Origin of the sequence: Chitinophaga polysaccharea (assembly GCF_007829335.1) — a bacterium.
Taxonomy (GTDB): Bacteria; Bacteroidota; Bacteroidia; order Chitinophagales; family Chitinophagaceae; genus Chitinophaga; species Chitinophaga polysaccharea_B.
Window position 1 is genome coordinate 1 of the sequence record NZ_VIWO01000017.1, and the last position, 57,671, is coordinate 57,671.

Annotated in this window: 43 protein-coding genes and 1 tRNA gene (1 of these 44 running past the window's edge); 21 read left to right on the top strand and 23 right to left on the bottom strand. The window is 48.1% G+C overall.

The genetic code is table 11. From position 1 onward, the window contains the following. Positions 1–213: 213 nt before the first annotated feature. Positions 214–287 (bottom strand) — tRNA-Asp (locus FHW36_RS29885). 520 nt (positions 288–807) lie between these two features. Between FHW36_RS29885 and FHW36_RS29890 the strand changes: the two genes are divergently transcribed. The 6 genes from FHW36_RS29890 to FHW36_RS29915 all read left to right on the top strand — a co-directional run bounded on the left by FHW36_RS29890 (position 808) and on the right by FHW36_RS29915 (position 9,878). Further along, positions 808–1,407, top strand: a complete 600-nt coding sequence (locus tag FHW36_RS29890) for an RNA polymerase sigma factor (protein WP_145675147.1) — start codon at positions 808–810, stop codon at positions 1,405–1,407. A 48-nt stretch (positions 1,408–1,455) separates the two neighbouring features. Then, positions 1,456–2,415, top strand: coding sequence for a FecR family protein (locus FHW36_RS29895; protein ID WP_145675148.1), 960 nt, complete (start codon positions 1,456–1,458; stop codon positions 2,413–2,415). Positions 2,416–2,447: 32 nt separating this feature from the next. Next, entirely contained in the window at positions 2,448–5,843 is a 3,396-nt protein-coding gene (locus FHW36_RS29900) for a SusC/RagA family TonB-linked outer membrane protein (protein WP_246121262.1), read from the top strand. 76 nt (positions 5,844–5,919) lie between these two features. Beyond that, positions 5,920–7,515, top strand: coding sequence for a RagB/SusD family nutrient uptake outer membrane protein (locus tag FHW36_RS29905; protein ID WP_145675150.1), 1,596 nt, complete (start codon positions 5,920–5,922; stop codon positions 7,513–7,515). 115 nt (positions 7,516–7,630) lie between these two features. After that, a complete protein-coding gene (locus FHW36_RS29910) occupies positions 7,631–9,061 on the top strand; it encodes a hypothetical protein (protein WP_145675152.1) in 1,431 nt (476 codons plus the stop codon). Between the two features lie 37 nt (positions 9,062–9,098). Next, positions 9,099–9,878 (top strand): patatin-like phospholipase family protein, encoded by a 780-nt coding sequence (locus FHW36_RS29915; protein ID WP_145675154.1) that lies wholly within the window; start codon positions 9,099–9,101, stop codon positions 9,876–9,878. A gap of 79 nt (positions 9,879–9,957) precedes the next feature. On the opposite strand, the gene FHW36_RS29920 is transcribed toward FHW36_RS29915, so the two are convergent. From FHW36_RS29920 to gap, 4 genes are all read right to left on the bottom strand, one after another. Beyond that, a complete protein-coding gene (locus FHW36_RS29920) occupies positions 9,958–10,533 on the bottom strand; it encodes a hypothetical protein (RefSeq protein WP_145675156.1) in 576 nt (191 codons plus the stop codon). Positions 10,534–10,729: 196 nt separating this feature from the next. After that, positions 10,730–11,686, bottom strand: coding sequence for an alpha/beta hydrolase (locus tag FHW36_RS29925; protein ID WP_145675158.1), 957 nt, complete (start codon positions 11,684–11,686; stop codon positions 10,730–10,732). A gap of 65 nt (positions 11,687–11,751) precedes the next feature. Next, positions 11,752–12,762, bottom strand: a complete 1,011-nt coding sequence (locus FHW36_RS29930) for a GlxA family transcriptional regulator (RefSeq protein ID WP_145675160.1) — start codon at positions 12,760–12,762, stop codon at positions 11,752–11,754. A 31-nt stretch (positions 12,763–12,793) separates the two neighbouring features. After that, positions 12,794–13,771, bottom strand: a complete 978-nt coding sequence (gene gap, locus FHW36_RS29935) for a type I glyceraldehyde-3-phosphate dehydrogenase (protein ID WP_145675162.1) — start codon at positions 13,769–13,771, stop codon at positions 12,794–12,796. Positions 13,772–13,932: 161 nt separating this feature from the next. Between gap and FHW36_RS29940 the strand changes: the two genes are divergently transcribed. From FHW36_RS29940 to bglX, 10 genes are all read left to right on the top strand, one after another. Further along, positions 13,933–15,057: a glycoside hydrolase family 130 protein gene (locus FHW36_RS29940; protein WP_145675164.1), complete on the top strand. Its 1,125-nt coding sequence runs from the start codon at positions 13,933–13,935 to the stop codon at positions 15,055–15,057. 29 nt (positions 15,058–15,086) lie between these two features. Then, positions 15,087–15,656, top strand: coding sequence for an RNA polymerase sigma-70 factor (locus FHW36_RS29945; RefSeq protein ID WP_145675166.1), 570 nt, complete (start codon positions 15,087–15,089; stop codon positions 15,654–15,656). Between the two features lie 95 nt (positions 15,657–15,751). Further along, a complete protein-coding gene (locus FHW36_RS29950; RefSeq protein WP_145675172.1) occupies positions 15,752–16,834 on the top strand; it encodes a FecR family protein in 1,083 nt (360 codons plus the stop codon). Between the two features lie 159 nt (positions 16,835–16,993). Further along, positions 16,994–20,317 (top strand): TonB-dependent receptor, encoded by a 3,324-nt coding sequence (locus FHW36_RS29955; protein ID WP_222429217.1) that lies wholly within the window; start codon positions 16,994–16,996, stop codon positions 20,315–20,317. A 17-nt stretch (positions 20,318–20,334) separates the two neighbouring features. Further along, positions 20,335–21,819 carry a RagB/SusD family nutrient uptake outer membrane protein gene (locus tag FHW36_RS29960; RefSeq protein ID WP_145675174.1) on the top strand — a complete coding sequence of 495 codons (1,485 nt, stop codon included), beginning with the start codon at positions 20,335–20,337 and terminating at the stop codon, positions 21,817–21,819. A gap of 17 nt (positions 21,820–21,836) precedes the next feature. Continuing rightward, positions 21,837–22,664 carry a LamG domain-containing protein gene (locus FHW36_RS29965; RefSeq protein ID WP_145675176.1) on the top strand — a complete coding sequence of 276 codons (828 nt, stop codon included), beginning with the start codon at positions 21,837–21,839 and terminating at the stop codon, positions 22,662–22,664. 11 nt (positions 22,665–22,675) lie between these two features. After that, positions 22,676–24,343: a glucoamylase family protein gene (locus tag FHW36_RS29970; RefSeq protein ID WP_145675178.1), complete on the top strand. Its 1,668-nt coding sequence runs from the start codon at positions 22,676–22,678 to the stop codon at positions 24,341–24,343. Between the two features lie 11 nt (positions 24,344–24,354). Continuing rightward, a complete protein-coding gene (locus FHW36_RS29975; protein WP_145675180.1) occupies positions 24,355–25,665 on the top strand; it encodes a glucoamylase family protein in 1,311 nt (436 codons plus the stop codon). Positions 25,666–25,670: 5 nt separating this feature from the next. Then, complete coding sequence (locus FHW36_RS29980; RefSeq protein ID WP_145675181.1) at positions 25,671–27,437, top strand: family 43 glycosylhydrolase; 1,767 nt, start codon at positions 25,671–25,673, stop codon at positions 27,435–27,437. Positions 27,438–27,454: 17 nt separating this feature from the next. Beyond that, a complete protein-coding gene (gene bglX / locus FHW36_RS29985; protein WP_145675183.1) occupies positions 27,455–29,752 on the top strand; it encodes a beta-glucosidase BglX in 2,298 nt (765 codons plus the stop codon). Between the two features lie 52 nt (positions 29,753–29,804). Here bglX and FHW36_RS29990 read toward each other — a convergent pair whose 3' ends face one another. Next, complete coding sequence (locus tag FHW36_RS29990; RefSeq protein ID WP_145675185.1) at positions 29,805–30,269, bottom strand: pyrophosphohydrolase domain-containing protein; 465 nt, start codon at positions 30,267–30,269, stop codon at positions 29,805–29,807. A gap of 106 nt (positions 30,270–30,375) precedes the next feature. Between FHW36_RS29990 and FHW36_RS29995 the strand changes: the two genes are divergently transcribed. The 3 genes from FHW36_RS29995 to FHW36_RS30005 are packed head-to-tail and all read left to right on the top strand — an operon-like array spanning position 30,376 to position 32,676. Continuing rightward, on the top strand, positions 30,376–30,984 hold the full coding sequence (locus FHW36_RS29995; RefSeq protein WP_145675187.1) for a Crp/Fnr family transcriptional regulator: 609 nt from the start codon (positions 30,376–30,378) through the stop codon (positions 30,982–30,984). A gap of 54 nt (positions 30,985–31,038) precedes the next feature. Next, positions 31,039–31,782 carry a GNAT family N-acetyltransferase gene (locus FHW36_RS30000; protein WP_145675189.1) on the top strand — a complete coding sequence of 248 codons (744 nt, stop codon included), beginning with the start codon at positions 31,039–31,041 and terminating at the stop codon, positions 31,780–31,782. Between the two features lie 6 nt (positions 31,783–31,788). Then, positions 31,789–32,676 carry a dienelactone hydrolase family protein gene (locus FHW36_RS30005; RefSeq protein ID WP_145675190.1) on the top strand — a complete coding sequence of 296 codons (888 nt, stop codon included), beginning with the start codon at positions 31,789–31,791 and terminating at the stop codon, positions 32,674–32,676. Positions 32,677–32,742: 66 nt separating this feature from the next. On the opposite strand, the gene FHW36_RS30010 is transcribed toward FHW36_RS30005, so the two are convergent. The 17 genes from FHW36_RS30010 to FHW36_RS30085 all read right to left on the bottom strand — a co-directional run bounded on the left by FHW36_RS30010 (position 32,743) and on the right by FHW36_RS30085 (position 54,267). Continuing rightward, positions 32,743–34,134, bottom strand: a complete 1,392-nt coding sequence (locus FHW36_RS30010) for a hypothetical protein (RefSeq protein ID WP_145675193.1) — start codon at positions 34,132–34,134, stop codon at positions 32,743–32,745. A 29-nt stretch (positions 34,135–34,163) separates the two neighbouring features. After that, positions 34,164–34,370 carry a GDCCVxC domain-containing (seleno)protein gene (locus FHW36_RS31010; protein WP_145675195.1) on the bottom strand — a complete coding sequence of 69 codons (207 nt, stop codon included), beginning with the start codon at positions 34,368–34,370 and terminating at the stop codon, positions 34,164–34,166. 39 nt (positions 34,371–34,409) lie between these two features. Beyond that, on the bottom strand, positions 34,410–35,747 hold the full coding sequence (locus FHW36_RS30020) for an ATP-binding protein (RefSeq protein ID WP_145675196.1): 1,338 nt from the start codon (positions 35,745–35,747) through the stop codon (positions 34,410–34,412). After that, complete coding sequence (locus FHW36_RS30025; protein ID WP_145675198.1) at positions 35,732–39,427, bottom strand: contractile injection system tape measure protein; 3,696 nt, start codon at positions 39,425–39,427, stop codon at positions 35,732–35,734. The genes FHW36_RS30020 and FHW36_RS30025 overlap by 16 nt, the downstream gene beginning before the upstream one ends. Then, on the bottom strand, positions 39,427–42,279 hold the full coding sequence (locus tag FHW36_RS30030) for a hypothetical protein (protein ID WP_145675200.1): 2,853 nt from the start codon (positions 42,277–42,279) through the stop codon (positions 39,427–39,429). The genes FHW36_RS30025 and FHW36_RS30030 overlap by 1 nt, the downstream gene beginning before the upstream one ends. An 11-nt stretch (positions 42,280–42,290) precedes the next feature. Beyond that, the gene (locus FHW36_RS30035) at positions 42,291–43,070 is read right to left on the bottom strand and encodes a hypothetical protein (protein WP_145675202.1); all 780 of its coding nucleotides are present in this window, start codon (positions 43,068–43,070) and stop codon (positions 42,291–42,293) included. A gap of 23 nt (positions 43,071–43,093) precedes the next feature. Continuing rightward, positions 43,094–46,891 (bottom strand): hypothetical protein, encoded by a 3,798-nt coding sequence (locus FHW36_RS30040; RefSeq protein ID WP_145675204.1) that lies wholly within the window; start codon positions 46,889–46,891, stop codon positions 43,094–43,096. Further along, positions 46,888–47,298, bottom strand: a complete 411-nt coding sequence (locus tag FHW36_RS30045; RefSeq protein WP_222429218.1) for a GPW/gp25 family protein — start codon at positions 47,296–47,298, stop codon at positions 46,888–46,890. Before FHW36_RS30045 ends, FHW36_RS30040 begins: the two co-directional genes overlap by 4 nt. An 18-nt stretch (positions 47,299–47,316) precedes the next feature. After that, positions 47,317–47,619, bottom strand: coding sequence for a PAAR domain-containing protein (locus FHW36_RS30050; RefSeq protein WP_145675208.1), 303 nt, complete (start codon positions 47,617–47,619; stop codon positions 47,317–47,319). Between the two features lie 19 nt (positions 47,620–47,638). After that, positions 47,639–49,447, bottom strand: a complete 1,809-nt coding sequence (gene vgrG / locus FHW36_RS30055) for a type VI secretion system tip protein VgrG (RefSeq protein WP_145675209.1) — start codon at positions 49,445–49,447, stop codon at positions 47,639–47,641. Positions 49,448–49,449: 2 nt separating this feature from the next. Next, a complete protein-coding gene (locus tag FHW36_RS30060; RefSeq protein ID WP_145675211.1) occupies positions 49,450–50,121 on the bottom strand; it encodes a CIS tube protein in 672 nt (223 codons plus the stop codon). After that, positions 50,118–50,285, bottom strand: a complete 168-nt coding sequence (locus FHW36_RS30650; protein ID WP_186452679.1) for a DUF5908 family protein — start codon at positions 50,283–50,285, stop codon at positions 50,118–50,120. Before FHW36_RS30650 ends, FHW36_RS30060 begins: the two co-directional genes overlap by 4 nt. A 3-nt stretch (positions 50,286–50,288) precedes the next feature. Further along, complete coding sequence (locus tag FHW36_RS30065; RefSeq protein WP_145675213.1) at positions 50,289–50,762, bottom strand: phage tail protein; 474 nt, start codon at positions 50,760–50,762, stop codon at positions 50,289–50,291. 67 nt (positions 50,763–50,829) lie between these two features. Beyond that, a complete protein-coding gene (locus FHW36_RS30070) occupies positions 50,830–51,285 on the bottom strand; it encodes a phage tail protein (protein WP_079467630.1) in 456 nt (151 codons plus the stop codon). Between the two features lie 43 nt (positions 51,286–51,328). After that, positions 51,329–52,831: a phage tail sheath family protein gene (locus FHW36_RS30075; RefSeq protein ID WP_145675214.1), complete on the bottom strand. Its 1,503-nt coding sequence runs from the start codon at positions 52,829–52,831 to the stop codon at positions 51,329–51,331. A gap of 17 nt (positions 52,832–52,848) precedes the next feature. Then, the gene (locus tag FHW36_RS30080) at positions 52,849–53,664 is read right to left on the bottom strand and encodes a hypothetical protein (RefSeq protein WP_145675216.1); all 816 of its coding nucleotides are present in this window, start codon (positions 53,662–53,664) and stop codon (positions 52,849–52,851) included. 30 nt (positions 53,665–53,694) lie between these two features. After that, on the bottom strand, positions 53,695–54,267 hold the full coding sequence (locus FHW36_RS30085) for a DUF4255 domain-containing protein (protein ID WP_145675219.1): 573 nt from the start codon (positions 54,265–54,267) through the stop codon (positions 53,695–53,697). A gap of 558 nt (positions 54,268–54,825) precedes the next feature. On the opposite strand from FHW36_RS30085, the gene FHW36_RS30090 reads away from it, so the two are divergent. After that, positions 54,826–56,610 (top strand): glycosyl hydrolase family 18 protein, encoded by a 1,785-nt coding sequence (locus tag FHW36_RS30090; protein WP_186452680.1) that lies wholly within the window; start codon positions 54,826–54,828, stop codon positions 56,608–56,610. A 15-nt stretch (positions 56,611–56,625) separates the two neighbouring features. Beyond that, positions 56,626–57,671, top strand: the 5' portion of a protein-coding gene (locus tag FHW36_RS30095; protein WP_145675223.1) for an eCIS core domain-containing protein. Its footprint extends 796 nt past the window's final position; 1,046 of the gene's 1,842 nt are visible here — the first part of the coding sequence; its start codon is at positions 56,626–56,628; its stop codon lies off the right edge, out of view.

Below are 57,671 nucleotides of genomic sequence, written 5' to 3' on the forward strand. Positions count from 1 at the left end.
TCGAAATAATACAAAATCCCCTCGGGAAGAAGGGCTTCTAAGAGAAGATTTAAATTCTTATCCACGGTGTCCTATCTAGTTAGATTGCAAAAAAAACAATTTTGGGACAATCCCCCAAGTATTCAACTTGATCCCAACTTGATCCGAAACTCGACTAAATACTCGACTTAAAATAGAAAACCCGCTCATTGAGCGGGTTCCTTCGAGATTTTGCGGACCGGACGGGACTCGAACCCGCGACCTCCGCCGTGACAGGGCGGCATTCTAACCAACTGAACTACCGATCCTTGCTACCCATCAGCGTTTCAGCCATTTGGGTATCCCCCTTTCGGGGCTGCAAATATATAGATAATAATTCCAAATCACCAAATATTTCTACTTTCCAGGGTGCTTAAGGGTATTTTATACCCGGAATAATAACTGGTCAACAGCCATGACTTGTTGTTGTAATGCCATATAAACTGACGTATCACGACATAGGTGATTTTTTATCACCTTAAAAATTATAAAATATTAACAAAGCGCGCTCATATTCAAAAAGTAATTTTATATTGCTATTATAATGACGAGAGGATGCCACTTATTTGCATACCAACTGTCCACGTGTGAATATCAACCATAGAATAGCAGCAATTCATACCATTCCATTTTTTTAGATCAATTATCGCAGCGGATTTTTAATACGGGATTTAGCTAAATCGATTTTTAAAAGGAAGTGAACGGGCAATACATCAACCAGGAATCTATAGAATTAATATCTACTTAATATTAGGCAAGTACATTTGTAGGGACTGTTATATTCCATTTATGTCAGGGCAGAAGAAAATATCTTTCCATAATATATCCGGCACGTCACAACAGGCGGCATTTGAGGCATCGGTAGCGATTTACTGGAATAAGCTGTTGGGCATTGCCACAGCTAAAACCAATCCGCACGATGCATTTGACATTGTACAGGATGTGTTGTTATCATTATGGCAGAAGTGGGAGGAGGTACCCAAGGATGAAACACTCGAATTTTACCTGCTGAACGCACTTAAATTCCGCATATTTAAATATTATCGCACCAATGGCCGCTATCAGGCGCATCTGAAAAAACTGGAAGTATTGCTCAACGATACCCTGGAAACACCAGACGCCCTGGCACAGGAAAACCTGCATGGGTTAAAGGAAACAATTATGGAAGAAGCGCTGGAAGTGCTTTCTCCCAGCCAGCGGCAACTATTTGTATTACGGGTAAAATATCATTATTCCTACCAGAAAATAGCGCAACAACTCAGCATAGACCCAGGCTCTGCAAGGGTTTTATACAGCCGCGCCCTCAAACAGGTAAAGGCGCATATTAAGGCTAATCCCGCCCTGACAGCTACCTTAGTCACCTCTTTTGTACTGGTTACAATTCCTTAACATACCGCTTAGTTAACATTTTTTGATCTCCGGGTATTCAACTCTGAGATGGCACCAAAAAATTATCCCAGGGCCCAGGCCCTTTTAAAGAAATTTTATGAAGGGAAATGTACTCCCGAAGAACTGGCCTTATTAGATAGCTGGTACGACGGGTTAGGCAATATGCCGGAAGATATCCTGCCGGCAGATGCCAGCCGTAGTCAGCAACAGTTCCTGGAAAATTTCCGCAATAGCTTGCCCTCCGCCAGGATCGCCTGGTGGAAACGGCCAGTTGTTCAATGGACCGCTGCCGCCAGTATATTATTAATGACGGGCGCCGGGTATCTCTGGAAGAAAACAGCAAGGCACACTGCTCCGCTGGCCTGGCATTATAATATGGTCACCAACGAAACCAACGTGGCTAAACTGGTAGTATTACCAGACAGTTCGCATATATGGCTCAACACCGCCGCTACCCTGCGCTGGAGATCTGATTTCAATCAGCAGAACCGCAACGTACAACTCACCGGGGAAGGCTTCTTCGACGTACAGGGACAAACCGGAAAGCCTTTTGTTATTCATACCCGCGACCTGGCCATCCAGGTATTGGGTACCCAGTTCAACGTAGAAGCCTATGCGGCCGAAGGAATCAGCCGTGTATCGCTGGTAAAGGGAAAAGTAAAAGTGCTGGCACGTAAATCTGATGCTGCCACCGCTGTACTGAAACCAGGTACCACAGCCACTTATTTTAATGAAGACAAAGTACTGGGCGTGGCTTCCACCCCGGTAACAGATGTTGCTGCCTGGAGAAATGGCGCCTTCAACGCTATTGACCTCCCTTTCAAAGATGCGGTTACCCGCCTCTGTGCCGATTATGGCTACAGCGTAAAATGGGAAAATACCCAGGGCATCGACAAATACATTTCTGCCAGCTTTAAAAAGGAAAGCTTCGGGAAAATGCTCAACAACCTATGTTATATCAGTCGTAAACAATACCGTATTTCCAACAGACAGGTTACCATTTTTTAAAAAAGCGTGATCACTCCTGAAACAATCAACTCATGAAAATGAAATTTACCACTGCAGATCAGCACACCCGTGGCGGCGGGCCTGCTGTATCCCGGCTCAAACAATTTCTCCTGGTAGGATGTGCATTATTGCCCGCTACCATGGGTTTTGCCCGGCAAAATGCATTGAATGAAAAAGTGAAACTGGATATCTCCAGGGCTTCCCTTTCCCAGGTGCTAGCTGCGCTAGGCTCTCAAAGCAGCTTTACTTTCAACTATGTAAAGCAGGACTTCGACAAGATCATTGTCAACGACTTCAAACCTGATAACATCACGTTGAATGAAGCCCTGAACCTGCTCCGGAACAAATCCGGTATCGAATACAGCGTGAGCGATAAAGCCATCCTGTTGAGAAAAGCAGAAAAAGACGGGGGAACAAAAAGTACACAGGCCATCACCACACGCAAAATTTCTGGTAGAATTACTACAGAAAATAAAGAACCTATTCCTGGCGTTTCTGTTTGGGTAAAAGGAACTAAGATCAGAACAGTTACCGATGCCGATGGAAAATATGAAGTAACGGTAGATAATGATAAAGCAGTGCTGAACTTCAGCTCTGTAGGGTACGAAATGACCGAAGTAGCTGTTGGTACTTCCGACGTACTCAACGCTGTTATGAAAATCAGTAGCAGCGGCCTCAATGAAGTAGTGGTAGTGGGTTATGGTACCGCCAAAAAAGGTGATCTCTCCGCCGCCGTATCTGTGATCTCAGATATGAAGAAGCTGAAAGAACGCCCCGTAATGGACGTACCTAATATGTTGCAGGGACAAGTGCCTGGCGTAACGGTAACCAGCAACGGTGGTCATACCAGCAATGCAAACAACATCGTTATCCGCGGGGTGGGATCTAAAAATGGAGAAAACGTATTGTACGTAGTAGACGGTGTGCCAGGTGCACCTTTCAACCCGGCTGATGTAGAATCAGTAACAGTACTGAAAGATGCGGCTTCCGCGGCTATCTACGGCGCGTTTGCCGGTTCGGCAGGGGTTATTCTCGTTACTACCCGCCAGGCCACTAAAGGAATGCCTTCTGTGCAATACACCGGTTTTGTAGGCGCCAAGAATGCATGGCGTACTTTGCAATCACTCACTGCAGAGGAAGAAGCCAAAGTATCCAACCTGGCGCAAACTACCGCCGGCAACCAGCCTTTGGAAGGATGGGATCCCGCTAAAAATCCATATGGCGCAGTAACACGCACCGACTGGATGAGCGAAATTTTCCGCACCGGTATCGTACAAAGACATAACATCAGCGTAAACGCCGGTACCGATAAATTTTCTACCCTCTTCCAGGCCCGTTACGAAAATGAAGAAGGGACCCTGTTAAATACCTACAATAAAAATATTTCCTTAAGATTAAATGCCAACTACCAGTTTAACAAACATGTGAAACTGCGCCAGGACATCTTCTGGAATAACAATGATAACAGGGATGCTGAAACTGCCAGCGGTTACACCGGTGTAATCACTTCCGCGATCTATATGCCCCGCTCTGCCACCCCTTATTATGCAGACGGAACATTTGGAGGCGTTGGCCCAAGAGATGGCGCTTACAACGGTATCTACGGCGACGTGGTAAACCCGGTAGCTACCCTGCTCAGAAACAGACCTTATAACAAGAGAAATGATCTGCAGTCAGTTACTGAATTAACTATTTCAGACATCATTCCCGGGTTGACTTATATCAACCGCTTTTCTTATCGTCAGCAAAATGGATTCTGGAAAAGTTTTACACCAAAAAGAACAGAACCCGGAAAGCCTAACAACCAAAACCAGTTAGATTATTCTACCGACAAAGATTACAACTGGATCTGGGAAAATACCCTGAACTATAATAAGCTGATCAAACGCCACAGCATTGGCGCCATGGTATCCATGACTGCCCAGGAAAGCTCACACCGTAATTTTAAAGCATCTGCCATGGGCTTCGAAAATGAAGCCGACTGGGCACAGTTCTTTACCAATGCCAGCATCTTTGACCGTACCTTCCCTTCTGATGAGGAATGGAAAGACAGGAACGTTTCTTATGTAGGCAGACTGTCCTATAGCTGGGCCGACCGCTATTTCGTTACAGGAAGCTACCGCTACGATGTAGCCGGTAGATTAACAGAAGGATACCGCGGTAAAGGATTTCCCGGTTTAACAGCTGCCTGGAAAATCAGCTCTGAGCCTTTCTTTAACGTAAAAGGAGTGGACCTGCTGAAAGTAAGGGCCAGCTGGGGTAGAATAGGTAACATTGGCTCTCTTCCCTACTACTATGGTTATGCTAAACTCAATCCTGATTACACCTACCAGATCGGGAACGGAGCACCACGCGTAAACTCACTGGCAATAGCCAATGCCTTTAATCCCACCCTGTCCTGGGAAACGTCCCAACAAACAGACATCGGTATCGATATCTCCCTGCTGAAACAACGCCTGAACATCACTGCCGATTACTTTGATAAACTGACCTACGACCTGATCAAACAACAAAATCTGGGATGGACCAATACCTTCGGTCAGGGAGCTCCTTACATCAACCAGGGTAAAATCAGCAACAAGGGCTTCGAAGTATCCGTTAACTGGCATGACAATATCGGCGCTGTAGGATACAACATTGGTGGTAACATTGCTACTTTAAAGAATAGGGTAACTTACATAGATGGTAATCCCAATTCTGCTTCCGTAGATAATGACAACGCATATCGCGATGTATTAAGACCTTTCAGCTATACCGTAGGTCAGCCTATCAATGCGTACTGGTTGGTAAAAACTGCCGGTATATTCCAATCTGATGACGAAGCAAAAGCTTACACCGACAAGACTGGTAAGATGATCCAGCCAAATGCAAAAGCCGGTGACCTGAAATTTGTAGATCAAAACGGTGACGGCGTTATCAATGATGCAGACCGTGTTTATATGGGTAGTGCTTTCCCTAAACTCACCTACGGATTTACCGCTGGCGTTACCTGGAAAAATTTCGACCTTACTATGTTCTTCCAGGGCGTAAGCGGCGTGAAACTGTTCAATGCCTTTAAAATGACCACCCTCAGTGGTTCTGAACAAGGCTACAACCGTTGGAATAAAATCCTGGATGCCTGGTCTCCTGAAAACAAAGGATCCGATATCCCCCGTATCAACGCTAACGATAACAACAAAAACTTCCAGACAAACTCTGACTGGTATCTCGAAAATGGTAACTACCTGAGACTGAAAAACTTGCTGATAGGTTATACGTTTAAGAAAATGAGCTGGAACCAGGGATTACGTGTATACTTCAGCGGCGACAACCTGCTCACCTTCACCAAATACTCCGGTATGGATCCTGAGGTAGGTGGCGTAGGTCTGGACGGCGGACAGTTCCCGGTTTCCCGTGTATTTTCCGTGGGAGCAAATGTTAAATTCTGATCAAAGCAAACAGTATTATGAAACCGAGCACGAATGCGAGGTTCCATCCGACAACTAAAAAAATAAATATTAACGGATGAAAACGAAATTCAATCATATAGTTATACTGGCAGCTATGCTGGTGGGCTCCAGCGCCTGTAACAAATGGGTAGATACCAAACCTAACGGGGCGCCTACCACCGCCTACTTCTGGCAAAGTGATAATGATCTGAAAAAGGCTACTGCAGACATGTATGTGATCATGCGTAATGAGTCTACCTGGGGAAGAAACCTCTTCTGGGTACAAGACGCGAGCGATGACCTGATTGTAGGTCGCTCGAAAGCTGATGCTGCCAACATCAAAAACTTTATTCCCAGCGGTAGGGAAGGCTACCTGAAAGGTGGCTGGAATGATCTGTACACCATGATCAACCGTGCCAACCAGGTAATTCAAAATGTACCTACTTCTAAAAATACCACAGAAGCCGCCCGTAACCAGGCACTCGGTGAAGCATACTTTATCCGCGGATTCGCGCACTTCTGGCTGGCATACGTATGGGGGCATAAAGACCAGGGCGTACCTTTTGATGGCCCTGAAAATGCACAATTCGGGAAACGCATACCTCCACAGTTACCTTCTGTGAAAGATAACTATGCACAGGTAGTAAGCGACCTGCAGAAGGCTGCCGACCTGTTACCGTTGTTCGAAACCTATGGTGCAGATGACCAGGGTAGGGCACACAAAGCAGCTGCCTGGGGATATATGGTAAAAGCTTATGCTTACTGGGCCCAGTTCGATCAAAGCAAATGGGCGCTGATTCCGTCACTCTGCGATAAGATCAAAACAGAAGGACACCGGGCACTCATTACCAACCAGGCTACTGGTTTACAGAACTATAAGGCAGTATTTACGATTGCTAACAACTGGAGTTCTGAATACATGTGGTCTGTTACTTCCGGTGTACAGGGTGGTTCCGAATTCCCCGGGGTAGTACTGGAAAATACAGGTTGGACCCTGTTCAACGGTTGGGGATATTTCCAGCCTACCGAAGAGCTGTATGATGAGTATGAGGCTAATGACCCTCGCCGCGAAGCTACCATCCTGAAATTTGGTGATAAGTTCACCTATTTCGGATTGCCTTTCACTTATTACTCTACCAACAGCTTGTCTGGTTTCCAGATTAACAAGTACATGGAGCCTTATTCTTACGGTAAAGATGGCGTAAGCAGTACCAATCCGTATATTAACCAAAGCCCTGACTATCCGACTACGATGCTCAATCTCCCGCTGATGCGCTATGCAGAAATACTGCTGTTTAAAGCAGAAGCACTGATTCAGCAGGGTAAAAGCGGAGAGGCCGCAGGCCCGCTCAACGAAATCCGGGCCCGTGTTGGATTGGCGCCTATCGCAAATCCTACTATGGCTGATCTGAAACATGAGCGCCGGGTAGAACTGGCTTGCGAATGGACAGACCGTTTCCATGACCTGAAAAGATGGGGAGACTATAATACGATCAATGCACCGCTGCACGGTCGCATTCATGCTAACAAAAAAGATCCTGCTTCTCCTTATACCATCCAGGAAGTATGGCCAAAACGTAACTTCGATCCTAGCAGGCATATGGCATGGCCTATCAATCCAGACGAAGTAACCAATAGTAATGGTGCATATAAGCAAACACCAGGCTGGTAAGATACAGTGAACGATATGTTTAACAGCGGATGCGGCAGGAGTTCCTGCCGCATTCCTTTTTTCAAAGCATGGTATTCCCCGGAATTTTAAGTATTTTATGGAAGAATAAATTCCTATGCAAAAGAAATACGTATTCGCGGTAATCATGACCGGTATGATGAGCATAGGCTGTTCTCATTCCGTCAGTAAAAAGATACCTGCATTTGATGATACCACTATAGTTGCCAATAAACCCCTGTTTAAAGACTTTATGGGCCTTAACGGGCATGTTACCTTTAAACCCGGTTTATACGGACAGGTATGCCGCCTGGTGCGTATGTATCATAACATTGACTGGGACGCCAAAGCCCCGGGCGATGCGCTTAATATACCCCATACCCTTAATCATATCAACTGGAAAGATGATGTATACGGCCCCTGGAAGCAACATGGCTTTGAAACAGATATCTGTTTGCAGTTTCTCAGTTTCGGCGTAGGTAACCCGCAGTACAAAACACTTTGGGCCGGTAAGGAACAGTGGGGATATGATTATGCCAAAGCCATGGCCGCCTACTTTGGTCCGTCAGGCAAAGAAAAATTATGTACTTCTTTCGAAATCGATAATGAACCGGGCAATCGATTCGACCGTACCCTTTTTAGTACGCTTTTTAGGAAAATGGCGCAGGGCATCCGGGATGCCGATCCCCAGGTTAAAATAGTAACGCCGGCAGTAGTGGCAGGTAAGGGAGATGATTACTCACAGGGTTTAGATGACCGGTACCAGGATACGTCTGTGCTGCCATTGTATGATGTTATCAATTTGCATACATATCCCACGATGGAGAAGTCGGCTACCAATGAAAACAGCTGGAACAGGAGTTACCCGGAAGATAAGTCTTTACAATACCTCAAAGTAATTGACGATGCTATTGCCTGGCGCAACCAGCGTGCACCGCAGAAAGAAGTATGGATTACCGAATTTGGTTATGACGCCTGTACGCCGGAAGCCATGAAACTGCGGAAGGACTGGGCATTGAAATTAAACTGGCAGGGTGCTACCGATTTGCAGCAGGCCCAATACCTGGTACGTTCTTTTATGGCGTTTGCCGCCCGCGATGTGCAACGGGCTTACCTGTACTATTACAACGATGACGATGAAGCCTCTTTTCATGCGGCTTCCGGGCTTACCCGCCACTTCGTTCCCAAAATGTCGTTTTGGGCGGTGAAACAATTATACGCCACGCTAGGAGCCTATCGCTTTCGCCGCATTGTAAAACAGCTGGAAAGCCAATTATACGTATACGAGTTTGAGCGGGGCGATGATCCCAGCGTCCGCATCTGGGTAGCCTGGTCGCCTACCGGCACGCCTACCAATAAAAAAGAAGGGTATCAACCCAAATCAATATCCGCAACACTGGATAATTTACCCGGACTGCCGGTCAGCGTTACCGGGATGGCCACTACCGACGGTGTTGCCCCGGCTGTAAGCTTCACCTCCGCCGGCCATGCGGCTATTACGCTCACCATAGGTGAGAGCCCGGTATATATTAGTATGCCAGGAAAATAAAGTCAGCGGATGTCTGCCGGTTTTTTATATTCGCTACATGAATGAATTGAGTCATCCCTTGCCGGTACGGCGACCCTTTGTGTTGTCAGGAGGCGGCGCCCGCGGCTATGCCCACCTGGGCGTTTTGAAAGCCTTCGCAGAACGGAACATTTTTCCGGAAGCTATTGCCGCTACAAGCGCCGGATCTATTGCAGCAGCATTTATTTGTGATGGATACACCACCGATGAAGTAAGAGAAATATTTCAACGGCATAAGCTGGGACTGTCTATGCAATGGCGGAACTGGCGGGCCGGTTTTTTATCTCTCAAAAAAGTAGCGGAAGTACTGGAAAAGACACTACGGCACCAAACATTCGATGCACTGGATATACCGCTGTATGTTACCGCCACCAACTTTGTAACCGGCGATCAAACCATCTTCCAGGAAGGGGCTATTATCCCGGCTGTATTGGCGGCATCTTCGGTACCTTTACTGTTTCAGCCCATACTAATTAACGACGCATATTATGTAGATGGCGGTTTATCTGGTAATCTGCCCATAGAACCCCTGCTGGCCGATTTCAAGCAGATCATCGGGGTACATGTTAACCCGCTGACGCCTTACAACCCCGCCGGCGGATTTTTAGCCAATGTGGAAAGAACCCTGCACCTGGCCATCCGCGAGTCAGTGCTGAAAAATAAATTGCGCTGTAGCCAGTTCATAGAACCAACGGGGCTGGGGCAGTTTGGCATGTTTGAATTTAATAAGCTGGAAAATATATATAATATCGGATACGACTATACGAAAAACATATTGCAGGAGCAGCCTGTATCGTAAGAAGGCCGCTTTCAAAACAAAAGCCGCATACATTTTCGGATGTATACGGCTTTTGTTTTTTTGTTAACAGCAATATCAATTAGTCCCTGTCATGCCCATGTCCGTGGCCTCTACCGTTTCCGTGATCTCCGTGGTCATTTCCTCTGCCATTTCCATGATCCCCGTGGTCATTTCCCCTGCCATTTCCCCATCCATTATGATTGCCGTTGTTGCCTTTCCATTTGTCATGCATCGGATGTTCTTTGATCTGGTAGTATCTTTCGTCGCGGCTATCCCTGATGATGGTTTGCTTTCCATACCATCCCTTGTACCGGCCATATCGTTCACGATATATATCAGGATGAAGATAAGGTCGCGGATCATTCACTACCACTTTGTAACCCCTGTATAAATCGTAGTGGTACCTGCCGGGCAGTGCCGCACCAAACACCCATCTGCCTCCGTCTAAATAAATGAATTGTCGTTGTGGTATATAGTAGTAGGCATCTATATCCGGGAAGTAATAATACTGCGCATCGTCATATCCTACCGGGCCCCATATCGGTTGACTGCCAATATTGATGTTAATATTTGCCCGAACCTGGGCGCTGGCCTTATGCGTGTAAAATACAGCCCCAATCATCCACAAACAGGCAATAAATGCTATCTTTTTCATAATACAATGATTTAGATATAGATATCGCGCCAAATAAGGTGCCAGTTTGCTACCCACCAGGTGCAGCGTCATAAAGATCCTTCCCGGGTTAGGCTGCACGGTGCTTTCAGTGGATTGTTAATTACTGTTATTGTGGTTGTACGCGGGGAAGATGATTTATATATGAATGAATAGTAATGAGATTTTACACACACGGTTATTGAAATGATAACAGCCAGTTAACTACTTCGGCAGGATCGGCAATACTCCAGGAATGAGGATGTTTATTATGGTGGGGGAGTCGGTAGCCTTTATCCTGTGTAGCAATAAACCGTGCATTGTTGTTGCCCAGTAAATGCAATTCATTGATCATCGCAGCACCATCTATGGCGTTGAGTGTACTGTAATCGAATGCCCGGTTTTGCATCCACCATGCAATATCAGGCTCGCTGTAAATGGAGACGGGGATGTTGCGCAATAATTTTACTGCTGCTTGTGTGGTGTCTGAAAAACTATACGGAGAAACCTCATGAAAGAAGGCAGTACCGGTTTTAGCAGTGGCCTGCATATACTGCTCCAGCCAACCTGCAATCATTTTTTGTTCGGGGTTTACCCGGCCACCGGGAGCAAGCCGTAGGTTACGTTGCGCAGAATGATACATCCGTTCAAAATCCAGCGGTGCGTCAATCGTGAAAACAGCTTTGGGTTGAACAGGTGTATTGTTTTTTACCAGCGACTCTGCAAATTTCATCACGCAGGCGCCTCCGGCAGAGAACCCACCCAGGTAAAGACTTTTACCCAATAACTGGTATTGCTGTATGCAATAATCCAGCATCTTTTTGAGCGATTGTTGTGTGGCGTCATCAATGGCCAAACCTGCATTGCCATTTTCCAGCACCGGGATAATTACCAGGATGCCTTTTTGGGCTGCATCAGCAGGAATACCGGATTGCACCAGTACATCCTGTGGTTGCTCAAAAGCACCTGGCACCAGGAACAGGTAACCGGTTGTTTTTACGGCAGCAGGAGGGAGTACTGCCATAAACTTGTTTTTAGTAGTATCAGATTTGGAGAGATAGATGGTGTGGGTGGTTTGTGCCATTCCGTTAGCCAGGCAGCCCAGCAAAAAGAGTATTGTTAGTACACTGTATTTCTTCCAAAAAATACGCATCATACAATCAGGTTTTCTGGTAATATTATCTCTCCAACATAAAACATTCGCTAAGAAACACCAAATGTTTAGGATGCCATTCCAGTGGCCAGGGTAGTGCGGAACGCGTGCCGGTAAAAGCTGGGAGATATTTGCAGGTGCCTGATAAATACCCGCCGCATGGAGACTAAGTTACCGAGCCCGCATTTTTCGGCAATTTGTTCTGCACTGAGATTGGTGTCTTCCAGGTATTGACGGGCCACTTCTACCCGTAGTTTTTCTACAAATTTTGCCGGGGTAAGCTGGGTTTCTTTCAGAAAAACCCGGGCAAAGTTACGGGGACTCATATTTACATGGTCGGCCATATACTCCACCCGGATTTCGCGATCCAGGTTTTTGAGCAGCCATTCGCGGATGCTCCTGATCAGCGGACTTTTGAGTTCAAAAGAAGGCAATAGGTTACTGAACTGTGATTGATTGCCGGCACGCCGCAGGTGTAGTACCAGCTGGCGCGATACCTGCAAGGCTACTTCCCTGCCAAAATCTTCTTCGACTAAGGCCAGGGAAAGATCCATGCCAGAGGTAACACCCCCAGAAGTATAGATATTTCCGTCGCGCACAAAAAAAGGAGTGCTGTCTACCGTTACCGAAGGATACGCCGCTTGCAGCCGGGTACAATGTTCCCAATGCGTGGTAGCGCGTTTGTTGTGTAGTAACCCGGCTTTAGCCAGCACAAAAGCGCCAACACACACGGAGCCCATTCTTCGGATTCCCGGATAGTGTGCCGTGAGCCAGGTGAAAAACGAGGCAGGAATGTTATCCAGGCTGCCCAGGGAAACACCGGCAATCAACAGGGTATCTATGGGGAAATTGATATCGGTTACACAAATATCACAGGCGATACGGATGCCGGATTTGGTGGCAATATGTTTGTTTTTGGTTACCGATGCCAGTATAATTTCGTACCCCTTTTCCTGGCTGGCGATCTCTTTGGATGCAATAGAAAATACATCGGCGGGACCTGCAATATCCAATAACAGGATACCAGGCGTGGCAACGATGACCACCGTTTTTTTAGCAGAAGACCGGGATCTGGACATAGGTGACAAAAATAACAAAAACAATCACGTTTTACAGCAAGGATACCAGCTCCGAAATACGGTTGGAGATACCTGTTTCATTATCATACCAGGCCACCACTTTAACCGTTTTGCCGAGACTCCTGGTCAGGTTGCCATCGATGATGGAAGAATGTGTATTACCAATAATATCGGCCGATACAAATTGCTCTTCTGTATAGGCCAGGATGCCTTTCAGCGAACTGGCCGCATATTGTTTAAACAGGGTATTCAGCTCTTCGATGGATACTTCCCGGCTCAGGTTAACGGTGATATCCACAATAGATCCGTCTATAACAGGTACGCGGTAAGAATATCCATCCATTTTCCCTTTCAGGTTAGGCAATACTTCGCCGATGGCTTTGGCGGCGCCGGTAGTGGTGGGGATGATGGAATGTGTAGCAGCTCTGGCTCTGCGCAGATCCCGGTGAGGAGCATCCTGCAATTGCTGATCGGCCGTAAAGGCGTGTACAGTGCTCATAAAGCCGGAAGTAATACCAAATTCTTTATCGAGGATCAGCAACACCGGTGCAATGCTTCCTGTAGTACAGGAGGCGGTGGAATAAATATTATCGTTGCCGATTAATTCGTTGTTAACACCATGCACGATCGTTTTTACACCTCCGCTGGCAGGTGCGGTGATCAGCACTTTTTGTGCACCTGCGTCGATATGCGCCTGCGCCTTAGCCCTGTCGGTAAAACGCCCGGTAGATTCAATTACTACGTCGACCCCCAATTTTTTCCAGGGCAGTTGTGCCGGATCTTTTTCATTGAGCAGGGCAATGGTTTTGCCATTCACTGTAATCGTATCGGATCCTGCTTCCACGGTGCCGGGGAAATGCCCATGTGCGCTGTCGTATTTAAACAGGTGAGCCAGGGTGGCAGCATCTGTCAAATCGTTGATCGCCACTACTTCTACGGCGGTTTTGTTCTGTAAGGCGCGTAAGGTCATCCGGCCAATTCTTCCAAATCCATTGATAGCAACTTTCATGTGTTTCGATTTTTATTTAGTACAAAAGTAGACAACAACCCAGGTGGCAGCAATGACAAAAAATATACAATTCCTGCCATTTGGATAATTTATGCTATATCCCTATTGCGTTTAAAGGAAAAAGATTTCATCTTTAAAGGGTACTAAATGCCTTCACCGATATGAAGCCTATTTTTTTCACGCTGGTAGCAACTTGTTTGTTAACCGTTAATGCCGTGTCTGCTCAAACAACAACGGCGCCTGTTAAGACTCAGTGGGCGTTCCCGCCATTTGCGAGAGTAGATGCAGTAAACCCCATTATTTCTCCTGATACCAGTACCCTCTTCCAGGACCCTATGAGTAACCAGCTGGTGAGCTGGGAGGGAAATTATACTTTCAATCCAGCCGCGGCTGTGCTAAATGACAAAGTGGTGGTATTATACCGGGCAGAAGATTTGACCGGCGACCGTATTGGTACCAGGACATCCAGGATAGGCTATGCGGAAAGTGGGGATGGTATTCATTTCCGGCGTGAGAAAAATCCGGTGTTGTACCCGGGAAATGATACGCAAAGGCCTTATGAGTGGCCGGGCGGATGTGAAGATCCGCGGATAGCCGTAACGGAAGATGGCACCTATGTGATGTTGTATACCCAATGGAACCGGCAGGTACCGCGCCTCGGCGCCGCCACTTCCCGGGATTTGAGAAACTGGCAGAAAACAGGACCTATTTTCGCTAAAGCCTATGCAGGAAAATTTTTGAACATCCCGAGTAAGTCTGCTGCTATTTTAACAACGTTGAAAAACGGACGACAGGTCATCAAAAAAATAAACGGATTATACTGGATGTATTGGGGCGAACACCATGTATATGCGGCTACCTCTGTTAATCTCACTGACTGGACGCCGCTCGTAGATGAAAACGGGAATCTGCGTGAGCTGGCATCTCCCCGGAAAGGTTATTTCGATAGCGGCCTGACGGAATGTGGACCACCGGCTATTTATACCGATAAGGGCATAGTACTGCTGTACAATGGAAAGAATGCTGCCGGTGATAAAGGCGACCGCCGTTATGCTGCCGGCGCCTATTGTGCGGGACAGTTTTTATTTGATAAGCACGATCCGGCTAAAATGATTACGCGGCTGGATACTCCCTTCCTGTATCCACAACAGCCGTACGAAAAAAGTGGTCAGTACAAGGACGGCACCGTGTTTATAGAAGGCATGGTATACTTTAAGCATCAATGGTTTTTATATTACGGTTGTGCCGATTCGAGGGTGTCGGTAGCGGTATATGATCCCAGATAAATTTTTTTCCTTTACTTTGAGCCAGTAATATGGCCCACGGTAATGAAATAAAAGAATGGCAACGTCGTATCAGTTTATACGATGATGAGCTGGCCTATAAGGAGTTATTCCTTCATTGCTACCCGCCGCTGCTGAAGTTTGCCGTATCTTTCGTGAAAGTAGCCGAGGTAGCTGAAGAAGTAGTATCCGATGTATTCATTAGCTTGTGGGAGCGCCGGCGCCAGCTGGAAGAAGTGAATAACCTGCAGGTATACCTGTATGTAAGCGTGAAGAATACGGCCTTGAAGTATCTCTTCAAACAAAAGAAACAGGTATCCATTACCATCGACGATTTATCTGTAGAGCTGGCCAGCCCACATCAGAACCCCGAGCAGCAGCTGCTTACCACAGAGATGATGGAACGTATTACCGCTGCCATTGAAGGACTGCCGCCCCGGTGTAAGGTTATTTTTAAGCTGATCCGGGAAGATGGATTGAAATATAAAGAGATCGCGGAGATTTTAAATATTTCCGTGAAGACAATAGATAACCAGCTGGCCGTAGCATTAGCCAAAATAGCCAGGGCATTGAATGTACAGTTAAAGAAACCCGTTCGTTAACACCGGTATCACCCGCGCCGGAAATTTTTTTTATTTCCCTTTAGTAGATTTTAGGAAAAACAGGTACCTGTAGAAGAAGTAGCTATCAAAACGTTATGAATCACAAGCGTATCTGGGAACTGATGGGGCGTAAACTGGCCAGGGAAGCATCTGCAGAGGAACTGCAGGAGCTCGACAGATTGTTGCGGGCCCATCCCGATTTGCATTTTCCGGTGGAAACCATTACGGATATCTGGAAAACGGACCCCGGGGCCGACGACCGGGCTGCGGGAGAAGATGCGCACAGGCGGCTGATTAGCCGTATGCAGGAAAAAGGTATTGACATAGGATTATCCTTCGAAGAGCAACAAACAGCAATATTCCAGCTGGAAGCACAGGAAAGAAAGTCGTGGTGGCGATATGTGGCGGCGGCCGTAGTGGCCGGCGGACTGATAACAGCGGCCTGGTGGTGGCGGCCGGTAGGCAAACCAACCTCGCCATTGGCACTCAATGAAGTGGTAACAAAGAATGGTTCGCGCACGGCAGTACATTTGCCTGATGGCTCCCAGGTATGGCTGAATGCTGGCAGTAAACTCACTTACAATAAAGATTTTGGTAATGGCAACCGGGATATCACGCTGACCGGGGAGGCTTTTTTCGAAGTGGCAAAGAATGCAGAGTATCCCTTTGTGATTCACACTACCCGGATGGATGTAAAGGTATTGGGTACCCGTTTTAATGTACGCGCTTACCCCGGCGAAAAAGTGACCGAAGCGGCACTGATACAGGGAAGCATAGAAGCGTCGCTGCATAACCGGCCTGGAGAGCGGATTATTCTCCGGCCTGCAGAGAAAATTGTGATTACCGATGAGAAAAGCCACCAGGAACACACCAAAAATAATGAGCCGGTGATGGAGGTCCGCCACCTCACTTACTATGAGGAAAATACGGAGGCCATTGTAGAAACCTCCTGGATGGAAAATAAGCTCGTTTTCAGGGATGAGTCTTTCGTTTCACTGGCTGCCCGCATGGAGCGCTGGTATGGCGTTACCATCCACTTTAGCGACCCACAACTCGAACAACTAAGATTTACCGGCGTATTTGCCCAGGAAACGATACAACAGGCTTTAAAAGCCTTACAAATGACCGCTGTATTTAACTACAGCATCCACGGTACTGATATCATTATAAACCAGTAATATTTCCGTTATGAAAAAAAGGAGCAGGTATAACACGTCATGAGCTACTGGTAATAAAAAAAGGGAAATGCGTCAACATTTCCCTCTGAAGCAAAACAGGAAGCTTCGCCTATCCTAATAGCAGCTGGCTTCCATTTTATTACCTCTGAATCTAAATGTATGAAAAAATCGCTAACAACTGCGAAGCGACCCTCCCATGCCTTCAAAAAAGCACTATTAATTATGAACTGGACCGCCGTACTGCTATTGGCAGGTGTGCTCCAGGTATCTGCCAACGCGAGGGGACAGGGAACTATTACACTCCGGCTGAAAGAAGTGGAGATCGCCAAAGTACTTCACAACATTGAGAAACAGGGCGAGTATCGTTTTCTGTATAACAACGCGTTAAAAGATATCCGGAAGAAAGTAGATGTGGATGTGACCAACACCCGCCTGGCCGACCTTATGAGCAATATTCTCGCTAACACCAGCCTGAAATATAAGGTCATTGAAAATAACCTGGTGGTCATCATGTCGAATTCTCCTGAACTACAGGATATAAAGATCACCGGTAAGGTCACCGATAAGAAAACCAAAACGGCGTTGCCCGGTGTCACCATCAGTATTAAAGGGACTTCCCGGGGTACGGTAACCGACCCCGATGGTTCCTATAGCCTCACCGTGCCCGAAAATGCCACGCTGGTAGTATCTTTCATCGGCTTCTCCAACCAGGAAATACCGGTGAACAGCCAATCTGTAGTGAACATAGAATTGGAAGAAGCCATCAGCCAGGTAGAACAGGTGGTGGTAGTAGGTTACGGCGTACAGCGTAAAGTGGATGTTACCGGCGCCATTGGTCAGCTGAAATCAGAAGAAATTAATAAACAACCCATTGCCAACCCCGTGAGCGCCTTGCAGGGTAAAGTACCTGGCGTGCAGATCACCAATATCGGGAAACCTGGCGCCGCACCGGAAATTAAAATCCGCGGTATGGGTACCGTATATGGCAGCAACAGCCCGCTCTATGTAGTAGATGGCGTTTGGTACGATGATATCAGCTTCCTGAACCCGGCGGATATCGAAAATATGAGTATCCTGAAAGATGCCTCCAGCGAGGCTATTTATGGGATACGTGCCGCCAACGGCGTAGTATTGATCACCACTAAAAAAGGAAAGTCGGGCAAACCAGCGGTGAACTACAACGGTTACGTAGGCTATCAGAAAGTAACCAACGAAGTAAAGATGGCAAATGCCAATCAATACGCTACCCTGGTAAATGAGTTACAGGACAGGAACAGCAAGCCTCCATTGCTGGACCCTGCCCAATTTGGCAAAGGAACCGATTGGTATCACCTGGCATTGCGCAATGCCATGATCACCAACCACCAGGTATCCGTAAGCGGTGGTTCTGAAAAGTCGACCTATAATTTCTCCCTCGGATATCTCCGTCAGCAGGGATTGGTGGAAACTAACGACTATACCCGTTTTACCGCCCGCCTGCAAAATGATATACAGGTATTTGAACCTTTGAAAATTGGTTATAGCATTACTGCTGCTGCCAGCAAATCCAATGATGTACCGGACTTTATCTGGCGTCAGCTGTACGCCGCTGCTCCCGTAGTACCGGTACGCTACGCCGATGGAAGCTACGGCGATCCTAACGATTTTAACCTGGGAGAAGGGGCAAACTTCAATCCCCAGGCTACACTCGACTTTTTCAACCAGTTCACTAAAAAGCAAACCGTTACCGGTAACGTATATGCCGACCTGCGGTTTGCCAAACATTTTGTATTCCATTCCAGCCTGGGTGGCGAGTACGGCGAAAACCTGATGCGTAACTACGTACCGGTATTTGCTGCTACCCTTGCGCAACGTGCTACCAACAGTAAACTGACCCGTGAAAATACTGATACCCGTAACTGGATTGTGGAGAACACGTTGACCTATGAAAATAAATTTAATGAACATAGCGTACGTGTAATGATAGGGCAGGGCGCTCAAAGCAACCAAACCTATAAACTGACAGCGCTGGCGCCTGATGTGCCCAACAACAGCGAAGGCGATATGTACCTGAAACTCGGTAGCACCAACGGCCGTGAAGTAAGGGATGAAGGTACTTTATACACCGTGGCGTCCTATTTCGGAAGGATCAACTACTCGTTTAAAAACAGATACCTGTTGAATGCCTCCCTTCGTTCCGATGGATCTTCCAAATTCTTTGGCGATCATCGCTGGGGATATTTTCCTTCTGTGGGAATAGGCTGGATAGTAACCGAAGAAAGCTTCATGAAACATCAACATTTCTTCGATAACCTCAAAATCCGCGGTAGCTGGGGTAAAGTGGGTAATGCCACCATTCCTTCCGATGTATCGGTATTGCGGGTAGCGCAAGATCCTTATTTAACTGCGATCTTCGGCGGTATTGTCAACACCGGCGCCAGCGTGAACTCTGTAGTACCGCCCACTACTTACTGGGAAAGAGGCGTAGGTACGGATGTGGGCCTGGAAGCCAGTATGCTGGATAATCGCCTGTATATAGAAGCGGGTTATTATAACCGGAGAACAGAAGCCGCCATTTTCGAGATCCGGATTCCTGGCTCTGTGGGAACCAATTCCGGCGGTATTATCGCCAACCAGGCCGACCTGCTGAACCGTGGTGTGGAAATATCGGCGAGCTGGAAAAGCAAAATAGGCAAAGACTTTACCTGGTCTGTTGGTGGAAATGTAGGGTATAATCAAAACAAAGTAGAGAATGTAATTTCCGGTAACAATCCCATTTATGGCGGTGGTGGTGGCCTCACCAGTGGAGCGCTTAGCACCCGTACCATGAATGGCCGTCCTATTGGTGAATTTATAGGTTACCTGGTAGATGGTATTTTCCAGACAGATGCAGAAGCCGCAGCCTCCGCACAGCCTAAAGCCCGTGCAGGCGATTTCAAATACCGGGATGTGAGCGGACCGAAAGGCATTCCCGATGGCGTAATCGATGCCAACGACCGGGTACCGCTGGGCAATCCTAATCCCCGTTACACTTACGGTATCAATACCTTCTTTTCCTGGAAACAATTTGACCTGACGCTCGACTTCCAGGGCGTGGCCGGTATGGAAGTATACAATGCCAACCTCGGCGCCCGTTATGGCAACGAAAATTTCACCAAAGATTTCTATGATCACCGCTGGCATGGAGAAGGTACGTCTAATACCTATCCTTCCGCTTTCATTGGTGGCCGTGATAACTATTTGCCTAATTCTTTCTTCGTAGAAAACGGCAGTTACTTCAGGATACGGAATATACAACTGGGATATAATTTCCCGGCAGCGATGGCAAACAGGTGGGGAATGAAAAACCTGCGTGTATATGCCAATGCACAAAATGCCTTCAACTTCTTCCGCTATAGGGGCTTTACGCCTGAAATTGGCGGTAAACCCAAGGAAGCAGGTGTGGATAACAATGTATACCCGCTGTATGCCACCTACAATTTTGGTGTAAATGTTACTTTCTGATCTAAAGCAGCTTTTTTATGAAACGATTAATCCAATTTTATATACAGCGTATATCTGTTAGCGTTATATTGACTGCCCCCTTCCTCCTGGCAGGTTGCAGCAAGTCATTCCTGGATGTACCACCACAGGGTCAACAACCCAACGAACAGTTCTGGAAAAATGAAGCCGACGCTACCAAAGCGGTGAATGCCATTTATGCCAACCTCCGGGAATGGAAGCAGGTAGCCTTTGCCGCCATCGCTATTGAGAGCCTGGGCTCCGATGATGCTGAAAAGGGAAGTAATACGGCAGATGCCAGCTTCCTGAATAAGTACGACGACTTTTCCGTTACTGCTACCGAAGGACAAATACTGGATTTCTGGAAAGGACAATACCAGGAAATTAATTTCTGTAACCAGGTGCTTGACCATGTACCAGCCATCACCATGGATGAAGCATTGAAAGCGCGCTACCTGGCGGAAGCAAAATTTGTACGCGCTTACGCATATTTCAGGCTGGTACGCGCTTACGGCGACGTGCCGCTGCGCCTGAAAGTACCCACGGAAGCCAGCGAATACAACCTGGCCAGAACGCCCAAAGCACAGGTATGGGCAGCTATTGAAAAAGACCTGACAGAAGCTGCCGCTGTATTACCACCCAACTATCCGGCTGCCGACAAAGGACGCGCTACCAAAGGCGCTGCCTTAGCGCTGCATGCCAAGGTGGCCATGTACCAGCAGAAATGGGCGGATGTGCTTAACTATACCAACCAGGTAATGGGATTGGGCTACAGCCTCTTTGCCAACTATGAGCAAATGTTCCGTATCCCCAATGAAAATTCATCGGAGTCTGTGTTTGAAATACAATGTCAGCTTATCCTGGATAGTAAAGACGCTTCCAACTCCCAATACTCCCAGGTACAGGGGGTAAAAGGCGTAGTAGGCGGCGGCTGGGGCTTTAACGTGCCTACCGCCGACCTGGTAAGCGAGTACGAACCCGGCGATCCCCGTAAAGATGGCACTATCATCTTCAGGGGAGAAACAACTCCTGAGGGAGATGTGATCCCGGTAGGTGGTGATAATCCGATGTTTAACCAGAAATCGTATGTGCCTTTCCGTTTGTATGTGACTGGCTATAACGAAGGCGCCGACCAGAATGTAAGGGTAATGCGCTATGCGGAAGTGTTGTTGATGAATGCCGAAGCGGCCAATGAAACCGGCAATAATGCGCAGGCACTACAATCACTGAATGCCGTGAGAGCACGCGCCCGCCAGGGCAACCCGGCTATCCTCCCGGATGTTACGGCTACCGATAAAGAAGCTGTACGCAAAGCCATCTGGCATGAAAGAAGGGTGGAACTGGCCATGGAAAATGACCGTTATTTCGACGTCATCCGCCAGGGCCGGGCTGCCGCTGTATTTGGTCCTAAAGGATTTAAAACCGGTAAGAATGAAGTATGGCCGGTACCACAGGATGAAATAGACATCAGCGCCGGCACACTGGTACAAAACCCTGGCTATTAATTTCAAATACTACGATCATGCAATTCAGATATTCATCATATGCAATACTGGCAGCAGCTGTACTCTTATTGTCGGCCTGCTATAAAAAGTTTGATGCCGGCAGCTATGCGCCTGCGTTATCTATCGACGGCTACTCCAGCACCAGTGAAATTGCCCCCGGCAACCTGGTGGCCTACTGGGGATTTAATGGCAACCTGGTAGACAGCGTCTCTAAAACCGCCTGCGACAACAGCGGTACCAGCTTTGCCCAGGGCATCAAAGGCGGCGCACTCAAAGGCGCCGACAAATCATATGCACTGTTTTCTCCCGGCAGCAGCATTACCGGCCTCAAAGCTTTTACCCTCACCATGTGGGTAAACGCCCCACAGAATACCGATGGGATGGTAGGACTGGTAAGCCTGAGTAATACCAAGTCTTTCTGGGGCAACATAGATATCTTCTTTGAAAACGGCAGCACCGATTCCAAAGCCATTTTGAAAGCGCATGTCACCGGTCAGCATGGCGATGGCTGGCTGGGCAACTATGAGGTGATGAACATCTGGAAAATATGGACCAATATCGCCGTGTCGTATAACGGCGTAGACACCTTCCGGGTATATGTAAACGGCCAGAAGATTGATACTAAGGTGAATATCGGATTTGGCCAGCTGGCATTTGCCAACCCGGGTAAAATGGTGTTTGGTACCTCACAGTTCCAAACGGTGCCTAGCATTACTTCTGCGACAGATGCACAGCCCTGGGCCAGCTATCTTACCGGCACTTTAGACGAAGTAAGAATCTACAACAAAGCGTTGAGTGATAAGGAAGTGGGCGCCCTGGTAAAACTGGAGGGCCGGGGTAAATAATACCGCTATTTATGACAGGATTGTCTCGTATCATATATAGTGCTTTACTGCTGATGGCAGTGGGTTGTGGTAAAAGCGGGGGCGACAAACCGTCGCCTCCGCGGGTTACCCCCCTGCCTTTAAACTTTGCGGCTTTGAGTGTGGATGGCAAGGCGGATGGATTTTCGTATATGGGTACCGGTACCCGCCCCGTTATCCGGATTTCTTTCAGCGATGCGGTACAGCGTAGTACCGCTGCCGGGGCTTGTTCCTTCAGCGGAAATGGAACGAACGTACCTTTTAATATTTCCTGGGAAAATGGAGATAGTACACTGGTGATACAGCCAACAGCAGCATTGATTAACCTTACCGCCTATACGATTACGGCCGGCACTTCCCTGCAATCTACCCGGCAGTCGAAGTTATTATCGGCGGTCACCCTGTCTGTTTTTACCGGGATAGATACCACCGATAAATTTCCCCGTATCACCGACGAGGCCCTGCTCACCTTGGTACAGCAGCAAACCTTTAAATATTTTTGGGATTTTGGACACCCCGTGAGTGGATTGGCCCGGGAAAGGAATACCAGTGGAGAGACGGTCACTTCAGGTGGCTCAGGCTTCGGCATCATGGCCACGGTAGTAGCCGTAGAGCGGGGCTTTGTTGCACGTACCGATGCGGTGCATCGCCTGCAACAAATGACCGGCTTCCTGCTCACGAAAGCGGCCCGCTTTCACGGCGCTTTCCCGCATTGGCTCAATGGCAGTACCGGTACCGTAGTGCCATTCAGTACCAAAGATGATGGCGCCGACCTGGTGGAAACATCTTACCTGGTACAAGGCCTGCTCACTGCGAGGCAGTATTTTAATAAAGCAGATATAACGGAAACGCAGCTACGAAATGATATCAACGCTATTTGTAACGGGGTAGAGTGGAACTGGTTCCGCAAAGGCGGCGAACAAACCTTGTACTGGCACTGGAGCAGCAATTACCAATGGGATATGAACATGCCCATCAAAGGCTGGAACGAATGCCTGATCACCTATGTGCTGGCCGCTTCTTCGCCCGATCCTGTTCCCCGGAGTGTGTATGACAATGGTTGGGCAGGAAATGGTACCATGCGTAATAATCAATCTTACGAAGGTATTCCTTTGCCATTAGGCCCCGCCTATGGCGGCCCCCTGTTTTTTTCGCATTACTCTTTCCTGGGCATTAACCCGCGCGGACTGAAAGATGCGTATGCCGATTACGAGCAACAGGTAACTAACCATACCCGCATTAACTACGCGTATTGTGTAGCTAACCGCGACCGGCACTACGGCTACGGAGCAGATTGCTGGGGACTTACCGCCAGCGATGTACCCAGCGGGTATAATGCCAGCTCGCCCACAAACGATGTAGGCGTGATTGCACCCACGGCGGCGTTGTCGTCGTTCCCTTATACGCCGGAAGCATCCATGCAGGCGTTGAAATTCTTTTACTATAAGCTGGGAGATAAACTCTGGAAGGCGTATGGATTTACCGATGCTTTCTCTTTGCAACATAACTGGTTTGCCGACTCTTTCCTGGCCATCGACCAGGGACCTATTATTGTGATGATAGAGAATTATCGCACGGGATTGCTGTGGAACCTGTTTATGAGCTGCCCCGAAGTAAAGACCGGCATGCAACGTTTGGGTTTCACCAGTCCACATCTTTAAAAAAATAAATAATGAGATATATTATACTGATGGGCTTTTGCCTGCTCCTATCGTCTATGGCTGCCAACGCACAAAAGAAAGCCAAACTTTCCGATGAGCAGTTATTAGACCTGGTGCAGCAACAGACATTCCGCTACTTCTGGGACTTTGCACACCCGGTGTCGGGCATGGCACGCGAACGCAGCAACCAGGCTGCATATGGCGATGAGGTAGTGACCACCGGCGGTACAGGGTTCGGTGTGATGGCCATTGTTGTAGCCACGGAGCATAAGTGGATCACCCGGACGGCGGCAGCAGAGCGGTTACTGAAAATGGTCAACTTCTTACGGAAGGCCGATAGTTATCACGGCGTTTTTCCTCATTGGTTGAATGGCAATACCGGTAAAACGATTCCTTTCAGTCGTAAAGACGATGGGGCCGACCTGGTAGAAACTTCTTTCCTGCTCCAGGGCTTACTATGTGCCCGGCAGTATTTTGATGCCAACGACCCCCTGGAAAAGGAGCTACGGGATAAAATCAACGCCACCTGGCAGGAAACCGAATGGGACTGGTTTACACAAGGAGGTCAGCAGGTATTGTACTGGCATTGGAGTCCCAATAACGGCTGGAGTATGAACCATGAAATCAGGGGCTGGAACGAATGCCTGATCACCTACGTGCTGGCAGCAGCAGCTCCCCGTTATGCCGTTAGCCCGGAGGTATATCATCACGGTTGGGTGAACAATATTTATTTCCGGAACGACCGGGAATTTTATGGTATCAAACTGCCGCTGGGGCTTGATTATGGTGGTCCCCTCTTTTTCTCGCAATATTCTTTCCTCGGACTCGATCCGCGTGGGTTAAAGGACCGCTATGCCAACTACTGGGAACAAAACCTGCGTCATACCCTGATTAACCGGGAGCACTGCATTCGTAATCCTAAAGGATTTAAGGGATACAGCGGCGACTGCTGGGGATTAACTGCCAGCGATACCTATGATGGATATAATGCCCATTCGCCGGAAAATGATTGGGGTACTATTTCCCCTACCGCTGCTTTATCGGCATTCCCTTATACACCAGCATATTCCATGCAGGCGCTGAAGCATTTTTATTATACCCTGGGAGATAAGATCTGGAGCCAGTACGGTTTTACAGACGCATTTAACGAAACGAAGCAATGGTATGCTACCTCCCACCTGGCAATTGACCAGGGGCCTATTGTTATAATGATAGAAAACTACCGCAGCGGCCTACTCTGGAAGTTGTTTATGAGTTGCCCGGAAGTTAAGCAGGGGCTGAATAAGTTAGGTTTTGAAACGGTGGCTGCCACCAAAAAGTGATGATCATGAAAGGATGTATGTATATTGTTTTGGTGTGGATCGGCACAGGACTGAGTATTACTAACGTGAACGCACAAACGACTTATTGCAACCCGGTGAATATTGATTATGGTTATTGTCCCATTCCCAATTTCACCACCTGGGGAAAGCACCGGGCTACCGCCGACCCGGTGATCGTTAATTATAAAGGCGACTACTATCTCTTTTCCACCAACCAATGGGGATACTGGTGGAGTCCCGATTTGCTGGACTGGCATTTTGTATCCCGGAAATTTTTGAAATCGTACCACCATGTGTATGATGAGTTGTGTGCACCGGCAGTATGGGTAATGGGGGATACATTGCTGGTATTTGGTTCTACCTATACCAGCGATTTTCCTATCTGGATGAGCACCAATCCTAAAGGCAATGAATGGAAAGAAGCCATTGATTCGCTGCAGATAGGCGGTTGGGACCCCGACTTTTTTGCTGACGATGACGGACGGTTGTACATGTACAACGGCAGTAGCAACCGTTATCCACTCTATGGTGTAGAGATGGACCGGCGCACCTTCCAGCCGAAGGGTACGCGGAAAGAAATGTACCTGCTGGAACCGGATAAGTATGGATGGCAGCGGTTTGGCGAGTACCAGGATAATACCTTTCTCGATCCTTTTATTGAAGGAGCGTGGATGACCAAACACCATGGCAAATATTACCTGCAATATGGTGCGCCGGGAACAGAATTCAGCGGATATGCCGATGGCGTAGTGGTGAGCGATCATCCGTTGGGACCTTTCACTCCGCAAGCCCATAATCCTGTTTCGTATAAACCGGGAGGATATGCCCGGGGGGCAGGCCATGGTAGCACTTTCCAGGATAATAAGGGATATTGGTGGCATGTATCTACCATGGTTATTGCTGTAAAAAACAGCTTTGAACGGCGTATTGGCTACTGGCCGGCGGGTTTCGACGAAGATGATATCATGTATTGCAATACCGCCTTCGGCGATTATCCGCATTATGTTTCCCGTGGTTCACGGGAAGCCGCCGACAGTGCCGGCTTTAATAATGCCGGCTTTACTGGTTGGATGCTGCTGAATTATGATAAACCAGTGACGGTATCTTCTGTGCTGGGCGGCTATCTTCCGAATAACGCCGTAGATGAAAATATTAAAACTTACTGGAGTGCTGCTACCGGCAATAAGGGCGAATGGATACAGACGGACCTGGGTAATACCTGCCGGGTAAATGCCGTACAGGTGAACTATGCCGACCAGGACGCTCCCTTTATGGGCAAGCAAACGGACATCTACCATCAGTATATACTCTGGTATTCTACGGATGGTAAGCATTGGAAAGTATTAGCAGACAAGAGCCGGCAGAAGAAAGACGTACCCCATGATTATGTGGAATTGTCGCAGTCGGTACAGGCCCGCTATATCAAAATGGAAAATATACATATGCCTGGTGGCAAATTTGCATTGAGTGGACTCCGGGTATTTGGCCATGGTAACGGCGCCTTGCCGGACACCGTAAAGGATTTCCTGGTGCTTCGCACGGAGAAGGACAAACGAAGTGCATGGATTAAATGGTCGCCGGTAGACAATGCCTATGCCTATAATATTTATACCGGTATTGCGCCGGATAAGCTATACAACTGCATCATGGTGCATAACAACAATGATTATTATTACAAGGGAATGGATAAAGGCCGGCCTTATTATTTCTGCATAGAAGCCATTAATGAGAACGGGGTATCGGCCCGCACGGCGGTAATGAAAGTAGATTGATCACTAACTGATTTTATATGAAAAGAATATTTTTTTCTTTTGCGTTACTGTTATCCTGCGCTTGCCTGCGCGTAACAGCGCAAAAGAAGGCGTTGCCGGAAGAGGCGAAGATGAATGCCTTTGTCACCGCGTTGATGGGTAAAATGACGTTGACCGAAAAAATAGGGCAGTTAAACTTACTAACACCCGGTGGTGGCGTAGCTACTGGCGCGGTGGTGAGCACCGATGTGGAAGCGAAGATCAGCAGCGGTAAAGTAGGTGGTTTGTTTGGCGTAATTGGTGTGGATAAGATTCGCCAGGCACAGGAGCTGGCCGTAACTCACAGCCGGCTTAAAATTCCGCTGTTATTCGGCTCTGATGTGATTCATGGATATAAAACGGCTTTTCCTATTCCGTTGGGATTGTCCTGTAGCTGGGATATGGCGCTGATAACGCGCAGTGCCAGGCTGGCGGCAAGAGAATCGGCAGCAGATGGATTGAGCTGGGTTTTTTCGCCGATGGTGGATATTGCCCGGGACCCACGTTGGGGGCGGGTAGCAGAAGGTTCGGGAGAAGATACTTACCTGGGCGCTAAGATCGCCGCAGCCATGGTAAAGGGGTACCAGGGAAATCATTTGGGAGATGGGAATAGCGTAATGGCCTGTGTGAAGCATTTTGCGTTGTATGGCGCCGCAGAAGCGGGTCGCGACTATAACACCACCGATATGAGCCGCATCAAAATGTATGAGTATTACCTGCCTCCCTATAAAGCAGCCGTGGATGCGGGCGCGGGTAGTGTAATGACTTCCTTCAATGAGATAGACGGTATTCCGGCCAGCGCCAATAAGTGGCTGTTAACCGACCTGCTCAGGAAGCAATGGGGTTTTAAAGGAATGGTGGTAACAGATTACACGTCTATCAATGAAATGATAGATCATGGCCTGGGCGATCTGGCAACGGTATCCGCATTGGCGCTAAAGGCAGGGGTAGACATGGACATGGTAGGAGAAGGGTTTCTTACTACCCTGGAACAATCGCTGAAAACGCGCCGGGTAGCTATGGCTGATATCGATGCTGCCTGTCGCCGGATATTGGAAGCCAAGTATAAGCTGGGATTATTTGAAGATCCCTACCGGTATTGTAACAAAGCCGCAGCAGCAACTGAAATTCGGAGTAAGGAGCAACTGCAGGCTGCCCGGGAGTTTGGCGCACGGGCCTGTGTGTTGCTGAAAAATGAAAAGCAGGTATTACCACTGAAGAAAACAGGTACTATTGCATTGATTGGTCCACTGGCCAATAACAAAAATAATATGCTGGGTACCTGGGCGGTCAATGGCGATCCGCAGCTGTCGGTGCCAGTGCTGGCAGGAATGAAACAGGCTGCAGGCAACGCGGTAAATATACTGTATGCCAAAGGCGCTAATATCAGCGATGATACCAGTTTTGCAAAGAAAGTAAATGTATTTGGTGAAAGGATCGATATCGATAGCCGGTCAGCAGCCGACATGTTATCCGAAGCAGTGAATACGGCTGCCAAAGCAGATGTGGTGGTAGCAGTAGTAGGAGAAGCGTCGGAGATGAGTGGCGAGGCCGCCAGCAGGTCTGATATTGGTATCCCGGAAAGTCAGCGTAAATTGATACAGGCGCTGGCCCAAACAGGTAAGCCACTGGTATTGGTGGTGATGAGTGGTCGCCCGCTTACCTTGAATATGGAAAACGAGGTAGCTACTGCCATGCTGCAGGCGTGGTTCCCCGGGCAGGAAGCCGGCAATGCGATTGCAGATGTGCTTTTCGGCGACTACAATCCATCGGGTAAACTGACTATGAGCTTTCCCCGGAATGTTGGACAGATTCCTATTTACTACAATCACAAAAATACGGGTCGTCCTCAACCGGAAGGACCTACACAGAAATTTCGCTCCAACTACCTGGATGTAGCAAATGATCCGCTGTTTCCCTTTGGTTATGGCCTGAGCTATACCACCTTTAAGTATGATCATCTTATGCTCAGCACTGCTCGCATGAGCAGCCGGCAATCTATCGATGTGGCTTTCACATTGACCAATACAGGCAGCTATGCCGGGGAAGAAGTGGTACAGTTGTACCTGAGAGATCCGGTGGCTGCTGTAACACGGCCGGTAAAAGAGTTGAAGGATTTTCAAAAGGTATTGTTGCAGCCGGGCGAAAGTAAGCAACTGCATTTTACGATCGACAAAGACAAACTGTCGTTCTTCAACAGCCAGCTGCAATGGATAGCGGAGCCCGGCAGCTTTGATGTGATGATTGGAGCGTCGTCTGCCGACATACGCTTAAAGACGAAGCTGGAATTGCAGTAAATCAGTACGGAAGAAAAAATCCCGGCTATTTTCGAATAGCCGGGATTTTTATTTACAGTAACTCCTGTAACTGGGCTGCCGCATAATTCACTGATTTCAGTGTTTTATTGTCGGAGGTCCGGTATACCAGGTACAGCTCTTCTACTTTCTTGTAATAACACTCGGTATTTTCTGCGTTGTTGTAATGGGCAATCGTTTTTTCGGCTTCTTCCTGCGACTTACAGGCTTTGCTCATATTGGACCGGTGCACTTCATTGAAAAGGGCATTAAATTTCTCGCCCAGGCCAAACTCCAGGATGGCGCCCGATAATACGTATTGCAGATCGCAGAGCGCATCGGCCACCTCGGTGATGTCATTGGCGGCAATAGCAGCTTTCAGTTCATTCAGCTCTTCCTGGAGCAGGGATACCCGCAAATCACATCTTTGCTGACTGGGAATAACAGGCGATTTTTCAATGGGGTGTTTGAAAGTGGAGTGAAACTCCGCCACACTATTTAATGCCTTTACATCTTCCATGATAGAATAAGATTTAATAGCCCCGAAAATAAGCATTGTTTTGAAAATGACCGATGCGGCTTTTAGGGGCTTTTTTGTTTATTTTCGGATATTTGACACCGATAAAATGATAACAGTGACAGCCGAAGCCCAATATTTAGCAGCATTTAAAGAGAAGATCCTCAGCTATTATCCTGTTTCAGCCGAGGCCTTTCAGCTGCTGAAAGATATTGTGAGCTTTCACCAGCTGGAGAAAGGAACGATCCTGTTAAACATCGGGCAGGTATCCAGGCATCTTCACTTTGTTTGTAACGGCGCCGTAATCGCTTACATTACCGGCGGCGATGGCACTACCTATAATAAAAATATATTTTTAGAAAGACAATTTGCCGGATCTACGGTATCTGCGCTTTTGAGAACACCCTCCGAATTTACCCTGCAAGCCATTGAAGACACTACCCTCATCAGGATGGATTACAACGAATACAAGGCGTTGATTTACCGGCACGACGAACTGAAAAATTTTTACATCGCCTATCTCGAAAAAAACTGGATCATTGACAAAGAGCGAAGGGAAATTTCCCTGGTGATGGAAACAGCCAGCACCCGGTATCGGCGGCTGTTGGCCGAATATCCGAATATAGAGAAACGTATTCCACTACAGCACATCGCTTCTCACCTGGGGATAACTCCGACCCAGTTAAGCCGGATCCGGAAAGAGCTGAAGGAAAAATAACGGGAATCAACATATGTAAAGTGTAATGAAGCGATTTGATGGTAATTTTGCCAGATGAATCAGCATTTTGTTTCCCTCGTAACGGAAAAAAACATACACAACTTAACTTCTTTGTGGACCTTGGCCGGAAATGCAGCAGGGCAATACTTTCAACAGAACGATTTTAGTTATTGCCTGGTGCCTGGCTCCGAATGGCCCAACAGGATTTGGTTGAATAACCATGCAGATGCCGCCACTATAAGAACAGTCGCCGATGTGATCAAAAATACGCCAGTACCTTTAACGGTCAGCTACTGGAACCATACACAGCAAGACTTGCACCCTGTTTTTGAACAGCTCGGATTTTCCGTAAAATCGGAACAAACCGGAATGTCGTTGAAATTGGATAAGGCGTTTGAACAATTAAACCGGTTGAACCTGGTACGCATAACCACCCCTGAGCAGGCAGCTGCCTGGGAAGCGCTGTATCCGCTGAGTTTTGGATACCGCATTACCGCCGATATATTGAACAAGACCAGTGAGGATGTACAGTATTACCTGGTTTACCACCAGCAGGAAGCTATGGGCACTGCTATCGTACATGAAACCGGCAACCTGATGGGCATACATGGAGTGGGCATTGTTCCGGCATACCGGAAGCAGGGATTTGCAGAAGAGGTGATGGCCATATTACTGAATAGTGCGCTTGCGCAACAAAAGGAGATGGCTACCTTGCAGTCGTCGGCCATGGGAAAAAATATTTATCTGAAGCTGGGATTTGCAGCCGATTTTAAAATGACGAACTACCAACTAAAATAGCACGATATGGAGCGCAGAAAAGAAGATATCAAACCTGCTGTTTTTGAATTATACAACGATTATGCGCACAACCGCCTGAGCAAGGAGGAGTTCACCGCGGAACTATCTGCTTATGCGGTAAACGGATGGACTGTAGCCTCCCTGCTCGCCTTCCTGATGCCGGATTACCAGGGTGGGATACATGTACGGGCCGACGATCCCCGCATCATTACAAAATATATCAGTTATTCTTCTCCCAAAGGTGGAGGTACTATAAAAGCCTTGTTGTGTATACCTGCAGGTGCTGAATTACCTTTGCCGGGCATTGTGGTGGTACACGAAAACAGGGGACTGAATCCGCATATTGAAGATGTGGCCCGGCGTACAGCTTTAGCCGGATTTGTAAGCCTGGCGCCGGATGCACTTAGTCCACTCGGCGGCTATCCCGGCAACGATGATGCCGGGCGCGAATTACACAGCAAAAGAAATCCGCCCGAAATGCTGGAAGACTTTATTGCCGGGTTTGAATACCTCCGCCATAGTGAATATTGTAATGGAAAAGTGGGCGTAGTAGGTTTTTGTTTCGGTGGCTGGATAGCCAACATGATGGCAGCCAGGATACCTGGCTTGCTGGCGGCCGTTCCTTTTTACGGGGGACAGGCGCCACTGGAAGAAGTGCCAAATATACAGGCAGCGCTTCAGCTGCACTATGCGGAAACAGATGCACACATCAACAGTGGATGGGAGACATATGAACAGGCTTTGAAGCAGCACCACAAAGCATACGTGGCATATCATTACCCCGGAACGCATCATGGTTTTCACAACGATACCACTCCCCGCTATGATAATGCTGCGGCGGAATTGGCCTGGAAGCGTACCATTGATTTCTTTAAAGAGAAATTAGGTAAGTAAGGGGCAGTGTATGCCTGTAGACTTAGTACGGGCATACATTTGTGTTTATAGTCTTTTGATAGGAGCCTAACGCGGCTCCTGTACCGATAAGCTGTCGAGCGCCTGCTCCAAAGTTTTTTTCACCAGGTTGATTACGAGTAAGTAAGTCTTATCTTTCAGAAATACCACATAGCTAAAATCAGCCTGTTCCCTGGGCTGCCAGCGCTGTAGTTCAGGGAATTTATTTTTTACCAGCTGTAGCTTCTTTTTATGATCCCGGGAAACAATGATGATTTTGGTAATGGGCGCCTGGCTCATTTTATCAATCGTGCTTTCTGATATATGGTCTTCGTATTGCGACATAGACCGGTAGCGGAATTTTCCGTCAATTACATTGAAGTCGGCGGCGTTGTCCGTCAGCACATAGCGGTCTGTCATCAGGTTGTCGGGCTCCTGTGGCCAGCTGGAGAAATTTTCGTCGTAAAGGGCGATGTAACGATCAATGAAAGCCTTGTCCATAGGCTTCTTTTGTTCGACATAAGCTTTAACATCCGGATATATTTTTTTAGCGATGAGATTCGTGTATTTGCGTTTATACCACGACGCGGTATCTTCCTTGCCCTTTAGCTGTCCATATACATAGCCATTGCCCAGCGCGGTGGCCAGTCCCTCGTTTAATAATAAAAATGCGTACCGGCTGTTTTTAGATGGATGGGCATTAAACCAGCTTTCAATGTCTCTTTTACGGGCCAGCGATTGTTCGTCATACAGGATATGAAAAGTTTCATGCAGCAGTACGCTCAACAACTGCTGATAGTCCGTTAAACTACTCGGGATGGCACTCACGGCATGATTATAAAATGCAGTAGCGGTAAATCCTTTTTTTGAAGCCGGCAGCGGATAAAACGAAAATACCAGTGGGATGGACCGGTCCCAGTCCGAGCCATAGAATTGCAAGCCTATGTTGAAATAGCTGGCCAGTTGATTTGAATCTATCAGTGCAGTAATATCTTTTAATTGTTTCTCGAATAGCGCTTTATTGGGCGTATATATTGCCTCCCGGTATACCGGGGTAAATGCCTGTAGGATAGCCGTCAACGTTATCAGGCTGCTGTTGGGGATAATGCCAACAGACAAATGTTTGAAGTTGTCAAGATCGCCGGCAGTGATTAAATTTCGCTTCAGCAGGGAAGCGGTTGACCCGCCTATTTTTTGTGCATAGGGATATTCCGTGAACTCGTAGCTGTAATCTATATTCAGCGTATCAAATGCGGCAATAAGGTTGGTATACTTATCCTGGTGGAAGACGGAGTTGGTAAATGCTGTTTTGTAAGGGTTGTCGGGCGCATTGTTGGATAGGTTTTCTACAAAGTTTAAAACAGCCAATGGTTCTGAATATTTTACTTCAAATGCCACCTGTTGCGCCGATGTCCTGGTAAAAGGAATTAACAATACAAGAAGCAAGCAGATTGTTTTCATCGGTTTTTTTACCAAATATACTATATGCGTCAGCAATGGCAATCCCCTTGTTGAACGGGAGGACACTTTACTGATCCATAGCTGCAAAATACGCAGCAATCGCCTGGCTTAGGAGTGAGTTGCCGGTGGCAGTTTTTACACTCGTAAAAGTGCTGACAGGCATTTACAGGCATCTCTTCTGCTTGTTGATGTCCGCAAAAGGGACAGGTGATAACGGATGTTAATTGAATGTCCATTGTGTTTTTTTAAAATGATCCGTGATGAAGTAACGTTGTTTATACAATTTTTCCGTCCTTTCCGAATTCTTTGCGGATGCCCGTCATTATGTCTTTCTGGCGGATGGTGTTGTCGCCGCGTTTCAACGCCATCAGGCAACTGTAGCGTACTACGTTGATAATAGTTCCTCCGGCCATTTCATATTTGCGCGCTACGTCTTCCAGGTCCAGTTTGTTTTCTAATGTAATATGCTCAGGGAATGACTGTTGCCAGATGCGTAACCGCTGTTCCGGTCCGGGCATGGAAAAATAAACCATGGATTGGAAACGGCGTGCGAAGGCGTCATCAATGTTAGCTTTCAGATTGGTGGCCAGTATTACTACGCCGGGGAAATCTTCTACCCGTTGCAACAGGTAAGCCACCTCCTGGTTAGCATAGCGGTCATTGGAGGATGATGTGGGGGTACGTTTTCCGAATAGCGCATCTGCTTCATCAAAGAATAAGATCCACTGCTGATGAATAGCCCTGTCGAATACCTGCGATAGGTTCTTTTCCGTTTCACCGATATATTTGGACACCACCAGTGATAAATCGATGCGGTATACGTCCATATTGAAAGTTTTGCCCAGCAGGCAGGCGGTCAGCGATTTCCCTGTTCCCGGTGGGCCATAGAACAGGCTGCGGTATCCTGGTTTTATTTTGTGGCTCATGCCCCAGTCTTTCAGCAAGGTGCCGCCATGTTGTATCCACGTGCGGATGTCTTCCACTTCTTCCATGGCATGAGGCTCCAGTACGAGATCATCCCATTCCATACCGGTTTCTATCCGTTTGGCTGGGAATTGTACATTATAATCCGGGCGATGCGACTGACCCTGGGTGAATAAGTTGAGGTATTCAGGATATAGGTGCAGCGTACCGCTCAGTAATGGTTCATCGCCGGTGGGTGTTAGTTTCAGGACCTGGTGCCTGGCAAAGAAATGGTCCGGGCTGAAATAGTGGATTAATTGAAACCGTTGCTGCAAGCCATCTGTAGCCAACAGGAAAGCCGCCGTTTCGCCGGTAGGCAAAAAGCCGCCGTGTGATTGCCCTTTAATGCCGCCGAATTCTGTGAAGCCACGGTCGTAGGTAGCGTTCTTTACAAAAAAGATATCCAGCAGTTGTGGCTGTATATGCGGAATGAGTGCCAGCAATAAAATAATGCGTTCGGCGGTGGTCATGCTATAATGCCGCACCACCTGTGCATATACGGATGGATCATTCGAGAGGTCTGGCGGGGCCGGTGTTTCCACGGCTGTTTGCTGGAAATATTGTTGCATGCGTGCTGCCGCCATCAACTGGAACCATTCCAGCTCTTGTTCCAGGGCGGTGGCGTTGGATGCTATTAACTGTATACCCATTCTGTGTAAATTGTTTTTTCCATCCAGGGCGTTCTGATCATACCGATGCCCCAGGGTAACGTTTGTAATATTAAATCATAGCCTCTTTCTTCCACCCGTAGCCACCAGTCGTCTTCTTTTTGCCATAGCGCGCCTTCACGTTGCAGGAAAGCTGCCTGGAAGCCTTCTATCGAAGAGTTGTTCATTTTCTCCCAACGCTGGATCACGACTGTCAACAGCTCCCGGCAAAGCTGTTTTTCTTCGGCTGTTAATAATATTTCGGCTGGTACCGGTTCTTCCAGGGGAAGGGCACAGAGTAATTTATTCAATGCCAGCTCATGCTCGGCATGTATTTCTTTTCCATTCACCATGTATTGTAACAGGTGTACGGCGCGGTGTTGCGCTTCCCGGTTTACAAATCCTTCGTCATTCACCAACCCCACGCGTTTAAAGCCAAATGGAAGAAAAGGATGCAACAGGATTAGTCCTGCATTTCCGGTGTAGATGGTGTCCAGCGGCGCCTTTTTTACCCTGGACCAACTGTCTGGTTCCTTTTCTGCTATCTCCGCTCCGGGAATGACCGGTTGCTGCCGTAATGACGCCTGGTCTTTTTCATACAGGCTTTCCTGTAACAACAATTGGTGTTGCCTGGCAGTAATATGTGTCAACGCCTGTTGCTGTAATACCGGCAGTATTCCACGTATGTGGGTATGTGACAAAAAGGCGGCCTGTTGTGCTGTTTTCGCCAGTTGCAATATAAGTAAGTTAGCAATGGCAGGAGCCGATAGGGTCATGAAATCCAGGAAGCGGGTAGCATAGCTCCTGGCATCATACACATGTAGGTGCGCGCCCAGCAACATCAGGTGGAAGCGCCGGAATACCTGTTGCAGCGCCGCTTTTTCAATACTGCCGGGTAGCAAACCCGTCAACAGCTGTTGTAGTTCATGGAGTGCATCCGATGTATTACCGGCCCAGCCCGTGGGCGTGTCCTGCATAATATCCAGGAAGGCGTCATCGTCGAGGTGTTGCGCCATTTGCTCAATGAGTGCCGGGTACTGTAGTATTTTGCTGTAGAAAGCCTTCCTTTCCTGGCGACTGCGTTGCTTGTAAAAACGAATGGCTTTCCGCAGATCGGTGCTGCTGTCGGCCATCGTCGCGCCTGCTGTTTCCTGTAATAGCAGCAGGCTGTCCTGTACGGCGTATACGTCGAGGCTTTGACGGATATCACTGTCGGGCAAGCCTCCATAAAAAGAAAACAAACTGTAGATCTGTAATCTTGCCGCCAGTTGCTGGCGGTAACCGGCAAATAATTGTTGAAGTGTTACCGGCGCTGCTTTAAACAGCAATATTACGGCTGCTTTGAGGATATCATTGGTGGCAGACAGTGAAAGGCTCCCCAGTTTTTCCGGCAGCCGGTGCCGGGTAAGGAATGTTATGACCAGTTGCTGCGCTTCTTCCAGCAGTGTTTGTTGCTGCTGCTCTGTTGTAATGGCATGGTAGCGTTGCATGCGTTGCAACAAAGACCGGAATGCCACCGATGGCTGGTAAAGCTGATTATTGCTGCTCCCGGTAAAGGAGAGATCTGCCTGCATTGTTTTCTCCAGCCAGGGTTGCAGTAAAGCCTGAATGGGCGCCACTTCCGGCTCCAGTTGCAGGTATATTTCCTCTAGTTGCCGGAACAGGAGCGGGGATAAGGAAATGTTGTCCTGTAGTATTTTGAGATATTCCCGGTGATATTCGTATAGCCATTGGAGTAATTGTGCGGTGTAAGCAATGTTTGCATGATGCGCTGCCTGCGGTAATTGTCCTGTGGTCAGGAATTGTTGCAACCAGCCGGCCACCATTGCAGGTGAAGCATGTATCTCTGCCGGTAAGTGAAATGTTTCCAGTGGTGGCGGCGCCATATTCCATTCTTCTAAATCATTTGCCAGCAAAGCATTCCCCGGGAGATGATGAATTACGGGCAACAGCTGCTGTAATAAAAACCGGATCATATGCGGCGATGCTACTGGTGTAGCCGACCATGGAGGGGTGAGCAGGTGCTGTAGTAACACCGTTTTACTGATCCGCTTATACCGCGCTGCTGCCAGCGATTGCCACAACGACTGTAATACAAACTGCTCTAATGGAAGGCTGGTAATGGTTACCAGTTGCTGCGCCGCCAATAACAGCGTATATACGTTGTTATGTACTTCTTCCATAGTGGTATCCATCCCGCTGTGTTTCAGCAAACGGAAAAATATTGCTGGCCTTACACCGGTGACCAACCGGTACATGGCATCGGGCAGGGTGCCTGCATATTCCAGGATGTCGAGTGTTTGCTCCGGATGCTGGTCGGCCAGTTGCTCAAGTAAGCTATTCAGTGAAAAATGTGCATAGTCTTTACCCCACCAGGAGATGCTCCCATAGGTCAGCAAATGCAGGATCACGTCGCGGAGTAACAGTTGTTTTAGTGTCGTGTCTGCGTTAAGTGGGGTGCTTGCTATGGTGGTATCGGCCCATGTTTTTATCTCCTGTAAATACTTTTCTTTTTGTACGGCTGCTGCATGGGTATGCATCAGCTTTTTCCACCTGTGTACGGCCGGTTGTTGTTGCAGTACCTGCTGCAGCAGCTGTTTTAATGCTGCCGGTGCCTGGTAGCCTGTATGCACCAGCATCTGTTGTAATGATGCTTCCGTAATGCCGTGCGCCCACCACGGTATAGCGCCATACAGCAGGTAATACCGCAGGATGCTGATCTGGTCGTCCGTATCGGCCATTATCTTTTTATAGGCAGGATCATTTCCGAAGATGGATTTCCGCAGGGGCTTCCTGGTGAGTTCTTCGTATAGCTGCCTGATGTAGGCAGCCAGGCCGGTAGCTGGCAAGCCGGTACTGTAGTGCGACAGCGCTTCGAAGAATAATTCCAGCACGGTATCGTACGACAGATTAAAATGCCCTGCCAGTTTCAGCAGGTTACTGCGCATAAATTCTTTCCTGTTAAAATTGCTGCCCCGCTCCATAATGAGGTACGTAAGCATAAACAGCCACAATGCTTTTTCCAGCTCGCTGGTTTCGGTGTGCAGGAGTTGTTGCTGTTGTTGCAGGAGTAATATTTCCCGGTTGCCGGCAATAATAAACAGGGCTTCTGCAGGTTCCAATACTTCTACGATGGCCTGTAACACCGTTACAGGAAACTGCCACACGATCCGTTCGCGAACTGCGCTGCTCCGGCCAATATTGCGAAGGAAATCTGCCAGCTTACCCGGCGACGTTTTAGACAGCTGTAATGCCATGTCGCCAGGTTGTGCACGCTCGGCGGCAGTTGCCCACCAGGGCATCACGCCCTGTAACAGGAAGAATGTCAATAGCTCCAGCAACCGTTCATCGCCTTTGCGGATAGTAATTTCGCCGTTGATGCTATGTTGGGTGCCGGCGTGGTTGTGGTGCAGCAGGTCTGATAATGCCTGCCGTAAGGCCGACAAGATACGGGCTGGCAGTTCTGCTTCCAGTTCGTTAAAGGGAATATGCCCGATGTCGAGTACCAGCTCATCTATCGATGCCATCATATCGGCAGGAATCAGTTGTTGCAGCAATGCATCCATGCCGGTGCTGATGCTTTGTCTGAAAAGCATGCTCACTTTATCCTGCAAGGCAAAGGCCCTGGGGCGGGAATCATAAGTGATATCAAAGCTGTATCTCCGGATGATGTGTTCTTCCATTATTCGTCTACTACATAGTGAGCAAATGCAGGGTCTTTCAACAACAATTTAATGAGTCCTTCGCTCGCTGCCGGCCGGTCGCCTTCGCCCCGCATGGTTTTCAGCCAGTTGAAATAAAGCGACTCAAACGCCTGCATATCTGCAATGCCCAGCCATTTATAATGCATCCGGAATTGTACCGCGGTGTGCTCCCGGAATAATTCTTCTGCAAAGCTCCTGAACTCTTTATATTGAAAGCGTGCCGGCCAGGCGGGAAGGAGGATGCTGATGCCGAATTTGAAAAAGTCTTCCTGCAACATCTGTGAGGCGCCGTATTTTACATAAGGCTCCATTCGTATCCGCCGGGGCTGATTGGTTTTCATTTGCCGTAGCAACAGTAGCAGATCCGTCATGGCCCGTTCGGCAGCTGGCCGGTATGCATCCTGCCCGAAGTGCTCCGCCGTTAAGAGCTCGGGTGAGTTACCCGGGTAAAAATATATGCGATGATCCGCTGCCAACAGCTGCCAGTGCTTATAGGGGTCTGGCTCCTGCATGGAAGATACCATGGCCAACAGTTTCCGGAGCTGTTCGTCCCGCTCATCCAGTGTGAGCCAACGGGCATGCTGTAACCTCAACGTATCGTAGCCGCTGCAGATGCGGTAGCCGAAGCTTTGGTCTCCGTAAGCGGGCTTTAGTAACAGGTGTTCCAGCAGATAGCATCCTTCCGAATCAATACTCATTTTTTTCAGGTGATCCATCATCTCCAGCAGTGAATTCAAGGCTTCTTTATGGGTTTTTTCCCGGCTCACCACCTGCCACAAGGTATGTGGCGACTGGCGGTATACCACGAGGTAACTATTGGCTTCGTCGTCGAGTATTACCCGGTAGTTTTTAATATCCAGGCCATAGCGGAGCAATGATACCGACTGCCGCCCATAGTCAAATTTTTTCCCTGTAATCACCTCGCCAGACTCGCTTTCGGCTATATTTACCTTAATAAGTTCGTCTTTTATTTTGAATTCTTTTACCAGGTGCACATGCAGCCCGGTATCTGAATGCTTGCCTGCCGACACTTTCCAGCTGCCAGTATCGAAGGCCGCCGTTAAACGTTTCCTTTTCTCCACCCTGATATGCAATAGTTTATGCAGCAGATTTTCGTAGCCGGATAGCTCCGATCCTGCGTAAATATCTTCCCGGTAGTTGAAAGACCGGTTCCTGTTAGCACTAAGTGTTGGCATATTACGGAGTATGTCTGCCTTCCATTCCAGCTCGTGGCTAACCCTTTGCGGTGTCTCATGACCATACACCTGCTCATAAAAGTTAACCGGGTATTTCAGCAGCACGAGGTTAAACCTGGCCAGCAGGTGGTCGAGTATCCTGTTTTTCCGGTCCTGGAATACCTTGTCGGGCTCAATGGCCGCCTGTAACTTTTTCATATAGGCGTTCCCGGTATCTTCCCTGAAATGGTCCCAGGAAACGCCGGGCTGTTTGTCTGTAAATGCCTTTAGCAATGCAGCCACCTGGGGAACGTCGTATAACGGTTGTGTAGCATAGGTGGTAGCTGGCGTTTGCCGGAGATATGGGGAGAAGAAGGGGCCTATATTATTCAGCTGTGCCAGGTAGTTGGTCAGCAGTTGTTCAAAGAACAGCAGATAACCTTTCAGTTGCCTGGCCTGCGCCTTGCGTAGCGCTGGTGCTTCTTTTTCCAGGCCTTCGCTGCCAATGCCGTAAATGGCCGGGAATTGCTCCTGGATGGAAAAGTATTTTCCTAAATTGCGGTAAGTACCTTTCAAGGGTTTAGAAGCTTCTGCATTCTTATGGCCGGCATACTTCCTGCGGGCTACTGTTTTTACCTGTTCATACATATTGAGGAAGCCGGCGTCATGCAGGTTGTATTCAAACCGGTCGCTGGAAATTTTTATCTCATGTTTGTCGTTCACCATTTCCAGGAAAGGGTAGAAGCCTTCTTTGATCCTTACTGGCCTGGCCTGGAAGGCGCCATCCTCATCAGCCAGGTATATTGCTTTTACCGTAATTACCCCAGGCACTTCCGATACGCTTTTCATCAGGTCTGCCGGATCTACTGCTGCTTTCCTGTTGTGCAGGTCGCTGTCCACCACGAAGCCTTTTTTCAACAATGGACCCGCATACATATCTGCTGCCGAATAGCCATTAATGTACATTTCAGCGGCAGGCACAAATCTCACAGGTGGATGCAGCGTCATCTCAAACGAGTTGCACATCAGCGCCAGGATTTGCTGTGGATCCTGCCGGCTGTCGACAAATATTTCTGCTTTGATGTAAATATATTGTGGTTGTAGGATCACCGCCCGCTCAAAATCTTCCCCGATGTTCCGGTAAGCGTGCAGCAGGTTATCTACCTGCTCCGCCAATTGCTGTACCAGGGCTTCATTGGCTTTCATGTTTTGGGCGATATCGTCTTCCACCTGGATAAATACGCGGTATACGCCTTTCGTACAGCCGGAGGGCTGCCACGTTTGCACTGGTTCTATCCAGATATTTTCTATGGCATCTATTTCATCCAGCACCATTTTACGATAGTCATTCACTGTTACCGGGGAAGAAGTGAGCATTTCTGCCTTCCGGAAAAAGGAGTGATCCGGCGGCTCGATATTATTTTTTTTATCTGCGAGTATATCCTCAATGGGAAAAGAGGTGCGATAGGCCAGGTCGGTGATGGCATAACACAGCTGTTGCAGAATGGTGACGCCCGGGTCGTGCAGGTTGTAGTCCGTCCACTCGCCGCCCGACAGCTCCTGCACAAGGGTAATTGCCTCCGTCATTAACGCATCGAAATCCATGGCCGTGGCAACGGCTTTATCTTTGTCGATTTGAAGGGGTGTATCGGCCATATCTTACACGATTAATAGTAATATTCGTTGGGCATAAAGAGGTCATCGCTCCAGAGCCGGGTAATGTGGTAAAAGATTTCCACACCTTCGCCATAATTGCTGTTGGAGCGGAGTTGCAGGGCATAGTTATGGGTGCCGCCTTTCCAGCGCAGTTTAATTTTATTCCAGAAAAAGCCGTAGTGGGCGCAGCGCTGGCTCACGCGGTTATGTGCCCCGCCATACGCCGCTAAAGCAGTAGCATGTAAAATAGCTACCCTGCCGGCTCCTTTTCTGCCGGTTCGGGCCATGACTTCAAATGCCTGGCAGTTATCCAGCTGCTCCAATATCGGATGCCACTTGCCATCAGCGGGCACTGTACCGGTTTTGAAGGTGCCAATGCGGCCCTGCATACCAGTGAAGCCGTTGATGTCGACTTTAAACCGGGGATCACTTTTTTTGCCGATACCCAAATTCCCATTCATATGGAAAAAGAAACTTTTTTCCTGTTCAGCCGGATCGTCTTTGCAGGCGCCGGGTTTTATGCGCAGGCCGGGAGAATCCTGTTCGTCTTTTTCCATACAGAAAAAAGGTTCCAGGTCGTCGGTAGCACGATAAAAGGAAACCAGGCGCTTGGAATCGCCCAGCGTAGCTACCCGCAGTCCATTGTCTTCATCTTTCGAAAAACCATCTTCCTGTTTGTTGATAGTGGAATCGATCAGGTAACCGAAGTGATTTTCCGTTGGCATTACGCCGTTTCTGAAATATTGTTTGAGCTCATCGCGCCCGTATACTTTTTTATTTTGTGTATCCATGTGAAAGATATTAATGTGATCATTTATGGTGGTGTAATGGAGATGGTCAGCATTTCTTCGTCGGGCGAATGATCCGGCCGGTCGTCCACGGGTGTAAAGGTTACCGGGTGGTTGCCGATAATCAGTTCATTGCTGATCTTCAGCGCATCGATGCCCAGCGCCTGCGGTTCTTTGTATTCCGGTGCATGCAATACGGTAATGAGATGTTCTGTAGATGGAATCAATACCGACAGCGGCAGGGAGGGCCTGATTTCCTGCAGATCGCCTATGGCGGTATCTGTAGCCATGGCCACCATGTTACCGGTGATCTCATCTTTCGAAAAATAAAAATGCACGAGTGAAAAACCGGTAAGGTAGGCTACATAAGGCTGCCGGTTGATGAAGTTCAATAACTCCGATTTATACAGGGTGCTACCTATTTTCAAATGGGAGGTAGGATCAAACAGCCATGGACAAAGATATTTCTGGATATCCAGCTGCAACTGTTGTAAATGGCTGTTCTGGTTGTTATCCGAAGGATCCTGGAACTGGATACTGCATATCACCTTCACACTTTCGTATACGGGGTTGCATATAGAGATGTCAACAAAGGGTGAGATGTGTTCCCGCATAAACGCCTGGATGCGGCAAAGCGTATCCAGGTTAACTTTGGGCTCAGTACTGATAAATAACCCGCTGTCCGATTGCCGCGGTACTACAATAATGCTAATATCTTTTGCCCCGGGGGCAGGCGCTGCTGTCACACATTTAACAATCAGGATTTCCGGGAAAGCTTCCAGCAACACCTGGGCAATATCCATGGAAGTAACAGGCCGTTGCTTATGCCGCAACCGTTCACTTACCCGGGTGTAGTATTTATCTTCCGACTCTGTTTTGCGCCCGCCGAAGGAGGGAAATAACTGCCAGATAGCCTGGATGGTGCGGATATCTTTCCTGGTTTTTTTTATAGTTAACGGGGGAATGGATAAAACTCTTTCCAGCGAATAGCCGCCTTCATCCAGTATTCTTCCTGCGGCCACGGCATTGGGGAAAATGCCGATTACCCTTGGGGTAATACATTCATGCGAAGGCGTAGAGATCCTGATCCACCAGGTGCCGGGCGTCATCACACTGTTGTGGTTATTGATCCCGGCCGGTACCCGGATCTTTACAATGCCGCTCCGTGCCAGGTTGTTGGTATTGTCTGATAACAGGCACCTGCTTTCAAAAGGGTACCATTTGTTATCTGCCAGGTAGCTCCAGTTGAGTGGGGTGAGGTTGGTAGTGGTATCACTGAAAAATTTATCTTCCAGTTGAAACAGTAATGATAGCTCTTCTCCCGGTTGCAGCTGATCGAAGCCGATATAAAGATACCCTGCTTCATTAATGACGGGTAGCAAGGGGAAATAATTGACACCGGGACCGGGATATATTTCTTCATGCCCGAAGATGCCGATATGATGCACTTCCAGGCATTCGCCCCGGGGAGCCGATTTTACCGGCTTCAGTGATTCGGAATGTTCCAGGGTATAATCTATCGAGATCGATTTTACCATCAGCACATAGGGTGGAGCGGGCAACGGCTTCTTCCGGTTGGGGTGCCGCGCATTATATAAAATGATTTCCGGGAAGATAATCCCATACAGCTGATGCCCGAAAGCTTCTGAAGGGCTGGTGAGTTCCAGCCTGATGGCGCCCTGCTTATACACAGTGCTGCTATGCTTGGACTCCCTGTCCATTTTCATGGCGTTGGGGAAACTGATTTTGGTGAAGTCGGGGCCTTTGATAATGGAAGTATCTGCCAGGTACAAATCCCCTTCTTTGTTGCGCGTAGTACGGAATAGCTGAAACTCTTCCTGGTTGCCCCGTTCCGGCAAACATACGCCGTTGTTGATGCTGCTGATGCCTACTTTGTAGGCATTGTTATTCATACCCGCCTGGTAAGCGGAAAAGTAGCTGTCGAAGCCATTGATATTTTTAGGGAGATCCAGCCACTCCAGCTTCACGCTGAAATCTGTAGTGTACTTATTAAACACATTGGTATTGCAGATATCCAGGAACGACCCAACCGTAGGCAAAGAACCAAACATCCGGAAAGAATGACCGGCACTCAGTTCTCCCATGTTGTTATCCAGTTTCACAGAGCGGTAGCCTGTTACGTTGGCGGTAACGGTTACCCTTTCCAGCGCCAGGCTACGGAGAAAAGAATAGGGGTGATGGAAGCTGTTGTTGTTGAGCAATACTTTTAGCAGTGGTAATTTTGAGGAGATATGAGCACCATGTATTTCCGGGTTGTATACACAAAAGGGTTCTTCATGGGTGCGTAACAGGAAGTTGATCACAATGGCATTGTCGGCCTGTTCCGCAGCACTGCAGCGTACATTGTAATGCTTTATGTTAGTCCAGCCTTTCAGCGTTGTATACGATAATAGAAAGGCGCCGGACATCAGCTCACTGGTGATAATGGCGAAGCTCCGGCGGGTAACGTCGGAGAAATTCTTTAAATACTTCATTAGTTGCGCAAAGGACGCTGCATTGAAATGAAGTTTCACCTGTACGGAGCGTACGCCTTCTGTAAGATATAATGCCGGCGACCCTACGAGAAACCCCACGGAGCTGTTTTCCATGGTACGGGTGGATGGGGATAAATCGTGCTGATCTTCTCCCAGCAAAGGCCAGGTAACTGGTGGTATCGTGAGCTTTGCAAACGCGGGAGGAGGTATTACCGGGTGAACTGCCTGGTAGATGGCTGCTTCGCGGATATCATTGGTTTGCAGGTTGCTGGAGGCGATCTGTAAATAGTTGCTTACATACAGGGTATGCAGCGCTGTGATATTTGTATTGTGCGCCCGGAAGGGTTCCAGCAGTTCATATTGCAGCGGTTCCTTACGGGCGCTGTGAGGTGCGAGTACTACTTCTCCTTTATCCAGCGACAGGTTGTCGACCTGCGGTGCAGGGTTGATCAGGATATGTACCTTGTCTGGTACCGCGGCTACCTGCGGCATGCTTAATACGGTGCGGTAGTAATAGTCCAGGTGGCGCCGGGGAATTTCGTTGATCTGATCCTGCAGGTGTTTATAAAGTGTTGTAAACGTCATCAGCAACCCCATATGCGGCGAATGTTGCTGATGATGCAACTGGTTCTTCAGGTAATAGGCGGAGGCGCTGGAGATCTGGTAGAATTTGGAGCGCAGGGCATCATAAATTTCATTCAATGAGTAAAACCCGCTGAAGCTTTCATCCCCTGTAGCTGTTGGACTGAAAAGGCCGGGAAATAACAGCTGGAGTTGCCGCGAAGTGTCTGCCGTACGCAGCGTATGATGCCGGGCATTATCGAGCGGGAATAGTTCTTTTACCTGTAATTCGTAGCGGTATAATTTGGCCGCTTCTCCTGCTACAGCGTGGATCACCTGTTGTATATAATACTGGAGCGACTGTTGTTTATCGGCGGCGCTTAGCTTTTGTAACAGATCCATCAGCACAATGGCAATATCGTATAGCAGGGAAAAGAAGGCGGCCGTATGGCGAAAGAGCGTGGCTTCTGTACCGGATTTGCCCATTGCATCCCGGAGGAAGAGATATTTTTCTTCGTATTCCGTAAACTGGATATTGGCAGCAAGGATCAACATGATCACCAGGTCCGAATGGAAAAACTCCTGCCAGTCGCCATCCTGTTCGTTTTCGAAATTATAGTAATTAAACTCAGTCGATAATGCTGTCAGTTGCGCCAGCAGATCAAAATTGCTTCGGTTATCCACTTTCACATATTCAGGGTTTAGCGCATCCAGTTGTCTTTCGAACTGGCTGAGCCCATCCTGCATATTTTCAAAATAATTACTCATCGGGTAGCGATGTTCGTGCCTTCCAGGTAGTAAAATGGATATACCATGTTATGCCGGGTGTTGGTGGCAATAATGGTATAGTTAATTTGCACATATAAGACGCCGCTTTCCATGGTTTGGTCGCTTATCACACACTCTACCAGTTTAATACGGGGCTCATATTCCAGCAAAGCATGGTAAATGACGTGATGGAGTTCAGAGGCTAACCGGGCATCCGCTACCTCGAATACCAGCTTATGGATATTACAGCCAAAATCAGGCAGCATGATGCGTTCGCCCGGAAGGGTACTGAGAATAATGCGGATGCTTTCTTCAATATCATGGGCATCTGATACCATGAGCACTGATGCGTTGGGCTTATCAAAGGAAGGGGGAAAGCTCCAGCCCGTTCCTAAAAATGACTTCATATCTTTTGCCATCGGTTATTATCCTCCTATTAGTACTGTGGGACATCCCATTACAACAACGCCGCCATGTGCGGTGGTATCGCCCATGCGCACCGCAGGGCGACCACCAATCAGTACGGTGGCAGAACCCATTACCGCTGCATCCGGCGGCCCTACGCAGGTACAGAGGTCGCCCATGACGGAAGCCGGCATGCCGCCTATTAGTACTGTAGGCATACCAGGACCCACAATAGGTCCGCCCACATGTGGTATGGGCGGAAGCCCGGGAGTTATCAACGGGCAGGTATGCATATCTGTGAGCCTTGCAGCGGGTTGTCCCATGATTATTTATTTTTATGGTTTAGTTAATCATCACTATTCCTCCCTGGATCATCGTGGATGCAGAAGAGGAAAGGCTGGCCGACGCATTGCCGGTAGCGCTGAATGATGTGTCGGCCGTCAGGGAAATAGATAGGCCGGAAGTTTCCATACTGGTAGTGGCGGCAATACTTACCGCCATGGCATTGAGGTTGAGCTGCCCCGTTGCCTGCAGGGTCATATCGCTTGCACTGTTAATCGTAACGCCGGCAGGCGCCATGGTAATGCTGTTACTGCTCTGGTCCTTTACCACAATTTCCTGCGTAGTATCGTTCATCGTAATGCTATTTCCACCGGGCGTAAGCACCGTAATAATTTTGTTTTCGTCGTCGAAGCTGATTTGCAGCTGGCTTTTGGTATACAGCGCTTTGATGTAGTTATTATTATCTGCTGGTACTACTGGCGGTACTTTTGCCTTACTGTAGAGGGATCCCAGGATGATGGGATAACGTGGATCATTTTCCAGGAAGGCTACCACTACTTCGTCGCCAACTTCGGGGAAGAATACGGCGCCTGCACTGCTGGTGGCGTAGAAGGTAGAAAGCCGTGCCCAGGTGCCTTGCTGTCCGGTGGCTGTAGAGGCCAGCATCACCTGCACGCGGTACTCTGTGCCTGGATCTTCTGAAATAGCCACCACGGTTGCAAGCTGGAGCCCCTGTATGGCTGGCAGCTGACCATTGGCCGGTGAATACGAAAAGTTTTCTCTTTCATAGATGGGCTTGCCGTTCAATCCAAATCTTACATCGGTGGTCCATACGCCTTCTTTGAGTGTGTGCGTGACGCCCCACACATAGGCGTTGCCGTTAAACCTGGATCCTACGCCTTCTAAGCTGATGAGGGTATTGGGCCATACGGTGGCGTTGCCCATGAAGGATACGTTGCCGCTGATAGATTCCAGGCGCATGCGTAGCAGGGTGCTGTTGGCCCAGGACTGCAGGTTTTCCTGCGCCATCGGTGAGTTGGAAATCAGTTGCAACGGCGTTTGGTGCAGCGCAGCCGACAGTGTATCTGCCGTGATGTTGCCCTGCGCATTGAGTCCCGGCTCTGTTGCCGAGGCGCTGATCAGGGCCTGCGATTGCGGATCCCACGCCGCGGCGGTAACAGAAGGTACCTGTTTTTCGGCGCTCACCGATGCATTGAACGTGATCAAGGATTCGCCGAAAGCCACCGACACCACCGGATCTCCGTTTACTACCGGCGGCGCCGCCACTATTTTTTCGCCCACCAATGATACTACATAGCCATTGAATTCGGCGCGGGACAGAAAGAAATCCCAGTCGCTGCAAAACTTCTGAAACACCAGTTCATTGACGGCGCTGGTGCTTTGTACGTCGGCACTTAGCCCATTATTGCTCACTACCGTAGACATGATATCACTGTCGACCTGGTTCATAAATACTGCCTCTTTTTTGCCGATGGTCATCTGTACAGCGCTATGCTTACAGGTAACTACCAGGTGAAAGCCCTGGTCGGAGGCCTGGATAGTTTGTTTTACCACGATGCCGGTAAATATCAGCGTTTCGCCAGTATTGCCATAGCCGGCAGTAATGGTGACCGCCACACCGGGTAAAAAACTTTCACTGTCGCTCGCGGGGAAATCTCCGATTACGCCGGTAGACGCTTTAGACGTAGTGCCATCAGACAAGGTAATTTCTGCGTAGGAAATCCGGTTCAGCTCATGGTGGATAGTGATCGCTACTACCGGGTAGGTATATTGTATTGCTGAACCGTTTGCCGACACGGAAAACTGCAGGGTAGGATCTGCTATATTGATAGGTACAACTGCTGCCATGATTATTTCTTTAGCGGAGGAAAGTAGAGTCCATCTCCCGGTTTAATATCATGTATACTGTTCAGGCCATTTACCCTGGCCACTTCCATGTAATAACCGGGTTCGCCATAGATGCGGTAAGTCATCAATGGCAGGGTATCACCGGCCAGTACGGTACGTACATGTGTGAGGTCGGGAGAGGATACGCCGGACTCCTTTATTTTCGTAGCAAAGGCCACAGATTCTATTACTGTTAGTTTGATCAGGGCACGCAAGGCGGCGCCGCTGGTATTGAACAGTGTATACTTGATACTGATGTTTTTACATACCCCCGTAAAGCTGGTATTACCCCATGAAATCCGCAGGTAATTTGGCCGGTGATCTACACCCTGGTAGTTGTAGGCAATGTTCATCACTTTGGCGATGTAGGCATCTACGGTAAGACCGCCGGGGATGGGAATTACGCCCGTTCCATCTACCATCAGCTCCAGGTCGAAATTGCCGGACTCCATGCTGCTGAAGATCTGGGTAGGCGCTACGGCCCCCTGTTCATTCGTATTTTTATAGTTGATCGTATAGTTAAGGGTATAATTATCGGGATTGATCACTGCATCAACGCTGTCGATCAGGGCTGTGGCTTCAGGGTCTGAGTAGCCGGCTAACAGTAATTTGGTAGGTGCGCCTGGTGAGCTCATCTTGTGGGTAAGTTTTCTATAGTGGTCATTAATTTATCCATGCATTCGCGAACAATTTTATCCTTCAGCGCCTGGATATCTTTGAGGCCTGTTTGGGCGGCTGCCTGTGGCGAATGCTCTTCTATGGTGACTTTAATCACCAGTTCCCTTATTTCAAGTGGCATGACTTACGAAATTTGTTGAGAATAATCATAGCACAGCTCGAGTGTTTCCAGGGCAATCACATTTTCCTGTGCTTTAAAATCTGATACTTTGAGGGCAACGGGATAAGCGTTTACAAATTGCCAGGAGGCTACCAGCCCGCGGTTGGCGGTCATCAGGCTTACTACTACTGCTACGGGTTTGAAGGTAAACAGGTTGATGCCTTGTTGCGCCCACTTTATCAGCGAAGAGCCGGTCACCATCCCTCTTTTCAATATCAGGTTGCCATACTTGGGCGGTTGGGGAAGACGGTGTGTAAACCTGTTTTCTCCGCCTTCTTTTACTTCCAATGGCGTAATAGTGGCTGATATTCCGCTTACTTCCTGGAAGTTGCCTTCATTGGCGCCGCTAATCCCGGGTACCATTACCCGGAAGTAAAATCCTACCGGCGGGTAATAGGGCATTTGGGCCTGCGATGGTGGTGGTGGCGGAATGGCCATGACAATGTTTTTTACGGTGGTGAACAAAAGGAATTACGGATTACGACGTGTAATCCGTAATTCTTTTTTATTTGGTTAAATGCAATCCTTCATGGGCTACTTCCATGGTTTCCACTGCCACTTCATTGGCGTCAGATTTCATATCGGTAACGGTCATCTTGCAGGGAAATGCGTTGGTAAGGGTCCAGTTCATCGCTGTTTGGCCGGTTTCATCGAGCAGGCTGATCACGATAGTGGAACGCTTGATGGTGTTCATTTTGATCAGGTCATAATTATCCCACAGGGTAGTATCTCCTTTGAAGATGCCTTTCTTCAGCGTGATATTATTGAACTTCGCTATTCCGGGCATTTTTACTACGGAGTATACGGGGTTGCTGCCGCCACGGTATTCTATGACCTGTGTTTCAGAAGTAAGTCCTGTTACTTCCTGGAATATGATCTCTTTACCATCCCACATTACCTTGAAAGAAAACTTTACCATTGGCCAGGTGGCCTGTGATTGGGTGGAGCCGTCATCTGCCATAATTGTAAGTTTTAAAAGTTATTGAATGAAAATTAGTGGTGCATTAAGATTGCTGCATCTGCTGCTGGAAAGTGATCACGATGAATTCAGCCGGACGGGTAAGCGCTACTTTCACGGTGATTAGCATTTTACCTTCCAGGATGTCCTGTGGCGTCATCGTAGTACCAATGCCTACCTGCACATCATACGCTACTTCTGGGGTGGCGCCGGCCAGGGCTCCCTGTTTCCAGAGGTTCTGCAGGAAGTTGTTGATCATACTTTTTACGGTAATCCAGGTAGTGGCATCGTTAGGTTCAAATACGTAGGCGCGGGTAGCCAGTTTAATGGATTGCTCAATCATGATAAGCGTGCGCCTTACGTTGATGTACTGCCAGTCGAGACTGTTGCCATCCAGGGTTCTGGCGCCCCATACCAATGTGCCAATACCGGCAAACGGACGAATCACGTTGATCGACTTACCGGCAATGATATCGATGTTCAGGTTTTGTTGTTCTTCACTGGAGATGTTGACCGTGGGGGCTGTTACCATGCTAACCGATACGTTGGCAGGGGCTTTCCAGACGCCCCGTGAATTATCGACAAGGGTGTAAATACCTGCAATGGCGCCACTGGGCGGCAGCTCATTTAGCTGTGCCCGTACTTCCTCGAGGATGCTCACATAGGTAGGGCTGGCAGCTTTGAGCGACTGGTGATAATTCTTTTTGGTATTCTTATCCGGTGTGGCATGTGTTTTATACTTGGCCGTGATTTGTGCCGCTGCAGGTTCAGGTAATAATTTCTCCAGATCTACTGTAGCATCCAGGTTTTCGAAATCTATTTCATCCGGTTGTACGATGGTAGTCTTCAGCCAGGGATGGTAGGCCGCGCCATAGTTGAGTGAGTTTACGCCCACCTGTTCCCGGAATGCATTCACCACATCTTCCAGTACATCCGATGGTTGCTGCTTTGCAAGGTCAAAGATACCGAAGCGGCTTTGCATGTCGGAACAATGCTGTAATACCTGCGTATATACAGTGGTATAGGCCGCCGCGCCTAATGCAATGATGTCGGGCATTACAATGAGAGTAGGTTCTGATTCCTTTTCGAGCAGCTTGAATACATTCGGCTTGGTGTCAGAGCCAATGAAGTCGTCTGCGGCAATGGTGAATCCGTCGGGTTGTGTAGCGTAGGTGCCCACCGGCAAAATATAGCAAAGGCTTCCACCGTTGCCGAAAAACAGGCGAATGCTATTGTAGAAGTAAGCGGTATTGTTGTCCTTGATCTTTACCACCGTGGGTTTCCCGTTGATGTTAAACGTTTCCTGCTTCACCTTGGGGTCGGCGTCCGCCAGTGTGAATTTAGGTTTGAACTCAGCGCCGAAGAACGACAGGTATTCTGCGAAGGAGGTGATCCGGGTGGGCTTGTGTACGAGGGATTTACCATTCCTTTCTGCTTTTTGGGTGTAGCCTATGAATACAGGCACGGCAGTTTCCACAGCAGTGATGGAACTGGGGAACGCGTTTTTTTCCTCAATATAGACCCCCGGGGTCATGAAGGTTGAAGCCATATCAGGTGTTTTTTAGTTTAGTATAAAAAAATTTCTGAGTATACTTTATCGCCTGTCTGCCACGATCGTCCTGCCGCGGATATCCGGTTGATTTCCGGTACGGGGAGCGGGGAGATGATGATGTTATGCCTGTCGGTTTGATCTTCGGATTTGTTGGCTAACCTAAATTGGTTAGTAATCCTATCTGATAAAGAGATAGGTTGGTTGGATACCAGTACGGGGACTTCGTCTCTGTCGGGTAGGCCGGATAGTACCGGCTTGTCAAAGCAGGAAACGCCGTTATTGTCCAGGATCACCGGGTTGGCCAGTGTTGCCAGGTGGTCGCTCATCAGGAAGTAGCACCAGTACGTACTTTGGGCAGAAAACCGGATATCATAGGAAGCTTGTAGCGATTCGTTGAGCTGCAATACCAGTTGCCCGAAGGGCTTTGTGAAAAAGGCGGACCCATTCTGCAGGTCTTTCACGCCTGCATAGGAATCTTTATGTAACACGCCCGGCGCATTGCCGGGATCGTTGCTGAAAACAAAATATTGTTTGCTAATGTCACCAGCATTGATGGCTGTATAGTTATAAAATAGAGGATCTTTTAATACCAGGTCGAAGATAAGCGTGATGTTATCTTGTAAAAGATCGGTCCTGTTGCGTTTCCCTGCGGTCAGCGTATTATACAGCAACGTGCATCCCGCCGGCTGTTGCTTCAATACAAGATCTGCATCCAGCAATTGTTTGCTGGTGGAAGGGGATATACGGATGCTAATGCCTTCATAGGATAACGCCCGGAAAAAATCATGACAGTAACGGATAGCAGTCAATGTTTCATATCGCTGTTTCATTTTTAATTTTCAACTGGCCAAGGATAATATTTACCGCGCCGGTAGGGTGTCTCCGGCTGTTCCTGCAATTGCAGGCCTGTATTCTTTAATAATCGAATCGTCGAAAGTAAGCATACGGACTTTGTACAATACAGATGGCATGTACTTAGTGCCCAGTGTGGCCCACATGTTATTTTGCCGCTCTGGCCCCAGGCTCTCCAATTCGAAAGACAACTTGCTGATACCATTGTCTAATGTAGGTGTATTCTGTGCTGTAAACGTATTTTTCGACTGAAAGAAAGCAATTGTATAGGAAAGAAACCTTAACGCCTGCGCATAGTTGTTGCTGCTGAAGTAAGCAGAAAATAATACATACAAATTGATACAAACCATTGGCGATGCGGTATTGTACGTGCCGGCGCCAGTATGGGAAACGGATGTTCTCGCTGTTTCTTTTTCAACATTCACCAATGTTACCAACATTTTATTTTCGCCAGGTGCAGCAATAGATCCATCCTGGTTTACAATGCCAGAAAGTATCATTTTGTCTTCATTGATCTGTAATTTTCGTTTCAGGTTATTGTTAATATCTTCTGTAACACAGCTAAGGGCCTCATAGATCATTTCCTTCGTATTTTAATCTTACCGTGTGATGTATCTTATCTGTTGTGAAAAAAATCCGGGCTAAAAGACGTTCGTTATTTTGAGAATGAATTGAGTTTTCATATTGTTAACACAATATAAAATCAAAAAAGCGATTTAAATATTTTTATTTAAAAAAATATTTTTCTACCTTTTATTACCTTAAGTTTCCTCATGAATCCCTCTCAGAAAATAGCCGCGCGGATAGTTGTTTTCCTTATCCTATTTCATTGCAATCACCTTGTTTTTAGCAATGGCAGCACCATGCGTGCTGTCGCGGCCGTTAATTTTCAGGAGCCTGAATTGAAAATGCCGAAGCCTCCAAAACCGCCACAGGAGCCGAAGATGCCGAAGCCTCCAAAAATACCGACAGATACTGCTGCTAACTTAAAACTGATCCAACGGGTATTAAAATTCTTCCGCTTCCGACATAATGCTCTCGCGCGCGAGCGCGCACGCGTTTTATATATCATCAATCAAACGTTGGCCGATTCGTTGGTGGTTAGTAAGGATGACATACGTAGGTTGAATGCTGCTTTAATGAAAAAAGAAAATCAGCAATTTGATTCTTTGATGGCGTTACTTAACCAGATTGCATTAAGTCATGCGGGTGATACTGCCACCAATACAAAAAATACGGCTACTGGGCAAGAGCCTGTCCAGGAGCCGGATAAATCTGTTAAAGGCACTGACCTCGATGCATTGGTAGATAAGATGATGCCCATCCTACAGAAAAAAAGTGAGGAGCAGCAAGCAGAGGAAGTCAAGGCGGCACATCTTAAAGCAGTTCGCTCGTTGTATGGCCGCCCGCCCGGGCAAATGGATACTTTAAAGCTTAACGACAGTATTGGCGCCAGATACCAGCTACGGCTCTCGCAGAAAGTAGATGTAATGGGTATTCAACCTTACTGGATGGAGAAAGGTTACACCAGCTACAACTACAACGCATTGAGTACTTTCAGCTTCCTCGGCTACCTGTTCAATGGCCAGAGCGGAGTAATACAGCCCGCCTTTCAGGAGAGTGATATGCAATCAACTGCTGCGGCAAAATCTGCGGGATGTAGTCTCCAGTTGCTTTTCCTGGAAAAGAAAAGCGATAATATACTCGCATTGCTGAAAAATAAAAGTGCCCAGACTGTATTCGCAGATAGCCTTGCCCGTTTGCTGGCGCGTCAACAGGCAGATGGCGTTACTATTTACTTCCAGGGTTTGCCGGACCACCAGCGTACTGCCTTTAGCAGCTTTATTACTTTCCTCTCAGCAACGCTAAAGAATGCGGATAAAAATTTTAAGGTAAACGTGGTGGTGCCAGTGTACGATCAGTTTTATAACTATGATCTGCGTGCCCTGCGTACTTCGGTCGACTACTTCATCATCGATTTTACGCAAGCCGGCGGGGAAACCGCCATGGCGCTTGCGCCACTTGGAGGCAACGCTGCAAGATCTATAGAGGGAGCGGTTTCCAGGTATCTGCAGGGCGATATTCCGCCGGCACAACTTTCCTTGCTGCTTCCCTATTACGGCGCGGTATGGAAGAAAGGAAAGAACGGGAACCCGGATGCATTCAGTCATTACGTGAGTTACAGCGATCTCCGTAAACAATATCCGTCTGATACTGTTCCCATCTTCGATGAAACAAGTGCCTCTTTCTTCATCGAAGTAAAGGATCAATACGGTGATGTAAGAGAAGAGATCTGGTTTGATGATGGCATCAGTATGGGCATGAAATACGATTATGTGCTGAAGAATGGTATTGGCGGCGTAGCGCTATGGACACTGGGCGCAGACGATGGCCGCACAGAACTATGGGATGCGCTGGTAGACAAATTTGTAGTAACAGACACGCTCTTCCTGGATACTATTCCGCTACGCCCGCTCCCTCCACTGCATCTTACCTGGTGGCAACGGATAAAGCGAGAGTTGGCCATCTATGTTGTTTTATTCAAGGATCCCTGCAGCGTGGATATATCGCAATATGAAGGAGACACTTACTTCATTTATTTCGCTATTGGTTTTGGTTTGCTCCTGATCATCGCCAGCGCTGCCTATTTTTATTTTATAAAAACGCAGGGAGATGAATGGAAATGGAGAAAGAAGCTACTGATCGTATTGATAGTGCTGGTACTACTGACGGTGGTCAGTACATTCATGGCTTTTTTTCTGAATAAAGAGATGTCTTTTGTGGGCATCAGCAGTATACCGGGTCAATGCCATAGTGTGCCGCTTACGAGTGTACTGATTATACTTGGTGTCGGGTTGGTGCTGGGCCTGGCGATCATGCATTTTCTGTTGCAACCTCTTTTTAAGAACGATGATATTCCTTAATTAATACGGCTTATTATGGTTGAAAATTTTGGAAAGATACAGCAGCAGGTGCCAACCGCTAAAGCGAGTGCTAATAACGCACCTGCGGGAGGGATAAGCATTCCTGCGGCCAATGGTTTACCGGCGCAGTTAAAGGTGGGTGTGGAAGCATTATCCGGTATATCGATGGATGATGTATCTGTGCATTATAATTCCGACAAGCCCGCACAAATGAAGGCATTTGCTTATACGCAGGGCACCGACATTCATGTGGCGCCCGGTCAGGAAAAGCACTTACCACACGAGGCCTGGCATGTGGTGCAACAGAAGCAGGGGAGGGTACAGGCCACGCGGCAAATGAAAAGCATCGCTATCAATGATGATGCTATGCTGGAGCGCGAAGCGGATGTAATGGGGGCAAAGGCGCTGCAGACAGTCCCAGGTACTGTACCGCTGCAACGTATGTCCGTTTCCGGTAGTGTGGCCCAATTTGCCAGGAGAACGGGGCTGTTTGGTATAGAAGCGGAAGTGGTGGATGGTGTATTTATAATCGGGGCGAAGAAGGGCAGGGAGGGGCAAAACCTGATTGAGAGCGAGGATATCACGCTGGAGGAATTTAGTTTGGGTGAAATCGATGGAAGAATAGATGTGACGCTGGATAATGAAATGAAAAAAGATAATGGTAAGTATGCTTATCGCCAATATGTAATTGAATTTGTGCAAAAGGCAGTGGACCCGCTGTCCACCGATCCTGATGGGATTTTAAAAGTAGCGAACGCCTGGGAGAAGGCAGGTGATTTCTGGCGGGCAGCTATAGGTAACAACAGAGACCTGTTGCATGGCAGGGTATCACCGGATTGGTATACACTGAACCCTACCTGGAAAGGCGGACAGTTTGATGCCGGCGATCAGCAGCCGCATCCCGGAGTGACGAGTAAAGGAGATAATAATGATAAGGAATTTGAGTTTGATTGGCGGCATCATGCATTTACCAGTTACATCACGGTGGATAAGGAAGATCCTGCGGTATCTGCGCAAGCAACTGCCGGAAGTTCGCTGGGATCGCTCGTGGAAGCATTCCT

Coding starts and splice junctions, on each gene's coding strand:
- FHW36_RS29890 (WP_145675147.1), top strand. CDS start 808: ATGTCAGGGCAGAAGAAAATATCTTTCCATAATATATCCGGCACGTCA.
- FHW36_RS29895 (WP_145675148.1), top strand. CDS start 1,456: ATGGCACCAAAAAATTATCCCAGGGCCCAGGCCCTTTTAAAGAAATTT.
- FHW36_RS29900 (WP_246121262.1), top strand. CDS start 2,448: ATGAAAATGAAATTTACCACTGCAGATCAGCACACCCGTGGCGGCGGG.
- FHW36_RS29905 (WP_145675150.1), top strand. CDS start 5,920: ATGAAAACGAAATTCAATCATATAGTTATACTGGCAGCTATGCTGGTG.
- FHW36_RS29910 (WP_145675152.1), top strand. CDS start 7,631: ATGCAAAAGAAATACGTATTCGCGGTAATCATGACCGGTATGATGAGC.
- FHW36_RS29915 (WP_145675154.1), top strand. CDS start 9,099: ATGAATGAATTGAGTCATCCCTTGCCGGTACGGCGACCCTTTGTGTTG.
- FHW36_RS29920 (WP_145675156.1), bottom strand. CDS start 10,533: ATGAAAAAGATAGCATTTATTGCCTGTTTGTGGATGATTGGGGCTGTA.
- FHW36_RS29925 (WP_145675158.1), bottom strand. CDS start 11,686: ATGATGCGTATTTTTTGGAAGAAATACAGTGTACTAACAATACTCTTT.
- FHW36_RS29930 (WP_145675160.1), bottom strand. CDS start 12,762: ATGTCCAGATCCCGGTCTTCTGCTAAAAAAACGGTGGTCATCGTTGCC.
- gap (WP_145675162.1), bottom strand. CDS start 13,771: ATGAAAGTTGCTATCAATGGATTTGGAAGAATTGGCCGGATGACCTTA.
- FHW36_RS29940 (WP_145675164.1), top strand. CDS start 13,933: ATGAAGCCTATTTTTTTCACGCTGGTAGCAACTTGTTTGTTAACCGTT.
- FHW36_RS29945 (WP_145675166.1), top strand. CDS start 15,087: ATGGCCCACGGTAATGAAATAAAAGAATGGCAACGTCGTATCAGTTTA.
- FHW36_RS29950 (WP_145675172.1), top strand. CDS start 15,752: ATGAATCACAAGCGTATCTGGGAACTGATGGGGCGTAAACTGGCCAGG.
- FHW36_RS29955 (WP_222429217.1), top strand. CDS start 16,994: ATGAAAAAATCGCTAACAACTGCGAAGCGACCCTCCCATGCCTTCAAA.
- FHW36_RS29960 (WP_145675174.1), top strand. CDS start 20,335: ATGAAACGATTAATCCAATTTTATATACAGCGTATATCTGTTAGCGTT.
- FHW36_RS29965 (WP_145675176.1), top strand. CDS start 21,837: ATGCAATTCAGATATTCATCATATGCAATACTGGCAGCAGCTGTACTC.
- FHW36_RS29970 (WP_145675178.1), top strand. CDS start 22,676: ATGACAGGATTGTCTCGTATCATATATAGTGCTTTACTGCTGATGGCA.
- FHW36_RS29975 (WP_145675180.1), top strand. CDS start 24,355: ATGAGATATATTATACTGATGGGCTTTTGCCTGCTCCTATCGTCTATG.
- FHW36_RS29980 (WP_145675181.1), top strand. CDS start 25,671: ATGAAAGGATGTATGTATATTGTTTTGGTGTGGATCGGCACAGGACTG.
- bglX (WP_145675183.1), top strand. CDS start 27,455: ATGAAAAGAATATTTTTTTCTTTTGCGTTACTGTTATCCTGCGCTTGC.
- FHW36_RS29990 (WP_145675185.1), bottom strand. CDS start 30,269: ATGGAAGATGTAAAGGCATTAAATAGTGTGGCGGAGTTTCACTCCACT.
- FHW36_RS29995 (WP_145675187.1), top strand. CDS start 30,376: ATGATAACAGTGACAGCCGAAGCCCAATATTTAGCAGCATTTAAAGAG.
- FHW36_RS30000 (WP_145675189.1), top strand. CDS start 31,039: ATGAATCAGCATTTTGTTTCCCTCGTAACGGAAAAAAACATACACAAC.
- FHW36_RS30005 (WP_145675190.1), top strand. CDS start 31,789: ATGGAGCGCAGAAAAGAAGATATCAAACCTGCTGTTTTTGAATTATAC.
- FHW36_RS30010 (WP_145675193.1), bottom strand. CDS start 34,134: ATGAAAACAATCTGCTTGCTTCTTGTATTGTTAATTCCTTTTACCAGG.
- FHW36_RS31010 (WP_145675195.1), bottom strand. CDS start 34,370: ATGGACATTCAATTAACATCCGTTATCACCTGTCCCTTTTGCGGACAT.
- FHW36_RS30020 (WP_145675196.1), bottom strand. CDS start 35,747: ATGGGTATACAGTTAATAGCATCCAACGCCACCGCCCTGGAACAAGAG.
- FHW36_RS30025 (WP_145675198.1), bottom strand. CDS start 39,427: ATGGAAGAACACATCATCCGGAGATACAGCTTTGATATCACTTATGAT.
- FHW36_RS30030 (WP_145675200.1), bottom strand. CDS start 42,279: ATGGCCGATACACCCCTTCAAATCGACAAAGATAAAGCCGTTGCCACG.
- FHW36_RS30035 (WP_145675202.1), bottom strand. CDS start 43,070: ATGGATACACAAAATAAAAAAGTATACGGGCGCGATGAGCTCAAACAA.
- FHW36_RS30040 (WP_145675204.1), bottom strand. CDS start 46,891: ATGAGTAATTATTTTGAAAATATGCAGGATGGGCTCAGCCAGTTCGAA.
- FHW36_RS30045 (WP_222429218.1), bottom strand. CDS start 47,298: ATGAAGTCATTTTTAGGAACGGGCTGGAGCTTTCCCCCTTCCTTTGAT.
- FHW36_RS30050 (WP_145675208.1), bottom strand. CDS start 47,619: ATGGGACAACCCGCTGCAAGGCTCACAGATATGCATACCTGCCCGTTG.
- vgrG (WP_145675209.1), bottom strand. CDS start 49,447: ATGGCAGCAGTTGTACCTATCAATATAGCAGATCCTACCCTGCAGTTT.
- FHW36_RS30060 (WP_145675211.1), bottom strand. CDS start 50,121: ATGAGCTCACCAGGCGCACCTACCAAATTACTGTTAGCCGGCTACTCA.
- FHW36_RS30650 (WP_186452679.1), bottom strand. CDS start 50,285: ATGCCACTTGAAATAAGGGAACTGGTGATTAAAGTCACCATAGAAGAG.
- FHW36_RS30065 (WP_145675213.1), bottom strand. CDS start 50,762: ATGGCCATTCCGCCACCACCACCATCGCAGGCCCAAATGCCCTATTAC.
- FHW36_RS30070 (WP_079467630.1), bottom strand. CDS start 51,285: ATGGCAGATGACGGCTCCACCCAATCACAGGCCACCTGGCCAATGGTA.
- FHW36_RS30075 (WP_145675214.1), bottom strand. CDS start 52,831: ATGGCTTCAACCTTCATGACCCCGGGGGTCTATATTGAGGAAAAAAAC.
- FHW36_RS30080 (WP_145675216.1), bottom strand. CDS start 53,664: ATGAAACAGCGATATGAAACATTGACTGCTATCCGTTACTGTCATGAT.
- FHW36_RS30085 (WP_145675219.1), bottom strand. CDS start 54,267: ATGATCTATGAGGCCCTTAGCTGTGTTACAGAAGATATTAACAATAAC.
- FHW36_RS30090 (WP_186452680.1), top strand. CDS start 54,826: ATGAAAAAAGAAAATCAGCAATTTGATTCTTTGATGGCGTTACTTAAC.